This window comes from Aeromonas salmonicida subsp. salmonicida, assembly GCF_001643305.1.
Lineage (GTDB): Bacteria > Pseudomonadota > Gammaproteobacteria > Enterobacterales > Aeromonadaceae > Aeromonas > Aeromonas salmonicida.
The window spans coordinates 1-57,291 of record NZ_LSGW01000047.1; the positions used below are offsets into that span (position 1 = coordinate 1).

Genomic DNA, 57,291 nt, shown 5'->3' on the forward strand with positions numbered 1-57,291 from the left:
GCGACGAATGAGATCGCACAAACTGGACTGAGTTCCCTTCCTCCGGTGAACTACTATTCGGAACAGCTATTTAAAAAGCACCAGTCAGGAAAGTTCCCCACCGGCTTTATTATTCCGTCACAATTTGACTCGTGGATTATTTAGCTCAACTTAACAGTGATATTTCTTCATGCCATCAATGCTGACCATTTTGCTTTAAATATCGCAAACTATTATCCAGCAGCATATTAAGCGGACGAGCAAACGCTGGCTCTGGTAATCAAGACAGGAAGTGACGGGCGGGATGATTCATCGCTGACCCGTAGCGGCATCGCCATGGTTTTTCATGGTGGCGGCCCCGGGCGGAGCCGCCCAAAGACTCAAGACTGGGCCAGGTCGGCTGCAAGATACTCCAGGGCCGCCCGCCAGCCCATTTGGTAACCCTGCTCCAGCCGCCCCTTGTCTGTGGTCATGCGACCGACCCGAAAGCCCGCCGGCGGGTGAATGAGCCGGATGCGGCAATCCGCCGGTGGCTGGCGGATGAAGTCGATGGCGTCGTTGTAGCTGCGATGGCGCACCAGGCTGGCGCGAGCCAAGGCCGGGGTCTGGCGCAGCAGATAACGGTGCAGGGCCGGCAGACGTGGCGCCCGCTTGCGATAGCCGAGGGGGCGGGAGAGCACCACAGTTATATCGCGTGCCCCCTGTTCGTAGGCGTATCGCACCGGGATCGAGTCAGCCACCCCGCCATCCGTCATGGCTTCCCCGCCGATGCGCACGAAGTCGCGATAGACCAGGGGCACAGAACAGGAGGCCTTGATCTGCTGCTCCAGCTCGGCCGCGTTCCCCTTGAGGTAGGCGGCCTGACCGTCCGAGACCCGGGTGGTCACCACTGTCAGCGGCACCTGATTGACGGCAAAGCGGGCCAGATCGAGTCGGCACTCGCGGATGGTGATCTCCCACAGCCAGTCGAGATCGAGCCAGTGACCGCCACGCACGAACCTGGCCAGACTGATGAACTCGGGGCGGCAGGAGTAGTCCGTGATGACGCTGTGGTTGCGTCCCCGCTGACCGGCCAGAAAAGCCGCCAGATTGACCGCTCCCGCCGAGACCCCGATACAGTGATCGAACGCCGTCCTGCCCTGTGCCAGAAAAGCATCCAGCACACCCGCGGCAAAAATGCCGCGCATGGCGCGCCCCTCGACCACCAGGGCCGTTTGCCGCCGACTCATCTCACCTCCCGCTGAATTTGCTCTGTGAATGGACTCACACTTTGACCCATTCAGAGCCCGGCTGCTGGCCGGGATCCCTATAATGAGCACGCCTTCGCTCCCCATGAGCAAGGTATAACTTATTGATGCTACGGAATATTACAATGAAAAATATCAGCAAATCCCTACTCGCCGCTGCCATTTCCCTCGGATTGATGGCAGGCTGTCACAGCAACAATGACTCCGAGACTCCAGATACCATGGTTCGCTTCGCTACCTTCAACCTCTCCTTTGATCGCACCGCTCCTGGCATGCTGAGCGGGGAACTGGCCCTGACCCGCGCCGAGCAGGACACCCTGCTGGCTCGCCTCGCTGACGGCGGCCTGAGCGGCGCAGAGAAGACCAAAGCCCTGGACGTGCAGCAGATCCGCAATATCGCCGAGATAGTGCAGCGCACTCGGCCGGATGTGTTCCTGCTCAACGAATTCGACAACGACGGCAAAGGCGAAAATACCGCCGACCTGAAGGCGTTCAACGACAACTACCTGGCCCACGCCCAGCACAGCGAGGTGCAGGCCATCAGCTACCCTGTGCTGCAAAACTTCGCCACCAACACAGGCCTGATGAGCGGCCATGACCTCAACCTGGATGGCAAGGTGGGCAGTGGGCCGGACGACGCCTGGGGCTTTGGCAACTACCACGGCCAGTACGCCTTCGCCGTCATGTCCCAGTACCCCATCGACACCAAGCAGATCCGCACCTTCCAGCACTTCAAGTGGAAGGACATGCCGGGCGAATCGAACCCTGTCATCGACGACTGCAACAACCCCAAGGCGCCGATCCCGGCCGGCCGCCAGTGCGGCGATGCTTGGTATGACGCCGCCGCCTGGCAGGCGTTCCCGCTCTCCTCCAAGAACCACGCAGATGTACCGGTGCGCATCAAGCGCGGCAACAAGGAGGAGGTGATCCACTTCCTCGTCTCCCACCCGACCCCGCCCATCTTCGGCAACGCGGCGCGCCACAACGTCAAGCACAACCGCGCCGAAGTCGCCTTCTGGCAGGACTACGTGGAGACCGCCAGCTACATGGTGGATGACGCGGGCAAGGCCGGCGGCCTGGCCGAGGGCGCCAAGTTCGTCATCGCCGGGGATCTCAACGCCGATCCCCAGATTGGCGACGGGGATCTCACCGCCATTCAGGATCTGCACAACCATGTGCTGGTCAATCAGGCGGTCACCAACGGCGCCATCATACCGGTCAGCCAGGGTGGCCCCGAGTGCCTCGCCAGCCAGCCGGATCAGTGCAAACGCAACAACAAGCGCCCCACCCCGGAGCGCATCACCAGCAGCAGCGGCCTGCAGCTCGATCATGTGCTGCCCTCCGCCAACCTGAACGTGGTCGCCTCCGGCGTGTTCTGGCCCGCCAGCTTCGAGCCGGGCTATCACCTGGTGTACGACGCCAAGCTCGGCATCGCCAAGGGGGTCAGCTCGGATCACCGGCTGGTGTGGGTCGACTTCAAGCTCGACTAAACAACGAGCGTTTTCAACAATCAGGGGGCCCGCGGGCCCCCTGATTGTTTTCAAACAAAGTGAAGCGCCCTTGGCCGCCGCAAACGCCAAGGGGCACGGTAATGGGGGCTATTGCCATGGTGGGGCGACGGGATCACAGAACACGGGCACCAATGAGGCTAGAATGGGGACTCTTGTCGCCAGGCTCTGGCGATGATGCCTCCGCTTTCACTCATCGAGGACACACTTCATGGAACTGCTTCTTCTCAGCAACGGTAAAGCCACCGAATTTCCGGGTCTGCTCGGTTGGGCCCGGGATAGGGTGCAAACCCTGCTCGCCCGCAAACAGGTCAAACGCATACTGCTGATCCCCTACGCCGTGATCCGCAGCGACTGGGATGCCCGCGCCCGCGATCTCACCGAGAGTCTGGGGGTGGAAGCCATCAGTATTCATCAGTTTGATGACCCTGTGGATGCCATCAATCAGGCTGATGCCATCTTCATCAGCGGTGGCAATACCTGGCGCCTGAACCAGCTACTGCACGAATATGGTCTGGTCGTGCCAATCCAGCGCGCGGTACGCGAGCGGGGCGTGCCCTATGTGGGCTGGAGCGCAGGTTGCAATGTGGCAACCCCCAGCATTCGCACCACCAACGACATGCCGGTGTGCAACGCCGCCGTGCTGCCTGCGCTGGGCCTGTTCCCGTTGCAGATCAACCCTCATTATCTGGATGCCAGCATCAGCGGCCACATGGGCGAAACCCGCGACGAACGTCTGGCGGAGTTCTGCGCCATCAACCCGAGCGAATACGTGGTGGCCCTGCGCGAAGCCAGCCTGCTGCAGATAAGCGGTGAGAGCAGCGGCGACACCCTCGAATACTGGAGCGCCCGCGGCGAGAGCTACAAGATCTTCAAACACGGCGAGGAGGTGGAGGAATTCATGAATGCCACCCCGCTGGCGAAGTTGACCCCCTTTAGCCCTCACGGCTGACTGCCCATGAAAAAGGGAGCATAGAGGTGAGGTGCTGATCTGAGCCGCCGAACCTGCGGTTTGCCATGCTGTGAGGGGCAAGGGATCTTCCCTCGCCCCTTGTTTTGTTAGACGGGAGTATGCGATGACGACACGGATCGAACACGACAGCTTCGGGGAGATAGAGGTGCCAGCCGAACGGCTGTGGGGCGCCCAGACCCAGCGCTCCCTGCTCCACTTCGATATCTCGGGGGAGCGCCAACCCGCCGAGCTCATCTGCGCCCTGGCCCGCATCAAGTCTGCTTGCGCCCGGGTCAATCACGCCAAGGGGTTGTTGCCCGCCCGCACGGCCCTGGCCATCATGAGCGCCGCCGATGAAATCCTGTGCGGCCTGCATGAGGAGGAATTTCCACTGCGCGTCTGGCAGACAGGCTCTGGCACCCAGACCAACATGAATGTCAACGAGGTACTGGCCAACCGGGCCAGCGAACTGCTCGGCGGTCCGCGGGGGCAGGGCTGTCTCGTCCATCCCAACGATCAGGTCAACCTCAGCCAGTCGAGCAATGATGTCTTCCCGAGCGCCATGAACCTGGCGGCCGTCACTGCCATTACCTTGCAACTGCTGCCCGCCCTGATCACCCTGAGCGCGACGCTGGCCCGCAAGGCCCACGCCTTCGACGACATCGTCAAGATTGGCCGCACCCACTTGCAGGATGCCACTCCGCTCACCCTGGGGCAGGAGTTCTCCGGTTGGGTCGCCCAGCTGGAACAGGGGGAGCGCCACATTCGAGCCGCCCTGCCCCATCTGTGCGAGCTGGCGCTGGGGGGCACGGCCGTCGGCACCGGCCTGAACACGCCACCCGGTTTTGCCGATGCCGTGGCTGCCACCCTGGCGGAGCAGACGGGCTTGCCGCTGGTGAGCGCCCCCAACAAATTCGAGGCGCTGGCGAGCAGCGATGCCCTGGTTCATGCTCACGGCGCCCTCAAGACGCTGGCCGCGTCACTCATGAAGATCGCCAACGACGTACGTTGGCTGGCCAGCGGCCCCCGCAGCGGGCTCGGTGAGCTGCTCATCCCGGAAAATGAACCCGGATCCTCCATCATGCCCGGCAAGGTCAACCCGACCTAGTGCGAGGCGCTCACCATGCTGTGTGCCCAGGTGATGGGCAACGACGTGGCGATCAACATAGGTGGCGCCAGCGGCAACTTCGAGCTGAACGTCTTCCGCCCACTGATCGCCCATAACTTTTTACAGAGCGTGCGTCTGCTGGCCGACGGCATGCAGAGCTTCCACGACCACTGCGCCACCGGCATCACTCCCAACCGGGCACGCATAGACGAGCTGCTGGCCGGCTCTCTGATGCTGGTCACGGCACTCAACCCTCACATTGGTTACGACAAGGCGGCCGAGATAGCCAAGCGGGCACACAGTGAGGGGCTCAGCCTCCGGGAAGCCGCCATCGCCTCCGGCCACCTCACGGCGCAGGAGTTCGATGCCTGGGTAGTGCCAGCCAACATGGTGGGTCGACGGGGGCTCTGACATGAGTGCCTGCTGAAAAATGAAAAAGCCGGGCATGCCCGGCTTTTTCATTGTGCAATTCGTCGTTCAGGGTTTGATCAGCTTGCTCAGGGCATCCAGCTCGCTCTGGGCGGCCAGCAACTTGGCCTGTGCCTCTTCCAGCTTGGCCTGCTTCTTGGCGATCTTGTCCGGCTTGCCCGACACACGCGCATTTTGCAACTCGAGCAGCCGCTCGTTCACCTGCTCTTTCAGCTTGGCTACCTGTTGCTGCTGCTCCTTGAACAGACCGTCATCGGTACAGTGGGCCTCTATGTTGCGCAGCGCCTGCTCCAGCCCGGCTATCTGATCCGCATTATTGTGCGCCTTGGCGAAGACCAGCTGATCCGCCACTGCCTGTTGCCGAGCCTTGCAGCCTACCTGCTGGCTGCCATAAGCCTGACCGGCCAACAGCAGCATACTTATTCCGAAAACCTTCCACATAACGACCTCATTCCTCTGTCATGTTTGATGGTCGCCTATCAGACCGTACTCGGCCAACCGGGTCAAGTCATGCGCAAACCGGTACGACAGAGTTTGTGCAACATCACGCCAATACAGGCCGGCCGAGTCTAGAATGGTGTTTTCGTGATGGAGTCTCTTATGAATCAACATATTGTCATCATTGCCAACGGCGCCCCCTATGGCAGCGAGTCCCTGTTCAATACCCTACGTCTGGCCATCGCTCTCAATGAGCAGGGTGGCGCCAGCCTGCAGCTGTTCCTGATGTCCGACGCTGTCAGTGCCGCCCTGGCGGGGCAAGCCCCGGCCGAGGGTTACAACCTGCGCCAGATGCTGGAGATACTGCTGGCACAGGGCACCGCCATCCGTCTGTGCAAGACCTGCACCGATGCCCGCGGCATCACGGCGCTGCCCCTCATTGAGGGGATCGAGATTGGTACCCTGCCACTGCTGGCCCAATGGACACTGGCGGCCGACAAGGTGCTGACCTTCTAGCCAGCTCACAGCCTCACAGGCACAAGTCTTGATCGGCAGGGAGCCTGCGCCATTTGAAAACCATCACCCTGTTTTACTGTCTACACTGTCAGTTAGATAGCAATGTGCGCCCCCTCATATTCGTTCAGGGAACTACCATGAATCCAACCGAACAGACCCTGCTGGAACAGATGCGGATCACCGAGTTTGAGATCGCCCATCGCAAGGAGTTGCTACTGCTGGACGAGGACGACTTCACCCGGCTCGCCAGCTATCGTTCCAAGATAGAACCCCATATCGATGTGCTGGTCGACAAGTTTTATATACTGCAGACCGGGATCACCGAGATTGCCCTGCTGATCGGCGATGCCGATACGCTGACAAGACTCAGAGCGGCTCAGCGCCGTTACATCCTCGACCTGTTCAGCGGCCTGTATGACCTGGAGTACGTCAACAACCGGCTGCGGATCGGGCTGGTGCACAAGCGGATCGGGGTGGAACCCAAGCTCTATCTGGCGGCCATCAATACCCTCAAGGGGTTGCTCATCGAGGATATCTTCACCCAGATAGCCCATGAGCCCGAGCGCATCGCCATGCTGACCGCCCTCGACAAACTGTTTCTGTTCGACATTACCCTGGTATTCGAAACTTACATCCGCAGCCTGGTCTCGGAGATAGAGTCATCCAAGGAGAAATCGGAGATCTATGCCAAAGCGCTGGAGGAGAAGGTCCGGGAGCGTACCCAGCAACTGGAGGAGATGAGCCGCACCGATGCTCTCACCGGCCTGCTCAGCGTGCGCCACCTGCAGGAGAACCTGACCCGCACCCTGCGCACCTGCCAGCGTCGGGCCGAGCCAGTGGTCATCGCCTACCTCGATATCGACGACTTCAAACAGATCAACGACACCCAGGGGCACCAGCGGGGAGACGAGATACTGCGCATAGTGGGTGCGTCCATCCGCAAGGTGTCACGGGCCGAGGACTGCTGCTTTCGTTACGGCGGAGACGAGTTCTGTCTGATCCTGCCCAACTGCAGCGAGGATCAGGCCAGAGACGTCTATCTGCAACGGCTGACCCACACACTGGCAGAGCAGATAGGTGATGTGACCCTCAGCATCGGCCTGGTGCAAACAGGGCCATTGCAGTTCGACGAGGGCAACAGCCTGATCCGGCTGGCCGACGAGCGCATGTATGCCGCCAAGAAGGCGCTGAAAGAGGTGAATCCGAAAGAGACCCACTAGCCTTGCTGGGCACAGGATTTCGCCACCTCGGGGCGCGGGATCCGGGCCCCCCATTCGTACAACAGAAACGTCAGCACGCAGAGCAGCGTCATCAGTATGTAGAGCAACTGTCCACTCCACTGCTCGATAATCCAGCCTCCCAGCACGGCGCCGATGGCCCCACCCAGCCCGGCCAGCGCACCGGCTCCGAAATAGCTTCCCTTGAGATGAGGGGGCGACATCTGGTCGATCAGCACGTTGAGCAGCGGAAACAAAATGGTCTACCCCACGCTCAGCAACAGCACGGCCCCGATCCAGTGTGACCACTGCTGGGGATCCCCCAGCGCGAACAGCACCTGAGCGCCCAGAAACAACATGATGCCGACCTGCAGCCGTACCTTGTGCGGCCAGCGGGCAAGCAGATGCAGCAGCGGGAATTGCAGCACAACCACGGTCAGTGCATTGGTGGTCACCAGGATGGCGACCAGTTTCGCCACCTCTGGGGTTTCTGCCCGCGTCAGGTATTGCACCAGCGGCGAGTGAAACTGGGAGTAGACCAGCACCATCAGCAGATTGGCCATCACCAGCAACAGAAAACCCAAATCCAGCCACAGCACCTTGATGGCGGCGCGCAGACCCAGGCCGCCGCTGCGCTGCTCGCCCTCAATCAGCTGGCGAAAACCCCAGACGAAGGCGGCCCCCAGCAGCAGATAGCTGCCGGAGAGCAGCAAAAAAGTGTGCTGCTGGGCACTGATCCCCAGCGTCACCCCAAGCAGGGGCCCGATCGCCGCCCCCAGGTTGAGCAAGAAGTAACGCAGGTGGAGTGCCAGCTCGCGGGCCTTGGCAGAGATAAGGCTGTCGGCCATCAACGCCTTGCCGGGCGCATCGATCAAGCCGGAAGAGAGGCCGCTACCGAGCACCCCTACCCCTAACCAGAATACTGAGTGGGCAAATCCCAGCAGGCCGTAGCAGAGCAGCGCGACCAGACAACCGGCCAGCAAGATGTTGCGCCGCCCCAGCTTGTCCGACAGCCAGCCGCCATAGAAACTGACCAGGGTCGAGATCGCCGCGGTCGCCCCCAGCATGGCACCGATACTGGTGGCCGAAAGGGCATACTCCCGATAGAGCAAGATGGAGAGAAACGGCCAGACCATGTAATAGCTGGTGCGCACCATGAAGGTACCCAGGATCACTGTCCAGACCAGAGGGGGAAACTGCCTGAGGAGGGCCCACGACATCATACTGCTCCTTGTTGCCCGTCGCGCGGGGAGCTCTCCGTTGTAACAGAGGGTCTCATAGGAAACAAGCGTGGCGGACAGCGGACACAAAAAAGCCGACCCTGAGGTCGGCTCTTCACAGCGCAGCAGCCTTATTCGGCAGCCGGCTCTTCGACAGCGGCTACGTCAGCAGCAGGAGCAACGGCTTCGGTCGGTGCATTCGCTTCCTTGATGGAGAGACGCACACGGCCTTGACGGTCCACTTCCAGTACCTTCACCTTCACCACGTCACCGAGCTTCAGGAAGTCGGCCACGTTCTGCACGCGGGCATCGGTGATTTGGGAGATGTGTACCAGACCGTCTTTACCCGGCAGGATATTGACGAAGGCGCCGAAATCGGCCAGACGCACAACCTTGCCTTCATAGATGCGGTTCACTTCGATCTCGGCAGTGATGGCTTCGATACGACGGATCGCTTCCATGGCCGCTTCGTTGGCCACGGCGGAGATGCGGACGGTACCGTCATCATCCAGCTCGATGTTGGTGCCAGTCTCTTCGGTCAGCGCACGGATCACGGAGCCACCCTTGCCGATCACGTCCTTGATCTTCTCGGGATTGATCTTGATGGTGTGGATACGCGGCGCGAAATCGGAAATCTCGGCACGCGGCGCCTGGATGGCTTCGTCCATCACTTTCAGAATGTGCAGGCGAGCACCACGGGCTTGCTTGAGGGCAATCTCCATGATCTCTTTGGTGATGCCTTCGATCTTGATGTCCATCTGCAGCGCAGTGATACCTTGGGTAGTACCGGCCACTTTGAAGTCCATGTCGCCCAGGTGATCTTCGTCACCCAGGATGTCGGACAACACGACGAAACCTTCTTCTTCCTTCACCAGACCCATGGCGATACCGGCAACGGAGGCCTTGATCGGCACACCCGCATCCATCAGCGCCAGGGAGGAACCACAAACGGAAGCCATGGAGGAGGAGCCGTTGGATTCGGTTATTTCAGACACCACGCGCACCACGTACGGGAACTCGGCGGCGCTCGGCATCACGGCAGCAACGCCGCGCTTGGCCAGACGACCGTGACCGATTTCACGACGCTTGGGGCTGCCCATCATGCCGGTTTCACCGACGCAATACGGCGGGAAGTTGTAGTGCAGCATGAAGCGGTCGGCGCGGTGGCCAGCCAGCTCGTCGATGTTCTGGGCGTCACGCTCGGTACCCAGGGTCGCAACGACGATGGCCTGAGTCTCACCACGGGTGAACAGGGCAGAGCCGTGAGCGCGGGGCAGAATGCCGGTACCGACGGAGAGGGCACGGATCATTTCCGGATCGCGACCATCAATGCGCGGCTCGCCACGTACGACACGACCACGAACGATGCGGCTTTCCAGGCTGTGGAACTCTTCGCCAATCTTCTTGGCATCGTCTTCCACGCCAGCGGCGATCACTTGCTCGATCACGCGCTGCTTGATGGCACCGATGGCGGCGTAACGCACGGCCTTCTCGGTGATGCGGTAGGCTTCACCCAGTTCAGCTGTAGCCAGCTCGGCAATCTTGGCCTTGAGGGCTTCGTTGGTCGCAGGCGGGGTCCAATCCCATGGCTGGGTACCCACATCGGCGGCAAACTCGTTGATGGCGTTGATCACGACTTGCATCTGCTCGTGGCCATATACCACGGCGCCCAGCATCACCTCTTCAGAGAGGATGGCCGCTTCGGATTCCACCATCAGCACGGCGTTGGCGGTACCGGCAACCACCAGATCCAGATCGCTCTGGGGCAGTTCGGCAGTAGTCGGGTTCAGCACATACTGACCGTTCATGTAACCCACGCGAGCAGCCGCAATCGGGCCACCAAACGGGATGCCGGAGATGGCCAGTGCAGCAGAGGCACCGATCATGGCAACGATGTCCGGGGAAACCAGCGGGTTCACGGACATAACGGTGGCAACCACCTGAACCTCATTGAGGAAGCCTTCCGGGAACAGCGGACGAATAGGACGGTCGATCAGGCGGGAGGTGAGGGTTTCGCCTTCGCTCGGACGGCCTTCACGACGGAAGAAACCACCCGGGATACGACCAGCAGCATAGGTACGCTCCTGGTAGTTGACGGTCAGCGGGAAGAAATCGCGACCGTGATCGGCCTCTTTCTTGCCGACGACGGTCACAAATACGCAGGTATCGTCCATGCTGACCATAACGGCCGCAGTGGCTTGACGGGCCATCACACCGGTTTCCAGAGTGACGGTGTGTTGACCGTACTGGAATGACTTTACAATAGGATTCACGTGAATTTCCTTTTTACAATTTGGCTCTTTAAATTCGCGTGCAAGTATACTTGATTCGAACCAAAAGGTAAGCAGTGACACACATTCTGTGAGGATGGCAACAGCCTGACGGACAATAAAAAAGGGGAACCCTGAGGTTCCCCTTTTTCGCGAAATCTGATGGTCGATTAACGACGCAGACCCAGCTTGGCGATCAGAGCAGCATAACGCTGAACATCTTTACGCTTCAGGTAGTCCAGCAGCTTGCGACGCTGGGAAACCATGCGCAGCAGACCACGACGACCGTGGTGATCTTTAGCGTGCTCTTTGAAGTGACCTTGCAGATGGTTGATCTGGGCAGTCAGCAGGGCAACCTGCACTTCGGGGGAGCCAGTGTCGTTGGCGCAACGAGCGTTGTCAGCAACGATGGAAGCTTTGATCTCAGCATTTAGAGACATGGTATTACTCCAATAGAGTGTTTAAAGGTTCACAGCCAATCTCTAATTCAGCCGTGAAATGAGGGCGGTATCATAATCGTCCTCGTCACTTTTCGCAACGAGAAAGAGGCGCAGCGGGGAAGACGCCCTGATACCGCCTGAGGATCACTCCTCGTCGTGTTCATCGTGGTAGCGAACCAGACGCTTGGGGGCAACCCGCCCTTCATCGTCGATCTCGCCCACACCGATGAACTCACGCTCCGGGCCCACCGTCATGCGAACCTGGCCGCTTTGCGGCGCGCCAGCTACCTGCACGGCTTGACCCTGGTTCACATAGGCGGCGACTGCCGCCAGCATGTTCACCTCGGGCAGTGCGGCCACGGCGGTATCCATCGGCAGCAACAAGGGGTCGAGCTGCTCCCGTGGCGGGATACTCTCGGCCTTGGCCTGTTCGAAGATGCACTCGAGCTGTTCCAGAGTCAGCATCCGCTCATAGGGATACGTGGCCACCTGGGTACGGCGCAGCTGGGTAACGTGTGCGCCACAGCCCAGCACTTCACCCAGGTCGTCCACCAGGGAGCGAATGTAGGTGCCTTTGCTGCAGTGCACTTCCAGCTTGACCTCATCCCCTTCAAAGCTGATGAGCTTGAGCTCGAACACAGTGATGGGGCGGGCTTCCCGCTCGATCTCTATGCCTTCACGGGCATATTCGTAGAGCGGGCGACCGTTGTGCTTGAGGGCAGAGTACATGGACGGCACCTGCATGATGGGGCCGCGGAACTGGTCCAGCGACTCGATCAGGGTACCCAGGGCCACGTTCACCGGACGTGTGGAGACCACCTCGCCGTCGGAGTCGCTGGTGTTGGTGCGCTCGCCCAGCTTGGCGGTCACCTCATAGCGCTTGTCCGCCTCCAGCAGATACTGGGAGAACTTGGTGGCCTCGCCGAGGCAGATCGGCAGCATACCGGTCGCCAGCGGATCCAGAGCGCCGGTGTGACCGGCCTTGGCTGCGTTGTAGATACGCTTGACCTTCTGCAACACATCGTTGGAGGTCAGACCGGTCGGCTTGTCCAGCAGCAGGATGCCGTGTACGTCACGACCCTTGAAACGGCGTCTACGAGACATCTCAGGCTTTATCCTCAGTTGTATCATCCGGTGCGGCTTCGTCTTCTTCACGGCCGGCTTCGGCCATGCGACGCTTGTCGTCACGCACTGTGTTGGACACCAGGTTGGAGATGCGCATCCCCTCGACCAGGGTCTGGTCGTAGTAGAAGCGCAGCTCGGGCACCACCCGCAGGCGCATGGCGCTGCCAAGCAGGCTGCGGATGTAGCCGGCCGCTTCGGTCAGGCCCTTGAGCCCTTCCGCGATGCGCTCGGCATCGATATCCAACTGCAAGAAGGTGACATAAACCTTGGCATAGTTGAGGTCCTTGGACACTTCCACGTCCGAGACGGTTACCATGCCGATGCGCGGGTCCTTGACCTCACGCTGCAAGATCAGCGCGATTTCGCGCTGGATCTGCTGGCCGACCCTGTTGGTCCGGCTGAATTCTCTGGCCATATTCTATCCTGCGATAAAAGGGGGCCGCAGCCCCCTATTTTGTCTAACTGTCGGCTTACAGAGTCCGTTGAATTTCAATGGTCTCGTAAACTTCGATCTGGTCGCCTTCGCGTACGTCGTTGTAGTTCTTGACCGCGATACCACACTCGTAACCGTTGCGGACTTCGTTGACGTCATCCTTGAAGCGACGCAGGGATTCCAGCTCGCCTTCATAGATAACCACGTTGTCACGCAGAACACGGATGCGGTTGGAACGCTTGACCACACCTTCGGTAACCATACAGCCGGCAACGGCGCCGAACTTCGGTGACTTGAAGACGCTACGCACTTCAGCCAGACCGATGATCTCCTGACGATACTCAGGAGCCAGCTTGCCGCTCATGGCCTGCTTCACTTCGTCGATCAAATCATAGATGACGGAGTAGTAACGCAGATCCAGGCTCTCGGATTCGATGACCTTGCGCGCAGAAGCGTCGGCACGGACGTTGAAGCCCACCAGGATGGCGCTGGAAGCCGCAGCCAGAGTGGCGTCGGTTTCGGTGATGCCACCAACACCCGAGCCCACGATCTTGACTTTGACTTCGTCGGTAGAGAGCTGGACCAGCGCATCGCAAATGGCTTGCACCGAACCCTGTACGTCAGCCTTGATCACCACGTTCACTTCGGACACTTCGCCCTCGGTCATGTTGGCGAACATGTTTTCCAGCTTGGCCTTCTGCTGGCGAGCCAGCTTGACGTCGCGGAACTTGCCCTGACGATAGAGCGCCACTTCACGGGCTTTCTTCTCGTCACGTACAACAGTGGCTTCGTCACCGGCAGACGGCACCCCGGACAGACCCAGGATTTCCACCGGCAGGGACGGACCCGCTTCCTTGATCTCGCGACCAAGTTCGTCACGCATGGCACGAATACGACCGTATTCCAGACCACACAGTACGATGTCGCCCTGGCGCAGAGTACCTTCTTGTACCAGCACTGTGGCAACAGGACCACGACCCTTGTCCAGGAAGGACTCGATCACGACGCCGCTGGCCATGCCATCGACTACCGCTTTCAGTTCCAGTACTTCGGACTGGATCAGGATGGCTTCCAGCAGATCGTCGATACCTTCGCCTGACTTGGCAGAAACATGGACGAACTGGCTATCGCCACCCCAGTCTTCTGACATGACGTTGTAACGGGCCAGCTCGGTCTTGACGCGATCCGGATCCGCTTCAGGCTTGTCGATCTTGTTGACCGCAACCACGATGGGTACTTCAGCCGCCTTGGCGTGCTGGATGGCTTCGATGGTCTGCGGCATGACGCCGTCATCGGCAGCAACAACCAGAACGACGATATCGGTCGACTTGGCACCACGAGCACGCATGGAGGTAAACGCAGCGTGACCCGGAGTATCCAGGAAGGTGATCATGCCACTGTCGGTTTCGACGTGGTAAGCACCGATGTGCTGGGTAATACCACCGGCTTCGCCAGCAGCAACCTTGGCTTTACGGATGTAGTCGAGCAGCGAGGTCTTGCCGTGGTCAACGTGGCCCATGATGGTCACGACAGGAGCACGGGACTTGGCTTCGGAGGTCTCGTCACGATCGGACAGTACCGCCTCTTCCAGTTCGTTCTCACGGCGCAACACCACCTTGTGACCCATCTCTTCGGCGACCAGCTGAGCTGTCTCCTGATCGATCACCTGGTTGATGGTGGCCATGGCGCCCATCTTCATCATCGCCTTGATGACTTCAACACCCTTGACGGCCATCTTGTTGGCCAGTTCGGCTACAGTGATGGTTTCGCCAATGACAACGTCACGGTTAACCACAGCTGCGGGCTTGTTGAAGCCGTGCTTCATGGCGTTGGGCATGGCCATCTTGCCGCGCTTGCCTTTGCGGGCACGCGGGTTGCGGGAGTCGCGATCGTCTTCACGACGACCGGCCTTTTTCGGGGCCTTGACCGCTGCAGCAGCCGTGCGACGACTGGTCTCTTCCTTCCGGTCCAACTCGTCTTCTGCGGCTTGCGCATGCTTGTTGGTGGTCAGATGATAGTCACTGCTCTCTTTGGCGCGAGCAGCTTCTTCTTCAGCCCAGCGAGGGCCGTTCTGTTCCGCCATGAGACGAGCCTCTTCGGCTTTCTTGGCGGCGAGTTCTTCTGCTTTTTGCAAAGCTGTTTGTTCCTGTTGGCGCTTCAGTTCTTCTGCTTCGCGCTTGGCCATCTTTTCTGCCTCTTGCTGAGCTGTGCTACTGGCTGCTTTGGCGGGCTGTGGAGCCTGTCGAGCCTTTGATTGTGCCTCGATCCGCGCCTTTTCCTCAGCTTCACGACGAGCCTGCTCAGCCTCACGGCGAGCCTTCTCTTCAGCATCGAGACGAACCTTGTTCTCGGCCTCGCTACGAGCTTTTTCTTCTGCTTCCAAACGCGCTGTTTCCTCGGCTTCCGCCTGGCGCTGTTCATCTTCCAGCGCCGAGCGTTTTACATAGGTGCGAGTCTTGCGCACTTCAACCTGCACTTCCTTGTTCTTGCCGCCAGTCCCCTGAACACTGATGGTGCTCTTGGTCTTGCGCTGCAAAGTCATGCGGGCTGGTGCGGTGAGCTCGTCACCTCCATGCTGTTTTTTCAAGTGAGCCAGCAGAGTCTGTTTTTCAGACTCGCTGACGAGGTCGTCGGCCTTGCTCTTGCTGATACCGGCATCGACAAACTGCTGGAGAAGACGATCAACCGGCGTGTCGATGTCAGTGGCAAGTTGTTTGACTGATACTTCTGCCATTCATTTTCCTCCGTTTGATCTTATTCAGACTGCTCTTCTCCGAACCAACAGATATTGCGAGCAGCCATAATCAGCTCACCGGCTTTCTCAGCGGTCAGCTCTTCAATGTCGGCAAGGTCGTCGATACCTTGCTCTGCCAAATCTTCCAGGGTGCCGACACCACGCGCGGCCAGGGCATATGCCATGTCGCGACCGAGGCCAGCCAGATTGAGCAGGTCTTCGGAAGGCTCTACGCCGTCCAAGGATTCTTCTTTGGCCAGGGCCTTGGTGGTCAGGACATCCTTGGCACGCTTGCGCAGCTCTTCCACCATGTCTTCGTCCAGACCGTCGATGGCCAGCAGCTCATTGACGGGTACGAAGGCGATCTCTTCCAGGGTGGAGAAGCCTTCTTCCATCAGCAGACCGGCGAAATCGTCGTCAATGTCCAGGGCGCTGGTGAACAGGGTCAGGATGCGATCGTTCTCGGCCTGGTGCTTGGAGCGCATGTCCTCGACGGTCATGACGTTCAGCTCCCAACCGGTCAGCTGGGAAGCCAGACGCACGTTCTGACCGTTGCGACCGATGGCCTGGGCCAGGTTGGCGGCTTCCACGGCGATATCCATGGTGTGGTTGTCTTCATCCACTATGATGGAGGCCACATCGGCCGGCGCCATGGCATTGATCACGTATTGTGCGGGGTTGTCATCGTACAACACTATGTCGGCACGCTCACCGCTCAGCTCTGCAGAGACAGCTTGCACACGAGCACCACGCATGCCGATACAGGCACCGATTGGGTCGATACGACGATCGTTGGTCTTGACGGAGATCTTGGCGCGGGAGCCCGGGTCACGGGCGGCGCCCATGATTTCGATCATCTCTTCACCGATTTCCGGTACTTCGATGCGGAACAGCTCTTTCAGGAAGTCCGGGCTGGAGCGGCTGACGAACAGCTGGGAACCACGGGCTTCTGGACGCACGGCGTAGAGCAGACCACGAATACGGTCGCCCGGACGGAAGGTCTCGCGCGGCAGCATGTCGTCACGGAAGATCACGGCCTCGGCATTGCTGCCCAGATCCAGGATCACGTTGTCACGATTGCTCTTCTTGACCACACCGCTGATGATGGTGCCTTCCTTGTCCTTGAACTGGTCAACGACTTGGGAACGCTCGGCTTCGCGCACTTTCTGCACGATAACCTGCTTGGCGGTCTGGGTGGTGATACGGTCGAAGGTAACAGAGTCAATCTGATCTTCTACATAGTCACCGAGCTGGATCTCGGGCTGCTCGATCTGAGCGGCTTCGAGGGTGATTTCACCGTACGGGTTCTCCATTGCAGCCTGATCGGCCACAACAACCCAGCGACGATAGGTTTCGTAGTCACCGGTCTTGCGATCGATTTCAACCCGAACTTCAATCTCGCCTTCATATTTTTTCTTGGTCGCAGTCGCCAGCGCAGTCTCCAGAGCCTGGAAAATCTTCTCGCGGGGTACCGCCTTCTCGTTGGATACAGCGTCAACGACCAGCAAAATCTCTTTATTCATATCCGATAGCCTCGTTAACCAAAGTTCGGCACTATGTTCGCTTTTTGGATATTGGTGAAAGCCAACACGTCGTCCTTACCATCTACTGTCAGGGTGATCATGTCGCCTTGCACAGCTTTGATTACGCCTTTGAACTTGCGGCGGTTATTTGTTGCCATCCGCAGCTGCACTGCCGCCTCTTGGCCAACGTATTTTTCGAACTGGGCAACCTTGAACAGCGGACGATCCAGACCAGGGGAGGATACTTCCAGGAAGTATTCTTCTGTGATGGGATCTTCGACATCCATGATGGCGCCAACCTGGTGGCTGACTTCAGCACAGTTTTCGACAGTCACACCATTCTCGCCGTCGATAAAGACACGCAAAGTGGAGTGGTTACCCGCGCGGATAAACTCAATACCCCAAAGTTCAAAACCCAAGGCAACGACCGGAGCCTCGAGCAGATCGGTCAAACGTTGTTCCAACGTAGCCAAAGTCACCCTCCGAAAAACAAAAAAAGGGCATAAAGCCCAGATAGATATCGATTCAGAGTAAATCGCACATAACAAAAAGCCCCGATGTCAAATCGGGGCTTGGCGCTTTACCCTGATTGTCGCCTCGCAGCGACCGCCTTCCTGAGGGTAGGAAATGCGTGAAATTTGGTTGCGGGGGCCGGATTTGAACCGACGACCTTCGGGTTATGAGCCCGACGAGCTACCATGCTGCTCCACCCCGCGTCCGAAATCGTGCGAGATTATAGCCAGTTCATTCTCTTCATACAAGACTGAGTGACTATAATACACCCGGTTACCCGAGTTCACTGCTTAATTGGTGCCGTGGGCGGGACTCGAACCCGCACACCCTAGAGCACTACCCCCTCAAGATAGCGTGTCTACCAATTCCACCACCACGGCAAAACTCACTTATTGGGGAACGTCAGTATCTTTGTTTACTGGCGCTTTGGTCTGCTCAACCTGTTCGGTTTGTTGCAGATTTTCCCATTCACTACCCTGTTTGACCTTGTGGCTGGACATAGAGCCAAGCACCAAACTAACCAGAAAGAACAGAGTAGCCAAAACTGCTGTTGTTCGGGTCAGGAAACTGCCTGAACCACCGGAGCCGAATACGGTATTCGATGCCCCTGCGCCGAAGGAGGCGCCCATGTCAGCCCCTTTACCTTGCTGAATCATCACCAGACCAATCAGAGCCAGTGAAACCAGCAGATAAACGACTAAAAGAATTTCGTACATTTAACTTGCACCCTTTGCCGCTTCAACAATTCCTAAAAACGTCTTGTCATCGAGGCTTGCTCCACCAATCAGGCCGCCGTCAACGTCGGGCTGGGCAAACAAATCTCTCGCATTGGTCGGTGTCACGCTCCCACCATAGATGATTCTAACTTTCTCACCTATTACTGGAGTATCCTCCGCCAAGCGACCGCGTATAAAGGAATGAACCTCTTGTGCCTGCTCGGGTGTGGCGCATTTACCTGTACCTACAGCCCAAATCGGCTCGTAGGCGATGATAGCATTATCGAAAGCCATCGCGCCATTTTTCTCTATGACGATATCCAGCTCTTCAGCGATCACCTCAAAGGCTCTTCTCGCTTGCCTCGCTGCACCTGACTCAGCCAAACAGAGGATGGGGATCAAGCCTGCCGCTCTGGCTGCCGCAAACTTCTCTGCGACGATAAAGCTGGTCTCACCAAAGAGACGCCTGCGCTCGGAGTGCCCTACAAGTACGTAACGACACCCTGCCTCAACAAGCATCTCACACGAGACTTCACCCGTATAAGCGCCTTGTCGGTGCTGACTCACATTCTGAGCCCCCAACTTCATTACCTTTTGCTCGTTGAGCAGTGCGGCGGTGAAGTCGAGATGCACATGGGATGGACACAAGACCACATCTACTTGCTCGTCAATACCTTGCAGGCATTGGTCAGTAAACTGCTCTAACTGCGACCTACTGCCGTGTAACTTCCAGTTGGCTGCTACAAACGGCTTGCGATGTCCCATCGGCAACTCCCTTGCGAAAGCGGGGCTGATAATATCCAGAGGATTGTCAGCTGACAAGTGCTATTTTGAATTTTCGAATCGTTTGAACAAGATACAACCAGGGCGACTAAAAAGCCGCCATTATTGTTCATTAAAACGCCGATTCAACCTGTTGTGCAATGCGCTGGGCCATGTCGCGCACCTGTTGCTCATGTTCACCTTCCACCATGACCCGGATCAGGGGTTCGGTGCCGGATTTACGCAGCAATACGCGACCACGGCCGGCCAGCTCCTGTTCCACCTTGGCGACTTCCTGGTTGACGGCGTCAGCCGCCAGCGGATCCTTGCCCTCGGCGAAACGGACGTTCACCAGCACCTGCGGGAACTTGCTCATGCCGGAGCGCAGCTTGGCCAGCGGCATCTCGGCGGTGCAGATGGCCATCAGCACCTGCAGGGCGGCGACTATGCCATCCCCTGTCGTGGTCTGATCCAGGCAGATGATGTGACCTGAGTTTTCACCCCCGATACGCCAGCCCTTCTCATTCATCATCTCCAGCACGTAGCGGTCACCCACTTTGGCCCGGGCAAACGGGATCCCCAGGGTCTGCAACGCCAGCTCCAGACCCATGTTGGCCATCAGAGTACCGACGACACCGCCTTTGAGGCGGCCGTTGCGCAGGGCATCACGGGCAATGATGTAAAGGATCTCGTCGCCGTCGATGATGTAGCCGGTGTGATCAACCATCACCAGACGATCGCCGTCACCATCGAATGCCACGCCCAGGTCTGCCTTGCACTCCAGCACCTTGGCAGCCAGCGCGTCGGGAGCGGTAGAACCGACCCCGTCGTTGATGTTGAGACCATCCGGGCTGCAGCCGATGGCAATCACCTCGGCGCCCAGCTCGCGGAAGACGGAGGGGGCTATGTGATAGGTTGCGCCATTGCCGCAGTCGACCACCATTTTCAACCCTTCCAGACTCAGGTTGGATGGGAAGGTGCTCTTGCAGAACTCTATATAGCGGCCAGCAGCATCCTCGATACGCACGGCTTTGCCCAAATCGGCGGACTCGACACACTTGATCTCGTGATCCAGCTCGGCCTCGATAGCCATTTCCACATCATCCGGCAACTTGGTACCGTCAGCGGAGAAGAACTTGATGCCGTTGTCATAGAAGGGATTGTGTGAGGCGCTGATGACGATACCGGCCTCAGCACGGAAGGTGCGGGTCAGGTAGGCAACGGCCGGGGTGGGCATGGGGCCCATCAGAATAGCCTTGAGGCCGGCAGCGGAGAGGCCGGCTTCCAGCGCGGATTCCAGCATGTAGCCAGAGATGCGGGTATCTTTGCCGATCAGCACCTTCTTGGTGCCCTTCTTGGAGAGCACCTTGCCTGCTGCCCAACCCAGCTTCATCACGAAATCAGGGGTGATCGGGAATTCGCCAACCTTGCCGCGGACACCATCGGTGCCGAAATACTTTCTTGCCATTATCTGTTCTCGTTTTTTTATTTGGATATGAAATCTTGTCCCGTCATTACCATCCAGCCAGCGCGCAGGGCATCCATAGTCTCTCGCACATCGTGCACCCGGATGATCCGGGCACCATGTTGCATCCCGATGAGCGCGCAGGCCAGGCTGCCGGCCAACCGATCATCAACCGGTCGGCCAAGCAGGTTGCCTATCATAGACTTTCGCGACATGCCGACCAAGAGCGGAAGCTGGTAATCGAGCAACTTGCTCTGCTGTGCCAGTAGTTGATAGTTGTGTGCCAGCGTCTTGCCAAAGCCGTAGCCCGGGTCCAGCAACAACTGCTGGCGCCGTATCCCGACGGCCAGACAGGCGGCAATACGCTCATCGAAGAAAGCCCTCACCTCCCCCAGCAGGTCATCATAATGGGGTTCCGCCTGCATGGTTCTCGGTTGGCCTTGCATGTGCATCAGACACACTGGTACGTCAGCTTCTGCGGCAACCGCCAGGGCGCCGGGTTCAAGCAGCGCCCTGACATCATTGATGAGATGGGCTCCCGCCTTGCAACCTTCGCGCATCACGGCAGCCTTGGAGGTATCGAGGGATATCATCACATCCAGCTCGGCGACCAGCCGCTCGACCACGGGGATCACCCTGTCCAGCTCTTCCTGTTCGTTCACGTCAGGGGCGCCAGAACGGGTCGACTCGCCACCAATATCGATAAGTGTTGCCCCGTCAGAGACCATCTGACGCGCATGGGCCATCGCCCGTTCAATCTGACTGAAATGACCGCCATCGGAGAAGGAGTCTGGGGTGACATTGAGGATCCCCATGACATGGGGGCGTTCGAGGGAGAGGCTGAGCCCTTTGCTGATTAGCTGCATCTTCACTTCCGTTTGCATAAAGAAAAACCCCGGGACCAGCCCGGGGTTTGCATCATTACAGTTTATTTGGCCGGGAGATCATTGGCCTTGTCGATATCGACATCAGCCACCTGCTCGACCTCGGTCACAGCCGGTTTGGCATCCTCTGCGACAGTGGCACCACCTGACGGAGTATCGCTGTGCTCATCATGCCAGTTGCTCGGAGCACGCACCTCGCGACGGGCCATCAGATCATCGATCTGCTTGGCGTCGATGGTTTCGTACTTCATCAGCGCATCTTTCATGGTGTGCAGTACGTCCATGTTGTCCAGCAGGATCTGCTTGGAGCGGGCGTAGTTGCGATCGATAACCTGCTTGACCTCTGCATCAATGACTCGCGCGGTGTCGTCGGACATGTGCTTGGCCTTGGCCATGCTGCGACCGAGGAACACTTCGCCGTCTTCTTCTGCATAGAGCATGGGACCGAGACGCTCGGACATGCCCCACTGGGTCACCATCTTGCGGGCGATATCGGTCGCACGCTCGATGTCGTTGGACGCACCGGTCGAGACCTTCTCGGCACCGTAGATCAGCTCTTCCGCCAGACGACCACCGTACAGGCTGGAGATCATGGACTCCAGGTGCTGCTTGGAGTGGCTCCAGCGATCCTGCTCGGGCAGGTACATGGTCACACCCAGCGCACGACCGCGCGGTATGATGGAAACCTTGTAGACAGGGTCATGATCCGGCACCAGACGACCTATGATGGCGTGACCCGCCTCATGGTAAGCCGTCATCTCCTTCTCGGACTCCTTCATCACCATGGAACGGCGTTCCGCCCCCATCATGATCTTGTCCTTCGCCTTCTCGAACTCGGCCATGGAAACCACACGGCGGCTCTCACGGGCAGAGAAGAGCGCAGCTTCGTTGACCAGGTTGGCGAGATCAGCACCGGAGAAACCCGGAGTACCACGTGCAATCACGGCTGCATTGACATCATCTGCCAATGGCACCTTGCGCATGTGTACTTTCAGGATCTGCTCGCGACCGCGCACATCCGGCAGACCGACCACAACCTGACGGTCGAAACGACCTGGACGCAGCAAGGCCGGATCCAGTACGTCAGGGCGGTTGGTGGCAGCGATGACGATGACGCCTTCATTGCCTTCAAAACCATCCATCTCGACCAGCATCTGGTTCAGGGTTTGCTCGCGCTCATCGTGACCACCGCCGAGACCGGCGCCACGCTGGCGACCGACCGCATCGATTTCATCGATGAAGATGATGCAGGGGGACGACTTCTTGGCCTGTTCGAACATGTCACGTACCCGGGAGGCACCGACACCCACAAACATTTCGACGAAATCAGAACCCGATATGGTGAAGAAAGGCACCTTGGCCTCACCCGCAATGGCCTTGGCCAGCAGGGTCTTACCGGTACCGGGAGGACCTACCAGCAGGACGCCGGTCGGGATCTTGCCACCCAGTTTCTGGAACTTGCTCGGGTCGCGCAGATAGTCGACCAGCTCTTTCACCTCATCTTTGGCTTCATCGCAGCCTGCGACGTCAGCAAAAGTGGTCTTGATCTGATCTTCGCTCATCAGGCGAGCCTTGCTCTTGCCAAACGACATGGCACCCTTGCCACCGCCGCCCTGCATCTGACGCATGAAGAATACCCAGACACCGATCAGCAGCAGCATCGGGAACCAGGAGATGAAGATAGAGGTCAGCAAAGACGGCTCTTCCGGCTTCTCACCCATCACTTTGACATTGTGATTGAGCATGTCGTTGAGCAGCTGGGGATCCGGCGCCGGTATGATGGTGGTGAAGCGTTCACCAGTGCGCTTGACGCCATTAATGACCTTGCCATCCATCCGCACTTCACGGATCTGCTCTTGGGTCACTTCTTTAACGAAGCTGGAATAGTCCAGCTGGCGACTGGTGGTATCGCTGGGGCTGAAGCTATTGAACACCGACATCAACACGACGGCGATGACCAGCCACAGGATTAGGTTTTTCGCCATGTCACTCAAATCAATGACCTCGCAGACTGACAGTTAACGATGAAGGTTAGGGTACTACAGTTTAAAACCGGTAGCCACAATGTAGACTTCTCGTGAACGAGCACGAGACGAGTCTGGTTTACGAATCTTGACAGCAGAGAAAAGCTTACGAATTTCATTGAGATAGGCATCGAACCCCTCTCCCTGGAATACCTTCACCACGAAGCTGCCATTAGTGCGTAACACTTGATTGCACATGTCGAGCGCGAGCTCGATCAGGTACATGGCGCGGGCCTGATCCACCTGTTGGGTGCCACTCATATTGGGCGCCATATCAGACATGACCACGTCCACCTTGTCCGGACCCACTCGATCCAGCAAAGCGCCGAGTACAGTCTCCTCCCGAAAGTCCCCTTGCAGGAAATCGACACCGGCAATGGGATCCATCGGCAAAATATCACAGGCGATGACTCGCCCATTGTCACCCACCTGCTCAACGGCGAACTGGGACCAGCCACCCGGGGCGGCTCCCAGATCCACGACCGTCATGCCGGTGCGAAGCAATTTATCCTTGCCCTGGATTTCATCAATTTTGAAAACAGCGCGGGAACGCAGCCCCAATTTCTGGGCTTTTTTGACGTATTGATCGTCGAAATGTTCTTTTAACCAGCGGGTTGAGCTGGGGGAACGTTTTTTCTGGGTCATGATTATCGACTTTAAAAAACCACAAGGGTTATTAGTATTAAGGGCTAAGTGGGGGTAGAATACGCCCCTTTCAACCCTGACTTATGAAGAAATTGCCATGATTCTCAACAATAAACAGAAACAGTACCTCAAGGGCCTTGCCCACAGTCTGAAGCCCGTTGTCCTCTTGGGTCAACATGGTCTGACCGAAGGTGTACTGGCCGAGATCGATCTGGCGCTGAACCACCACGAGCTGATCAAGGTTAAGGTTGCGTCTGAAGATCGTGAGATGAAACAACTAGTTATGGATGCAATTGTCCGTGAAACCGGCGCGGTCAAGGTACAGAGCATCGGCCACGTGCTGACCATCTACCGTCAGGCCAACGAGCCGAAAATCCAGCTGCCCCGCAAGTAACAGGAAAGAGCCTCGCTCTTTCCTTCATTTCCCTTCTTCCCAAGTCGCTTGCCAAAGTAGTCGCCAGGCCCTTAACCTGCGATGAATACTCCTGGATACCCGCTATGGATCACCATCAGATTCTCACCGAAGATGAACTGGCCATGCTACGGGACTTGGGGAGCGATCAGGAGATGGCCGCCGGACAATCCCTGAGCGGTTATCTCGCCACTCCCTTGCTCGGGCTGTTGCAACGCGCCGATCAACTGGTACTCGAAGCCCGCTTTGCCGGGCATCAACTTCGATTTCCGCTGCGTTTCACTCAGGGAGACGATGGCTTTGTCGAACCACGCATCGCCGCGCCCGTCATCAAGGAGCTGGGCTCCCCCCATCTGCGCGCCTGGCGCCTGGATGAAAAAGCCCGCTTCAAGGTAGCCGAAACCGAATATCTGGTACACAGTCTGTCGCTGGATGGGCTTGTAGTGGAAGGCTTGCCGACCAGACTGACCGTTGGCACCACTCTCAGCGGTACCCTGCTCATTCATGAACTGGCCCCTCTCCCCCTCTGCGCCGAGCTGGTCAGGCATATCCATCAGCGCAATGGCATACAGGGCTGGGCACTCCACTTCCAGATGGCCAAGCCAGACCTGGAACGACTGCGAAGCTGGATGTTCCAGCGCCATCAGGATGCGTTCACCCAGGCTTACCAACCCCGCTAAATACAAACAGGGGAGCCGTGCTCCCCTGTTTCAGGCATCACCTCATATCAGAGGTAGGCGACGGCCAGGATCTCGTATTCCACATCGCCAGCCGGTGTCTTGACGATGACGACATCGTCCACTTCCTTGCCGATCAAGGCTCGGGCAATGGGCGAGTTCACGGAGATCATGTTCTGTTTGATGTCCGATTCGTCGTCACCCACGATACGGTAGACCACTTCTTCTTCCGTCTCGCTCTTGAGCAGAGTCACGGTTGCACCGAAGATGACGCGACCATTGTTGGCAATCTTGGTGACATCGATCACCTGGGCATTGGAGAGCTTGCTCTCAATTTCCTGAATGCGACCTTCACAGAAACCTTGCTGCTCACGGGCGGCATGGTATTCGGCGTTTTCTTTCAGATCGCCATGTTCACGGGCATCTGCAATCGCTTCGATTATCTGCGGACGAAGCTCGCTCTTCAGATAGTCGAGTTCTTCACGCAGCTTTTCCGCGCCGCGAACAGTCATCGGAGTATGATTCATAGTCGAAACCTGGGTTGCTTGAAAAAGAGAAGCTGCGGCAATCAAAGAGAGCCGCAGCTATCGGTTCGGATGGGGCATCTTAATATGAAGCCAGCACAAAATCCATGTCAGTCCCTGCGAGCGGGATCGCGCTTTAGCGTACTGAATGCCGCGAAGATCGTGAAGAAAAGCGAGGTAACTGAGGCAGCCAAGGCGATCTTTGCCCTGGCTGCAATATTTTCATTTTGCTTGTTTGATCAGATCCACCACAGCATCGAGCCTTGTCTCCTGCCTAAGTGGAATAATGCTTAGAGGCACTTCCAGGCTGTGTTCTCATCTGATTATCGGCTGATAGGATTCACAACAAGCATCAGCATCAGCATCAGCATCAGCATCAGCATCAAACAAGATTGCAACATGGCGTCAGGATCTGGTGTTGTAATAGTTGTTGATGCTCTTTTCCCAAGAAGTATCAGCCATGTCGGGCCAGTTATTACTATCAAACCCCGGGGCATTCTTCATATGTTCTTCATCGGTATCCATGACAAAGCATTTCTTTTCAGTATCGACCTTCAGGGCGCGCCACGGCACTGCAAACAGCTTTTCGCCGAGACTAAGAAAACCGCCGAACGACAGCACTGCGTAGCAAACCTTGCCATTGTCAATGTCCAGCATGAGCTCCTTGATAGAGCCCAGCTTTTCACCCCTCGGGTTGTACACATCGTTGCCATTGAGCGTACTGGCACTGAGTACTCTTGGGCCAAGCGGGCGGCCGGTATTGGTTACATTGGTATCGATCATTTGATGCTCCTGACATTATTTGGCAAATAACGGGATGGGAGAAGAGAGTTGACCACTGAGTGGCCAACGCGTTGACGGTTCATTTTCCCTTTTTGGCATCCTTGCGATCTTCTGCAGTGACCCGATCTTTACCAGTGGATTTTTGAGCAGCGCCGGTCGATTCCTTGTCACTCTTCCCTTTGCCTTTGCTCTCTTCGCTACGACCCTTGAGTTGATCCTTGTTCATGGTGAACTCCTGATAGTGATATGAATGAGGGCGCGAGAACCGGAAATGGAAATGGGATCCTGCACCAGCCATCATGAGCATAAATCGAGCAGAACAGGGGGTCTGTACGCTGACATACATAGAAAACAGGGTTTGTAAGAGCACTGAATAATTGACGCCGTGGATCCAGCGGCGGGCAGGGAAGGCATGAACTGGCTTGAATCAATGCCAATGATGGCGATCCTCAGCGGCGCAAGCTCTCGCAGCCTCGAGAAGCCGATCAGCGCGACGACAACTATGTTGCCGCCGGATTGGCGGATCAGGTGATGACAGAAACAAAAGATTGATAGCAATTCAATCTGCTGCTCACGCCCAATATCCTTGGCAAGTCGCCATCACAAAGCGGTTGAGCGGCACTTCAGTGCGGCCCTAAAAGGAAAACCGCGGCTATCGGGGATAACCGCGGCAAGCGGAAGTGGACTTCCTGGTGAACACTACTTGGGATCAGAGACGCCAATCGGGGCCGACACTGTCGGTTTGCCCTGCATGATGGAGATCTCCACTCGCCGGTTCATACGCCGATTGTCCGGATTGGTGTTGGGCACCAGGGGCTGGGAATCCGCCATGCCTTGCACCACCAAGCGTTTACCATCAAAGCCAGGAACCTTGATCATCTGGTGAGCCACCGCCACCGCACGCTGGGATGAGAGATCCCAGTTCGATTGAAACAGCTCATTTTCAGTCGCTATGTTGTCGGTATGACCCGACACGGTTATCTCACCTGGCACATCTTTCAACAAGCTGGCGACTTTGCGAATAACCGGCCAGAACTGGGGTTGCAAGAAAGCTGAGCCGGCCGGGAAGGCGGCTTTCTCACGGATCCGTGATGATAATCTGCTGACCCAGGGCCTCCACCTCAATGGCACCATCCTGAATCTGGGCTTTCATCTGCTCGGCCAGCGCCTTGGCCAGGGCATTGGACTGCTCCTGCTGCTTTTGAACCTCTTGCTGCTTCTGCGCCTCTTGCTGGGTATCACCACCGCTCAGCTGCCCTTCAACCTTGTCGTGGCCACCCGCCTGATCGGCATCGCCGGGCTGAAAATCCAGCTCGGTCTGGGTCATGTCGATGGTCTGCTGCATGATAGTATCGATGGGGGTCGGTTCGGGACGACCAGGTCTGAACTCCAGCGCAATGACAGAGGTTCCTTTGGGGATATCTTTCACCTCCAGAATGTTTTGTACGCCGAATGCCTTCTCCATGGAGCCTGCGATCTGCTTGAACTTCTGTACATCCATCTCGGCAAAGGAGAGCAGCAGCACGAAGAAGCACATCAATAGCGACATCAGATCGGCGAAGGTCCCCATGTAACCGGGCAGACCAGGTGGCGGGCACTTGCACTTAGCCATGGGGATTACTCGCTGCCATTGTTGCGTTTGGACTGGTTCAGGTAATTTTGCAGCATTGACTGGATTACCCGCGGGTTCTGTCCATCCTGAATGCCCATGATGGCGTCCAGCACCAGGCAGCGGCTCAGTTGCTCTTCACCGCTGCGCAACTCCAGCTTGTCGGCGATGGGGATCGCAATCATGTTGGCCTCGATGGCGCCATACAACGTGGTCAGCAAGGCTACCGCCATGGCCGGACCGATGGATTTGGGGTCACTCATGTTGGCCAGCATGGCAACAAGGCCCACCAGGGTACCTATCATGCCCATGGCAGGGCCCAGATCTCCCAGCGCCCGAAAGACCTTGATGGCGATGACATGGCGCTCCGCGGTCAGCTCTATGTCTTTCTCCAGCACGGCGCGGATGACATCCGCGTCATGACCGTCCACCAGCATATCGATGCCTTTTTTCATGAAGGTGTTTGGTACTTCGGCGGCTTCCAGCGCCAGAAACCCCCCTTTGCGGGCGGCATCAGCCAACTCGACCGCCTTGATAATGAGGTCATCCAGCTTGTCGCCCTTGTAGAGGAACGCCTTGCCAGCAATCTTGAACGCCATCAGAAACTGACCGATGTTGAACTTCATCATGGCGATGAAGATGGAACCCAGAATGGTGATGTAGACGGAGGGCATATCGATGTACATGCTCATGGGGCCCCCCAGCAGCATACCGTACACCACCACCCCAAATCCCAGCACTATGCCAATCAGACTACCTAGATCCACGTCCCTACTCCCCTGTCAGCTGAAATTTGTTATATCTGTAGTTTGTTGAATTTTCTGCTATTGGCTCGTCAGCGGCAAGGGCCACCACATTTTTCCTTACCAACAAGATGACTTATTATCGGCCACTTTTCCGAGAGTTTAAGCCGACCGCACTTTTCTGCCTCCCCCCTGTGCGTCGTCGATGTTAAGATAAGCCGTTTTTTTCAATCCCCGAGGATGAACATGGCCAGTAAGAAAATCGACCGCCTGAGTTTTGATGCCACTCTGGAAGAGCTGGAAACCATAGTTCATCAACTGGAACAAGGTTCCTTACCGCTGGAAGAGGCGCTCAAGCAGTTCGAACAGGGCGTCCATCTGGTACGGGCTGGCCAGCAGAAGCTGGAACAGGCCGAACAGAAGATCCAGATCCTGCTGACTCAGGCCGATGGCACTGAGCAAGCAGTCCCCTTCCAGCCAGAGCAAGGAGAGGAATGAGTGACGCTGGACGATTTTTCCCGTCTGCATCGGCAACGTATTGACGACTGTCTGTCTGCACAACTTGAATCCTTGCCCGCCATGGCCCCGCGTCTGCGCGATGCCATGCGCTATGGCCTGCTGCTCGGCGGCAAGCGGGTGCGCCCCTTCCTGGTCTATGCCGTGGGCGAGATGCTGGGCGTCAAACGCGAGCTGCTGGACGGCCCTGCAGCGGCTGTGGAGTGCATCCATGCCTACTCGCTGCTGCACGACGATCTGCCCGCCATGGACAACGATGATTTGCGTCGTGGTCAACCGACAGTACACAAGGCATTTGATGAAGGCACCGCCATCCTGGCCGGTGATGCCTTGCAGACCCTGGCCTTCTCCATTCTGGCAGATCATCCCCTGCCCGACCGGCTTCTGGCCAACCGGGTACGTATGCTGAGCACACTGGCCCGCGCCTCTGGCTACCTTGGCATGTGTGGCGGACAGGCACTGGATCTGCAGGCCGAAGGCCGCCAGATCAGCCTCCCCGAGCTGGAGCAGGTGCATCGCCACAAGACTGGCGCCCTGATCGAATGCGCAGTGGCACTCGGTGCCCTGTGCAAGGCCGACGTAGACGACACCACACTGGCGGCGCTGCAAACATACGCGGCAGCCATAGGGCTCGCTTTCCAGGTACAGGATGACATCCTCGACATCACAGGGGATACAGTGACACTGGGCAAGCCACAAGGCTCTGATCTGGCACAGGAAAAAAGTACCTATCCGGCCCTGCTCGGACTCGACAATGCCCGTGAGCTGGCTCGCGAACTGCACGGTAAAGCCTTAACAGCCTTGCAATCTTTGCCCTACAATACCGACATTCTGGAAGCGTTTGCCGATTACATCATTGAGCGAACCCACTAAACGCTGGATAACAGTAACAATATGAGCGTTGATATAAGCAATTTCCCCAACCTGGCCCTCGCGGATACGCCGGTCGAGTTGCGATCCCTGCCCTTCGAACGGCTGCCGCTGTTGTGCAACGAACTGCGTGAATATTTGCTGCGTTCGGTGAGTCGCTCCAGTGGTCATCTCGCCTCCGGGCTCGGCACCGTCGAGCTGACGGTCGCGCTGCACTACGTCTATAACACCCCGTTCGATCGGCTGGTGTGGGACGTGGGTCATCAGGCCTATCCCCACAAGATCCTGACCGGGCGTCGCGACCGGATGCAGAGCATTCGTCAGAAAGACGGCCTGCACCCCTTCCCCTGGCGCGGCGAGAGCGAGTATGACGTGCTCTCGGTCGGTCACTCCAGCACCTCCATAGGTGCGGCGCTCGGCATGGCCGTTGCCGCCGAGAGCGAGGGCCTGGGTCGCAAGGTGGTGGCAGTGATTGGTGACGGCGCCATCACCGCCGGCATGGCATTCGAGGCGCTCAATCACGCCGGCGATGTCCACAAGGACATGTTGGTGGTGCTCAACGACAACGAGATGTCCATCTCCGAGAATGTGGGGGCGCTGAACAACCATCTCGCCCGCATCATGTCTGGCAAGCTCTACACCACCATCCGCGAGGGTGGCAAGAAGGTGCTGGCGGGGCTGCCACCGGTCAAGGAGCTGGCCAAACGGGCCGAAGAGCACCTCAAGGGCATGGTAGTGCCCGGTACCCTGTTTGAGGAGCTCGGCTTCAACTACATAGGCCCCATTGACGGTCATGACATTGAGGCGCTGGTCGAAACCCTGCGCAACATGCGCAATCTCAAGGACCCGCAGCTGCTGCACGTCAAGACCAAGAAGGGCAAGGGCTATGAGCCTGCCGAGAAAGACCCCATCGGTTATCACGGTGTGCCCAAGTTCGATCCGGACGAATGCACATTGCCCAAAGCGAGTGGCGGCAAGCCGAGCTTCTCCGCCATCTTCGGCCAGTGGCTGTGCGACATGGCGGCGAAAGACGAGAAGCTGGTCGGCATCACCCCCGCCATGCGCGAGGGCTCGGGGCTGGTCAAGTTCAGCCAGCAGTATCCGGATCGCTACTTCGATGTGGCCATCGCCGAACAGCATGCGGTCACCTTCGCCGCCGGCCTAGCCATCGCCGACAAGAAACCTGTGGTTGCCATCTACTCCAGTTTCCTGCAACGGGCCTACGACCAGGTGATTCATGACGTGGCGCTGCAGTCATTGCCGGTGCTGTTTGCCATCGACAGGGCTGGTCTGGTAGGCGCCGATGGGCCAACCCATCAAGGGGCATTCGACATCAGCTTCCTGCGCACCGTGCCCAACATGGTCGTCATGACCCCGTCCGACGAGAACGAGTGTCGCCAGATGCTCTACACAGGCTATCAGTGCAACCAGCCAGCTGCGGTGCGTTATCCCCGTGGCAGTGGCACAGGTATCGAGGTGCAGACCGAGATGCAGGTGCTGGAACTGGGCAAGGGGCGCATCGTCCGCAACGGCAAAGGCACCGCCATACTGGCGTTCGGTACACTGCTGCAGCAGGCCAGGGCTGCCGCCGAGGCACTTGATGCCACTCTGGTGGACATGCGCTTCGTCAAGCCAATGGATGAGGCGCTGGTGCTGTCGCTTGCCGCCAGCCACGACCAGTTCGTGACCATAGAGGACAACGCCATCATGGGCGGTGCCGGCTCTGCTGTGAACGAGCTGCTGATGCGCAACAAGCAGTGCAAACCGGTGCTCAATCTGGGCCTGCCGGATCGCTTCGTGGAGCAAGGCACCCAGGAGGAGATCTATGCGCTGCTGGGACTCGACAGCACGGGCATTCAAGCCAGCATCGAGGCCTGGCTGCAAGCCTGACGCAAGCACTGGCTGCAATCGCAAGCAATAAAGAAGGGCGCCTTATGGCGCCCTTCTTTTGTTTTCACTTCTGACCCGAGTCAACCCTTGTAGATCTTGGGGTTAAACACATCCCTCAGCCAGTCACCCAGCAAGTTGATGACCAGCACCAGCACCACCAGACAGATGCCGGGGAAGGCGGTGATCCACCAGGAGCCCGAGAAGATGTAGTTGAAGCCGACACTGATGAGCGAGCCCAGCGAAGGTTGATCCACCGGCATCCCCAATCCAAGGAAGGAGAGTGCCGCTTCGCTCATGATGGCGTTGGCCACCTGAACGGTGGAGATCACCAGGATGGGCGACAGGCAGTTCGGCAGTATGTGACGGAACATGATGCGCGGGGCACGGAACCCCATCACCTTGGCCGCTTCCACATATTCCTTCTTCTTCTCGGCAAGCACAGAGGCACGCACAGTCCGCGCATACTGGGGCCACTCGGCAATGCCGATGATCACCACCAGCATCAGGATGGCAAACTTGGAGTAAAACTCAGAGCCAAACGTTGCCTGGAAGATGGCGGAGATGATGATGGCCACCATCATGGTGGAGAACGACAGTTGCACGTCGGCAAAGCGCATCAGCAGGCTGTCGATGCGACCACCGAAGTAACCGGCGATCAGACCGATGACGATGCCGAGCACCAGTTGCAACCCCACCGCGAACAGACCGATGGAGAGCGAGATGCGGGCACCATAAAGGATGGTGCTCCAGATATCGCGCCCCTGGTTGTCGGTGCCGAGCCAGAAGCGCTCTTCGCCACCATCCAGCCAGGAGGGTGGCAGCTCCGCATCCATCAGATCAAAGCTGGTTTGGTCATAGACGTTGTGCGGTGCCAGCCAGGGCGCCAGCAGCGCCGCCAGCACGAACACCACAAACACCGCAAAGCTGAACATGGCTACCTTGTCCCGCAGGAAGTAGTAGACAAAATCAGAGTTCTTGAATCGAGCCCAACGGCTTGGGCTTGCAGTTACAGCGTTACTCATGCGCTTACCCCTTGGCGGTCAGGTTGACGGTCGGGTTGATGAACCCGTAGAGCAGGTCGACCAGGGTATTGGTCACCACGAAGATAAGTCCCACGAAGATGACGTAGGCAGTGATCAGCGGCGTATCCACTCTGTGGATCGCCTCAAGGAACAGGAAACCGGTTCCCGGCCACTGGAACACGCTCTCGGTCAGTATGGTGTAAGCCACCATGGTGCCGATCTGCACGCCACCGACGGTAATCACCGGCAGCATGGTGTTTTTCAGAGCGTGCTGGTAGTAGACCTTGTTGTTGTCCAGCCCCTTGGCACGGGCAAACTTCACGTACTCGGATGAGAGCTGCTCCAGCATCTCGGAGCGTACCAGCCGGATAAACAGCGGCAGCATGATGGAGGAAAGCGACACGGCCGGCAGGATCAGGTGCAGGATACCGTCCCAGGTGAAGAAACCCGACTCCCAGCCCAGCACATTGGCGGTCTCGCCACGGCCATAAGCCGGCAGCCAGCCAAGCTGGATGGAGAAGAGGTACATCAACATGATGGCGGTCAGGAACACAGGGATGGAGATACCTATGCTGCTCACGGCCATGATGATCTTGGTCAGGATGCTGCGCGGGCGGATCGCGGAGTAGACCCCAAGCGGAATGGAGACCACTACTATGATCACGGCGGCGCCAAACACCAGCTCAAGCGTCGCTACCAGCTTGTCGAGGATAACCTCGAGGGCCGGTCGCTTGAAGAAATAGGAGGTGCCCAGATCCCCATGCACCGCATTTTTCAAAAAGCGGCTGTATTTGATGAGGAAAGGATCGTTCAGGCCCATCTTCTCGCGCAATTCGTGACGCTGGGCTTCGGAGACGGATTGTCCCACCAGCTCGCGCAACGGATCCCCCAGGTTGTCCTGGATGGAGAAGGCGACCAGGCTGATGACGAACATCACTATCACGGCCTGATAGAACCGTTTCAGCAGGAATGTAAACATGCTTGTCCTTCTACGTGGCCTGTGTCTTGGCACAGGCTTCTGTTAATGGCGGGGGTCGCCACAGGCTACCCCCGCTCAGTCCTTCCTTGCGACTCGCTTACTTGCCGACCACCAGATCGCCGAAGTAAGGGAAGTTCATTACGTTGACGATGGGCTTGATGTCGGCGTTTTTCTTGGCGCCATACGCCAGATCTTCCCAATGGAGCGGCACATAGGCTGCGTCGTCGATCAGCATGGCTTCCACCTTCTGCAACATGGCAGCACGCTTGGCCGGATCGGTTTCGGTGTTCGCTTCCATCACCATCTTGTCAGCTTCTGCGTTGGCATAGCCCGCGCAGTTGTACTGACCCATGCCGGTCTTGGCATCCTTGGTGAAAGTCAGGAATTCGAAGAAGTTGGCACTGTCTTCGGTATCCGAGTGCCAGCCGATCAGCTGCATGTCAGCGGCGCACTTGTCAAACTCGGGCCAGTATTGCGCCACCGGCATGGTCTTCAGATCCACCTTGATGTTGATCTTGGCCAGCATGGCGGAGACAGCCTGGGCAATCTTGACGTCGTTGACGTAACGGGCGGCCGGAGAGATGAAGCTCATCTTGAAGCCCTGCTCGTAGCCCGCTTCCTTCATCAGCGCCTTGGCTTTGGTCAGATCATACTGGGGCTTGAGCGCTTCGTTATGACCGGCATAGCCTTTCGGGCTCAGCTGGCCAGCGGGGGTACCGAATCCCTTGTTGATCTTGTCGACGATACCCACCTGGTTGATAGCGTAATTGATCGCCTGACGAACTCGCTTGTCTTTCAAGGCCGGGTTGGTGTTCTGGTTCAGCTCTATGATGATGGCGCGAGTACCGGACAGGGTCACCAGCTGGGTGTCCTTGCCATTCTTGACGCGCTCCAGATCGTTCGGAGCAACCGGATAGATGACATCCACGTCCCCGCCCAGCAAGGCGGCAACACGGGTCGCATCTTCCTTGATCGGTACCACGGTCAGGTTGTCGACGTTGCCCTTGGAAGCCTTGTCCCAGTAGTTGGCGTTGCGGGTGTACTCCAGCTTGACGCCCTGCTCGCGGAACTTGACGCTGAACGGACCTGTACCGGAGACATTGGTAGAAGCATAGGAGTCGCCGTTCTTGACGATCTCGGCCTTGTCTTTACCTGCTTCTGTCTTGCCGGTATAGAACTTGGAGTCCATCGGGAAGATATAAGTGACGGTCTGCAGCACCAGCGGGAACGGCTTGGCGGTGATCAGATCGACTGTGTAGTCATCTACCTTTTTCACTTCGGCGATAGGATCGAAGATGGCCTTGAAGTCGACGGAGGATTTCAGGCGATTGATGGTCCAGACAACGTCATCGGCAGTGAAGTCGTTGCCGGAGTGGAACTTGACGCCCTTGCGCAGATGGAAGCGGACAGTCTTGTCGTCGATACGCTCGAACTTCTCGGCCAGACGTGGCTCGAATTTCAGATCCTGGGTGTAACGCATCAGGGGATCGAACACCAGGTGCGACATCTCCAGGGTCTGGCCGGAGAGCTGCTCCTGCGGGTCCAGCGAGGTGGCATCCGATGCAACGGCGACCTTGATGTCGACGGCAGAAACGTTAAAGGCGAGGCCGGCGGCGAACAGCGCCATGGCGATCTTGGATAATCCTTTCTTCATGTCTTTCTCCATGCTTTTGGCTTTCTTATTGACAGACAAACCGGCGAACCGGTGCTTTCCTAGCTTGCGATTTCCAGCCCCTCACGGGACATTCCCTTGAATTCCGGCATGAGGGAAATCAGCTTGCGGCTGTACTCATGCTCGGCATTGGTAAACAATTTTTCGGTCTCGGCCACTTCCACCAGATGACCGTGCTGCATCACACCGATACGATCGCACATCTGGCGGATCACCGGCAGATCGTGGCTGATGAACAGCATGGTGAGCCCAAGCTCCTGCTGCAGATCCTTGAGCAGGTTGAGGATCTGGGCCTGGACCGACACATCCAGCGCCGAGGTGGGCTCGTCACAGATGAGGAAACGTGGGCGGGTCGCCAGGGCTCGGGCGATGGAGATGCGCTGACGCTGACCGCCGGAGAACTCGTGGGGATACTTGACCCCGGCACCACGGCCGAGCCCGACGTGATCGAGCAGATCGTTGACGATCCCCTCGATCTGGCTCTCGCTGCCCGCCAGCTTATGAAAACGGATGGGCTCGGCGATGATGTCACGCACCTTCATGCGCGGGTTCATCGAGGAGTAAGGGTTCTGGAATACCATCTGCATCTGGCGGCGCAGGGGGCGACGCTCGCGCTCGCTCTTGAGCGCGGTGAGATCGATCCCCTCGAAGAAGATCTTGCCGGTATCGGGCGGATAAAGGCCCGTGATGGCGCGGGCTATGGTGGATTTGCCGGAGCCCGACTCCCCCACCAGACCGAAGGTCTCCCCTTCGAAGATCTCGAAGCTGATGTTGTTACAAGCCCGCACGTACTGGCGGCGGCTCGGGAAGATGGAATCCTTGGTGACAAACCTCAGGTCCACGTTCTCCACCCGCAGCAGGGCCCCTTCGTAAGCGCGCTCGTCCTGACTCTGACCGAGCCAGTGGGTCTTGAGATCGATATTGGTATCCGGCGCACTGGCATCCTCGATATAGGAGACCAGCGGGAAGCGCACCAGTTTGACGTCCGAGCGGGGCACAGCCGAGATGAGGCTGCGGGTATAAGGGTGATTGGGGCGGCCCAGTACCTGTTCAGTGGTACCGAACTCCACCAGATCGCCGCGGTACATGACCGCCACCTTGTCGGTGACGTTGGAAACCACGCCCATGTCGTGGGTCACCAGCATGCAGCCCACCTGGCGCTCTTTGCAGAGGTTGCGGATGAGCTGGAGGATCTGATCCTGAATGGAGACGTCGAGGGCCGTGGTCGGCTCATCGGCAATGATGAGCTCGGGATCGCCACTCAGGGCGATGGCGATAACGACCCGTTGACGCATGCCGCCGGAGAACTGGTGCGGATACTGCTTGATGCGCAGCTCGGGCTGCGGGATCCCCACAGCCCCCATCAGCTCGAGGGCCTTGGCAAAGGCCGCCTCACGGGAAAGGTCGGTATTGGCCAGAATGGTTTCCACCAACTGCTGTTCAACGGTGAACAAGGGGTTGAGGGAGGTCATGGGATCTTGAAAGATGAAACCGATGCGGGAACCACGGATGGCTCGCATCTCGTTCTGGCTCTTGCCGGAGATGAGTTCGCCGTTGAGATAGATGTCGCCACGGGCGATGCGACCCGGTGGGCTCAACAGGTCGATGACGGCGTTGCCTATGGTGGATTTTCCGGCACCAGATTCGCCTACCACACCGACAATCTCCCCTTTTTCGACACACAAAGAGAGATCTTTGACCGCGGCCAGCACCCCATAGCGGGAGGGGTACTCGATCCGCAAGTTTTTCACTTCGAGCAAGGACATGTTTACCTCTGCGGGGGACATCCGTCCCAAATAATTCGTCCGTAAATCAGCCGCAGATGCCGGTTTGCCTTGGTACTTATCTTGAGTGCTTGTTCTGAGTAAGAAACGCTCAATCCATGAGGCAGTTAAACCAGCGATCCGGGCGGGTTTTTTGCATTTTTTTGGAATAACCCGCGAGTAACTTAGACGGTTTAACCGCGAGTGTAAATGATCGGGTTATACAATTTCGCAATACTTTGCCTAGCCAGGGTGTATTCCGATAGTCATAAATGATGACTTATGTCACATAACCAGACTATATGACCACCATCAATCATTTTTAGTGCTTTTACTTTCAACAAAGGCGCAACATGCGGGAATATTCACTATCAGCACAATAGCATTAAGCTTCGAATGAGTAGTGAATATTTATGTGAAATGATTTTTAAACGGCAGCATATGCCAGTGAATGAAAATTAAACAGTGGTATATAGGGGGATGCCAGCGTGGTCATCCCCCTGACAGGGTAATTCAACCCAGCCAATATGCCAGTAATTGCATACAAAGCAGGGCGAACAAACCGGCGATGAGATCGTCCAGCATGATGCCGAGTCCGCCGTGAATGCGGCGATCAAACCAGGAGATGGGCCAGGGCTTGAATACATCGAACAACCGGAACAGCACAAAGCCGGCCAGCACCCAGGTCCAGCCGGCTGGCGCCGCTATCATGGTCACGCCAAAGCCGATCACTTCATCCCAGACGATGGCGCCGTGATCCGGCATACCGATGGCGTCAGTGGCACTCTGACAAATGCGAATACCCGCCACGAAACCCACCACCAGCAGGGCAATGAACCAGGGAGTGGAAAGCCCGCTCACCAGCAGGTACAGCGGTATGGCGGCCAGCGTCCCCATGGTACCCGGTGCCTTGGGAGAGAGGCCGGATCCAAACCCCACCGCCAGAAAATGGAGCGGGTTCTTCAGGTTCAGCCTTTTCAGCTCGGGCTTTATCATAAACAAGGTCATGCGAAGTGATCCCAGCCTTTCAATTGCAGCTCGACCGTTTGCTCGCCGCGGACATAGTCGATACCCGGCTCACCGGCCAGGATGCGGCCTATGCGGGTGAACTTGACGCCACAGTTGGCGAGTGCCGTGTCCAGCGCGCCGCGATACTCCTCGGGCACGGTGAAGCAAAGCTCGTAGTCATCACCCCCGGCCAGCGCCAGCTGCCAGGCATCCTGCTCGGGCACCGCATCCTGCAGCACGGGCGAGAGGGGCAGCAGACCAAGGTCAATCTGGGCCCGCACGCCGGAGGCCTTGAGGATATGGCCGAGATCCGAGGAAAGCCCATCTGAAAGATCCAGCGCACTGCCCGCCAGCCCGCGCAGGGCCTGGCCGGCCAGAATACGGGGATGGGGATGATCGAGCCTGGGCAGCACGGCGGCCAGCTGGTTCTCGTTGAGGGTGCGCTTGCCAAGCAGATGGGAGAGCGCCAGGGCGGCATCCCCCAGGGTACCGGTCACATAGATGCCATCACCGGCCTTGGCGCCGCTGCGCATCAGGGCTCGGCCTGCGGGAACGGATCCCTTCACCGAGACTGTGATGGAAAGCGGGCCGCGGGTCATGTCACCGCCCACCAGCGCCACATTGTAGTATTCGGCCAACTCCAGAAAGCCTTCGGCAAAACCTGCGACCCAGCTTTCATTGATGGCGGGCAGGGTCAGTGCCAGCGAGACCCAGCGCGGCTCGGCCCCCATGGCGGCGAGATCGGACAAATTGACCGCCAGCGCCTTGTAGCCAAGATCCACCGGATCCATGTCGGGAAAAAAATGGACGCCGCTCACCAGGGTGTCTGTGCTCACCGCCAGCTGGGTATCCGCTGGCAGGGTCAGCAGGGCGCAGTCATCTCCAGGGCCCATCACCACGTCCTTGCGGGCGTGGGGGATCTTGAAGTACTTATCAATCAGCTCAAATTCACCCATGCAATAAAAAGCCAGCGGTTAGGCTGGCTCCTCTCTTCAAAGCGGTTCACGATCTTGCTGCGAAGCCGTAAACACGCTCGTGATGCTGATGGACATCAGGATCAACGCTTGTTCAGCGTCTTGATCACCTTGTCCAGTACACCGTTGACAAACTTGTGGCTGTCATCGGCAGCAAAGGCCTTGGCCAGCTCGATCGCTTCGTTGATCACCACACGGGGCGGCACATCATCGCGACGGGTCAGCTCATAGGTCGCCAGACGCAGGATCGCCTTGTCCACCATGTCCACTTCTTCCAGCGGACGGGAGAGGAAAGGTGCAAACACCTTGTCCAGCTCGTTGCAGTGGAGGGCTACCCCGAACAGCAGATCGCGGAAATAGTTCAGGTCCACACCCTTGGTGTCCTGATCGATCTTGAACTGCTCTTCGATGTCGCCCACGTTGGCCCTGGTCATCTGCCACTGGTAGATGGCCTGGGTGGCGCAATGGCGGGCTTTACGGCGCTCGGACGGTTTCAATGTACTTCTCCTCGTTACACGTCCAGCTGTTTCAGGACGTTGATCATTTCGAGCGCGCTCAGTGCAGCCTCTGCACCCTTGTTACCCGCCTTGGTACCGGCTCGCTCGATGGCTTGTTCAATGTTTTCGGTGGTCAGCACGCCGAAGGCAACCGGAATTTCATATTCCATCATTACCTGGGCCATGCCCTTGCTGCTCTCGCTTGCCACCAGCTCGAAGTGATAGGTGCCGCCACGGATGACGGTGCCCAGCGCAACTATGGCATCGTATTGACCACTCTTGGCCAGCTTCTTGATAGCCAAGGGAATTTCGACGGCGCCCGGCACGCGTACCAGGGTGAGATTGCTGTCCTGGACTTGGCCTTGACGCTTCAGTACGTCCACAGCACCGTCCACCAAGCTTTCGTTGATGAAGCTGTTGAAACGGGCAACGACAATAGCAACGCGCGCCTCAGGAGCGGCGATATTTCCTTCGATAACCTTCATTGGAAATCCTGTATCTGTGCAATCAAAAGGGGCCGGAGTCAAAAGTGCGCATATTCTAGCACAACAGACCCACGACAAAAACCATGGCCGCAACGGGCGGCCATGATCGCAATGTCATGCGGGCGACGTGCTTATTCGCCGACGTATTCCACCACTTCCAGGCCGAAACCGCCGAGGGCGTGGTATTTCTTCGGTGAGCTCAAGAGCCGCATCTTGCCAACCCCCAGGGTCTTGAGGATCTGGGAGCCGACACCGACCCGACGCGAAGTACCCTGCCACTTGGCCCCTTCCGGTTGCAGCCCCTTGTCGGCGGCCTCAAAGCCCTTGACCCGCGCCAGCAACTCGGCGCCGTGGGCCTCGGCCCCCAGGATCACCAGCACGCCGCCTTCCTGGGCGATGCGGGCCATGGATTTGGGCAAGGGCCAGCTGCGGGCAGCATGGCGGTCGGTCAACAGCAGATCGCTCAGCACATCGTGCAGGTGCACCCGCACCAGAGTTGGCTGCTCGGTCTGGATGTCACCTTTCTTCAGGGCGAAGTGAACCTGATTGTCGATGGTGTCACGGAAGGTGATGAGCTCGAACTCGCCAAACTCGGTGGGCAGTTTGCACTCGGCCACCTTCTCCACCGTGGTTTCGTGCTGGTTGCGGTACTCGATGAGGTCGGCAATGGTACCGAGCTTGATGCCATGCTGCTCGGCGAACACTTCCAGATCCGGACGACGGGCCATGGAGCCATCCTCGTTGAGGATCTCGACGATGACGGAAGCGGCCTCGTAACCGGCAAGACGGGCCAGATCCCAACCCGCTTCGGTGTGACCTGCACGGGTCAGCACACCACCATCCTGCGCCATCAGCGGGAAGATGTGGCCCGGCTGCACCAGGTCGGCGGCCTTGGCATCGGGCGCCACGGCGGCCTGTACTGTGACGGCGCGATCCGCCGCCGAAATACCTGTGGTCACCCCCTCAGCCGCTTCTATGGTCACGGTGAAGGCAGTGGAGAACTGGGCATTGTTGCGATCAACCATCAGCGGCAGCGCCAGCTGCTTGCAGCGATCCCGGGTCAAGGTCAGACAGATGAGGCCACGGCCGTAACGGGCCATGAAGTTGATATCCTCCGGGCGGACACAGGAGGCGGCCATGATGAGGTCCCCTTCGTTCTCCCTGTCTTCGTCATCCATCAGGATCACCATCTTGCCAGCCTTGATATCGGCAATGATTTCCTGGGTTGTGCTCAGCGCCATGGGCTACTCCATCAACTTGCTTCGGGAATTGAGCCCGGAGGCTCACTTTGATACAGAATTATGTTGCTCTAGATGGGGGCTCTGGGCCCCATTTCAATCAGAGCGGGATCACAGAAAATCGTTTTGGTCAGCGGTTTCGCCACTTACAGAAAGCCGGACTGGACCAGTTTCTCCAGAGTCAGGCTGGAGGTAGCAGCGTCCTGCGCCTTGCCTTGCATCAGCCGCTCCAGATAACGGGCTATCTGATCCACCTCGAGATTCACGTGATGACCCGGTTTCCAGCGGGCTATGGTGGTCTCCTGGGCGGTGTGCGGCACTATGGTGAGGCGAAACAAGTCCCCCTGCACGGCATTGACCGTCAGGCTGATGCCGTCTACCGCGATCGACCCCTTCTCGGCGATGTAGCGAGAGAGCTCGCCCGGTGCCTTGATCCAGTATTCGATGGCGCGACCGCTGCTGGACTTGCTCTTCACCTCACCCACCCCGTCCACATGACCGGAGACCAGATGGCCGCCAAGCCGGGAGGTCGGCATCAAGGCCTTCTCCAGATTGACGGGATCGCCCACCTTGGCCTTGGCAAAGCCGGTGCACGACAGGGTCTCCAGCGACACATCGGCGGTGTAACTCTTGTCGCCAAGACCAATCACGGTCAGGCAGACGCCGTTGGTGGCAATGGAGTCGCCCAGCTTGACGTCGCCAAAATCCAGCGTCGGCGCGTGGACTGTGAGCGCCATGTCCTCGCCCTGGCGGCGCAGCGCGGCAAGGGTTCCCACCGCTTCGATAATTCCGGTAAACATGCAGATCACCTTGATGATGACGGGGCCGGTTCGGCCCCCGATAACGATTGGAAAATCAGGCTATCCTGGCGGTGATGCGGATATCCTGTCCCACCAGCCGCACATCCTTGATGCAGAGCTTGGGCGCCTGGAAAAGACGGGTGAGCGCTGGCAGATGGAACAGGCCACGCCCCTCATCCCCCATCAGTTTCGGCGCCTGATAAAGCACCAGCTCATCCACCAACCCCTTGTCCAGCAGGGCACCGCAAAGCCTGGGCCCGGCTTCCACCAGTACGGAATTGATGTTCCGCTTGGCCAGCAGCATAAAGAGGCTGACCAGATCCAGCTTGCCATCCAGCAGGGGCAGCTCCAGTTGCTGCACCCATTCAGGCCAGTCGCCAGCCGCCTTGTGACGGGCCAGCAAGACAGGGCCTGTGCTCTGGAACAGGGGCAAGTCCGGGGTCAGCCGGTTCCGGGAATCGACGATGACCCGCAGAGGCTGGCGCAGCGTCTCTTTGGCATAAGTGGCCTTGAGAGAAGGGGGCAGCTCATCCCAACGCACCGTCAGCGAGGCGCCATCGGCCAGCACGGTTTCGGCGCTGGAGAGCACGGCGTCGTGACCGGCGCGCAGCCGCTGCACATCGGCACGGGCCAGGGGGCCCGTTATCCACTGACTCTCGCCGCTTGCCATGGCGGTGCGGCCATCGAGGCTGGCACCGAGTTTGACGGTCACCAGCGGAAAAGCGGTACGCATCCGCTTGAAAAAGCCCGGATTGAGCGCCTCGGCTTCACTCGACAGCAAGCCAAAATCGGTCTTGATGCCCGCTTCCGACAACATCCGCAGACCACGCCCGCCCACCTCGGGGTTGGGGTCGACCATGGCCGCCACCACCCGGGTCACCCCGGCCTTGATCAGCGCCTCGGCGCAAGGGGGGGTGCGACCATGATGGGAGCAGGGCTCCAGGGTCACATAAGCGGTAGCACCACGGGCTTCGTCACCGGCCTCATGCAGGGCATAGATCTCAGCATGGGGTTCTCCGGCTCGTTTGTGCCATCCCTCGCCGACCACAACGCCGGCTTTCACCAGCACGGCGCCGACACAGGGATTGGGGGCCGTGGTATAGCGGCCGCGGCGGGCCAGTTCAAGGGCCCGATTCATCCATTGGTAATCATCTTGACTAAACATCTGGGCTCCCGTTCAAAGCGAGAAAATGGGCGTTGCAGGTTCGATTGGCGCAGCGTAACCGGACATTGGGAAGCTTATTTCTCCAGCTTGGCGATCTCTTCGCCGAACTCGCGGATGTCCTCGAAGCTGCGATAGACGGAGGCAAAACGGATATAGGCGACCTTGTCCAGGCTCTTGAGCTCATCCATCACCAGATTACCCACCAGCTGGGAGGCGACTTCGCGCTCACCGGTGGCTCGCAGGCAGGACTTGATATGGTTGACCCCCTTTTCGATGGCTTCCATGCTCACGGGTCGCTTCTCCAGCGCCCGCAGGATGCCACCACGCAGCTTCTCTTCATTGAAGGGCTCGCGGGAGCCGTTGGACTTGATGACACGGGGCATCACCAGCTCGGCCATCTCGAAGGTGGTGAAGCGCTCGTGACAGAGCAGGCACTCACGACGGCGGCGTACCTGATGGCCTTCTGCCACCAGACGGGAATCGATCACCTTGGTATCAACCGCACTACAGAAAGGGCAATGCATCGGACCTCCGGCGTTAACAAACAGGGCACCTGCCCCACAGGGGCAGGATCTTGGCGGGCCAGTGTAGCACGGCCATCCAAAACCGGTAAAAGCCCAGAAAAACAATATGTCACCGTCTATATTCCTTAAACACTTCAGGGGGTGCGAAGTCCCTCTATGGCCGTTGCAGGCAAGCAGATGACGGTATTTGCATCCGCTTCGATCAGCGCAACAATGGCGTCTCTCGGGCCTTCTCGCCAGGCATCCGTTGCATAGAATGCCGCCTGGGAAGCGCTCAGATGCGCAAGATCATCGTATGCCCGCATCAGAAAATAGGCATCCGGATCATGCAGGGAGGGGCCGTGGCTCACCACATCCATTCCCCATTTGCGGTGCAGTGGCATGCTCTGCTCGGTCACCAGTGCATGAAACGCAGCGCGGCTCCCCGCCTTGAGCCGATAACTGCGGATTTCCAGCACTCTCTTCATCGCACTTTCTCCAGCTAAAAAAATACCGCCAGCAAGGCGATATTCAACCCTTCAGTCAACCTTGAGCTCAGTCGTCATAGGGCAAGTCGTCGGGCTCACAACCTGCGTGGTCGGGTGCCGGATCGTGCGCAAACTGCACCGCATCAATGTGAGTGTGCCCCTCTATCAATGCCTTGCACACCCTGTGCATGCCATCCATGACCCGACCTGCACTATCCAGAATGATGGGATAGGCAAGGGAAGCACTGGCAATCAACTGACAATGCTCGGCTATGCTGCGCACCGTGGGTCTGGCCACGCCGTGTCCGTACCAGTGATCGGTATCCAGCTCGGCAATCTGTACCAATGGCACAGCTTGCACCGGCAAGCCATGGCTCAACCGCACCAGACGCCGTACATCCCATGCCAGCAGCCCCTCCGGGCTATCGCGAAAATGGTACTGGGCACGGATGGACACGATCAGATCGTCATCTGTGATCCCGGGCTGGGCTGGCATTATGCCTCCTATATCAGCACAAGCTCGGCGCCCATGGCGGGGCCGAAACAGAAAAAACAATGCCACCCGCAGGTGGCATTGGTCTCAAACCAGCATGGCTGGTGTATCAGGCATAAACCGGGAAACGACGGCAGATATCCAGCACCTTTTCGCGGGTGTTGGCCAGCACTTCGTCGTTGTCATGGTTGTCCAGCACGTCACAGATCCAGTTGGTCAGATGGATGGACTCTGCTTCCTTGAAACCACGGCGGGTGATGGCCGGGGTACCGATCCGCACACCTGAGGTGACGAACGGGGAACGCGGGTCGTTCGGCACCGAGTTCTTGTTGACTGTGATGTTGGCTTTGCCAAGAGCGGCATCGGCTTCTTTCCCGGTCAGCTCACGGCCGATCAGATCAACCAGCATGAGATGGTTGTCGGTACCGCCTGAGACGATCTTGTAACCGCGCTCGATGAAGGTCGCCGCCATGGCTTTGGCGTTTTTGACGACTTGAGCCTGATAGGTCTTGAACTCGGGCTCCAGCGCCTCTTTGAATGCCACTGCTTTACCGGCGATGACATGCATCAGCGGGCCACCCTGGCCGCCCGGGAAGACGGCTGAGTTCAGCTTCTTGTACAGATCTTCGTCGTCAGCGGCGGAGAGGATCAGACCACCACGGGGACCGGCCAGGGTCTTGTGGGTAGTGGAGGTAACCACGTGAGCGTGGGGCACCGGGTTCGGGTAGACACCAGCGGCAATCAGACCGGCTACGTGAGCCATGTCGACGAACAGCCAGGCACCAATCTTGTCGGCGATTTCACGCATGCGGGCCCAGTCAACGATACCTGAGTAGGCGGAGAAGCCACCTATCATCATCTTCGGCTTGTGCTCGACGGCCAGACGTTCCATTTCGTCATAGTCAATCTTGCCGGACTCATCGATACCGTAAGGAATGATGTTGTACAGCTTGCCGGAGAAGTTGACGGGGGAGCCGTGGGTCAGGTGACCGCCATGGGCCAGGTTCATGCCCAGCACGGTGTCGCCCGGCTGCAGCAGAGCCATGTAAACGGCACTGTTGGCCTGGGAGCCGGAATGCGGCTGCACGTTGGCGTAAGTGGCACCAAACAGTTCCTTGGCGCGCTCGATGGCCAGGGTTTCAACCACGTCGACGTACTCGCAACCACCGTAGTAGCGCTTGGCCGGATAGCCTTCAGCGTACTTGTTGGTCAGCTGGGAGCCCTGGGCTTCCATGACGCGGGGGCTGGTGTAGTTCTCAGACGCGATCAGCTCGATGTGCTCTTCCTGACGACGGGTCTCGTCTGTGATGGCCTGCCACAATTGCGGATCATAATTGGCGATGGTCATGTCACGTTTCAACATCCGTTTCTCTCCTGAAAATCGTTTGCGCGTTAGGTGAAGTGGGCCCGCGCATTGTAACGTGAGCTGGATCAAAGAGACAGTCCAACCACCCAAAAAATTGTTTATAAAATGTAAAATGTGTCGCAAATTTCGAAGTCAGTGCAGGCTCTCCCTTTAGCTATAGCGCTGGCATTCGTGCTGACATTAGTGCTGGCGAATAATCCTCCCTCTGTCCATCCGTCCCCGATACCCATCACACCATAGCCCTGCCAGTAAACAGAAACCGGGACAACAAACAGCAAAAACCAGAGCCGGATCATGGATATAGCCGTTACTAACAGATAACATCTTTACACGGCACAGCGGTTGCACCGCCAATAGATGGAGGCAAAACATGCCGGGCAAGACTCTCGCCACGCCCCAGATAGATCTCGATTTGCACCTTCCCCTGGCACTGAGCTTTCGCCAGCCTGCCTGCCGACCGAACGCTGGCAGCAAGAATTTCCACTCGACACACCTGTTCCATGGCGGGTCAAGCCTCTCTCATCCTTCCTTGCATCACCTCAACACGGGGGTACACCATGATGGATAACCTGATGCTTTTTCTGATCATATCGGTATTCGCTGTTTTCTATTGGGTCTACTATACCGGCAGTCGCAAAAGCCCTTTCACCACCCAGTGGGAGACATTGCCCACCAAAGAGCAGTATCTGGCGGCGCACCCGGAGGCCATTGATGGCGATATCATCTTCTGCATTCACTGCGGCCATCATCAGCAACTGGATGTCGGCCTGCTGCACCAGACCGATTTTCGCCGCCAGCATATCTGCACCCATTGCAAGAAGGCGATCTACCGCGAAGAGATCTGATATCTGATTCATCACCTTGGGATCCGCCAGCTAGCCGGGGCCGATTACTCCTAATGATCCTCGACCAGGCTCAGAGCCAGCGACCAGGCTTCTGCATCTTCGTGGGCTCCAAAGCGCCCCGGCACGAAATAGCCGATGGGCTGCCTCAGTTCGAGACCCGCCCTCTCTGAGTTGCCATCAATACGCCCTGAAAACGTCGCCATCAGCGGCGTTTTTTCTGGCTTGTTCGCCGAATTGTCACCTATGGGTTAACTTTTCTGCCAAAGCCGTTAGAATCGGGCTCACTCTGTTTCCCGCTTGCCATCCACGGAGGAAAAATGCAGGAATTTCTGGCCACTAGCGAACGTCGGGCCGAACTTTACTGGTGGTTCGCCACCCTGTTTAGCGCCGAGCTCAGCGATAAACAGATCGCCGAATACGACAGCTACGATGTGCGAAGCTTCCTGAAGAGCCTCTCCACGCTGGATCCCATGCGCCCGGCCGTCACCGAGCTTAATGAGGCCATCGCCCGTCTGCTGGTGCGTGACGAGCGCGCCACTGCCCTGGCGGCCGACTTCAAGGGACTGTTTCTGGCCGATACGGCCGTTCAACCTTATGAATCCGCCCATCTGGATGCCTCATCCCTCGGCCGCATGCAGCAACGACTGGTGCGCCTTGCCATCGATGTCAGTGCCAAATACCCGCAGCCGGTCGATCATCTTGGGGTCGAACTGGATCTGATGGGCAACCTCATCATACGTGCCGCCGAAGCCCCCAGTGCCGATCAGCGTGAACAGTGGCTAGGCGAGCAGGAAGCCGTGCTGCATGGCCATCTGCTGGCCTGGTTCCCCCATTTTGAAGTCGCTTGCCGCGCTGCCGATCCCTTTGGTTTCTACGGCGCCAGTGCTCGCTTGCTGGGTGTATTCCTCACCATGGATGCCAACTACCTCAGCCTGGTCAAACCGGCATCCTCCGCCGACTAAGCCGATGAAAACCGCCCTGCTACTGATCGCCTGCTGGCTGCTGACCCTGATCCCGCAGGATCAGGGTCTGACGCCGCTCTTCAGCTTGCTGTTCAATCCGGACAGAGATCTGTATGGCACGGCCCAGCTCACCGGTTTCGGCGGCATACTCTTGACCCTCTATCTCGCCAACCTGGGGGTGGAGGTGGTGCTTCGCCGCCGTTTTCAGATAGCCGGCATGCTGACCCTGCTGGTCGCATGGATAGGCTTTATCAATGCCAGCGGCAGCGAAGCCCACTGGCTCTTGCTACTTGCCCTCTCCCTGCCCTTTCATGTGCTCGGCCTTCTGGTGCTGACGCGCGGCATTCAGGCATTCGGCCGCCAGAAAGGCTGAAAAACCGCCAAAAGTATTACAAATCATGACAGCCGGATCCCCGCATTCCTCGTCCCAGCAAGGTCGGCGTGGTGAGAGCCGGTAACATCTGCTTACATTCAGCTCCCATTCAGTTTTGTTGCAACCGTTATAGTGCGGCTCCTTTTTACCAACCGACACAGGAGCAACAGCATGCCTCCACAGGATGCGCGCATCACGGGTCTCGATCTGTTGCGAGGGCTTGTCATCTTCATGGCCGTCTTCGAGCACTACACCGGCTATCTCAACTACTGGTACATCGATTTTTTCAACCGTGAACATGCCCTCTGGGACAGCTTCTATCTGTCACACAAGGCGATGGCCGGCCACCTGCTGCCCATGGATAACACCACAGCACAGGTCTCGGCCTGGCTTATCCCCTGGGTGAGCCAGATCTACCTGGCCCTGGCGGCCTTCAACCTGAGCCGTCGCAGCCAGGAGCGTTTCAGACCACAACTGGGCGGCAAGCTGGTGCTGTTTGCCAGCATCATACTGATCCTCTATGTCGAAGGGCTGGTCATAGCCCCCAACTTCGGCGAGGCCATCTCTTTCTATCCTGTCATGCTGTGGATGTGCCTGCTGGATCAATTCGGCGTGCAGACCCTGCTTGGCAATATCGACAGTTGGATGAAGCTGCACGTGCATCCCGACTATGAGCTGGATGCCCGCCTCGATCTCTTCATGGCCAGCGGCTGCTTCGGTTTCCTGTACGGCTGGTGCTGGCATCAGCGCCCCCAGTGGCGGGATCGCCTCAATGGCCTGGTACTGACTCTCTCCCTCATCGCCCTCGTTATCTATCTTGCGTTTGGCGAGAGCAGTTCGGTCGAACTCAGTGATATCTACGCCAACGAGCACGAGCTGGCGCTGGACATGACGGGACGCGCCGGGATCTGGGGCATGGAGTTTCTGGTGATCGGGGCCGTACTCTGGCTGCATCAGCGCAACATCAACCTGTGCTGGCGACCGCTCAACTGGATCGGCATGTATTCGCTGACCGTCTTCATCTTCCACAAGAGTATCTTCGTGCACCTGTGGGGCCCCTTGCTGCTGTGGTGGACTGCCCGCCAAGGCACCATTCTGCCCAACAGCTTCGGCCTTATCATGCTGCTCAGTGCCACCAGCGTGCTGCTCATCTATGCCTTCCAGCGCTCCGGCATCATCTGCCACCTGATGGGCATGCATCAGGACAGAGACTGGGTGCGGCTCTATGGCAAGTAGTCGCTGGCTGCTGCTGACCCTGCCACTCGCGCTGCCCTTGTCGGCCAAGGAGCAGGATAACCTGTGGCAGGTGGGCGGCCAGTGGCAACTCGACAGCAATCAGGCCGGGGTCAAGGCTGACGCCAGCGCCCACTTCTGGCTCGCCTATGAGCGAGAAACCATGGTCGGCCTGATCTTTGCCGATGGGCAGAGCGCCGGGCTGGCCTTGCCGCTCTACAAGCAGAGCTTCCTCGCGCTGGGGGTCAGTCCCATGCAGGTGGTGGATCGCACCCGTTTCAGCGCGCTCTGGCGCCTCGGCTGGCAACTGGACGAGGATCATCAGCTGAGCCTGGGTCAGCTCTATGATGTGACCGGTCGCTATGGCCATATCTGGTATATGGAACACAGCCTGCCGCTGCCGGCAGCCCTCTCCCTCAATCTCTGGCTGACGCGAGGCAGCCAGGCTCACATGGCGGCCTATGGTGCCAGCGAGGGGTGGCGGGATTGGGGCGTCACGCTGGAGCGAAGCTGGGGCTGGCAGCAATGGCGACTGGGTACAGAGGTGGGCGCCAAACAGTGGCTTATCAAGGATCGCGATTGGCAACCCGTGGTGAACCTGACCCTGAGCTATCGCTTCAGCTGGTAACCATCACTTCAGCCGGCAACACGACCAGATAGGGGGCAAATGCAGCCCTATCTCTTCCCTCCAAAGCGCTTCATGCCATACTGACAACACCTTAAATGACAAAAAAGTCAATTCAGGAGCCGTCATGCAGGAAGAGACATCCGAATCCATGCCAGATCCGCCAACGCCGGGTCAACTGAATCCAAACGAGCTGCAACAGCTGTTTGAGCTGGCGCCGTTCGGCATAGGCGTGTTCGACCGCTACTTTCGCTGCCGCAGCGTCAACCAGACGCTGGCCGATATCAACGGCCTCTCCCGGGAAGATCACTACGGCAAATACCTGCGTGACATAGTGCCGACGCTGGCCCCTGTGCTGGAACCCCTGTTTCAACAGATCATCAGCAGCGGTATTCCCCAGGTGGAATTGAGCCTGAGCGGCCAGACGGAGGCCCATCAGGGCCAGCAACGACGCTGGCAGGCAATCTACAGCCCCATGCTGGATGAACAGGGCACCCCTGACGGCATACTGACCATAGTGCGGGATGTCACCGAGCAGTATGAAGTGCAGCAACGGCTGCAACTGGCCATGAGTGCAGGCCAGATTGGCGTCTGGGAGTGGCATGTGGCCGAAGACAGGTTGCAATTTGATGGCCAGGTCGAACGCCTGCTCGGCACGGCCGCCAACCAGTTTCAGGGGGGAATGGATAACTTCATCAAGCGCTTCGATCCCGTGTCGGGGGAGCAGCTCAGAACCGCCCTCAACGGCACGGCCCCCCTTCACCTGACTTTGAGCTACCTGGGGCCCAACCAGATGCGGGGCTGGGTCGATCTCCATGCCGATCATGTGGCCGCCACCGACACTCAGGGACGCCGCATCATGGGGGTGATCCACGATGCAACCGATCGCTGCAATCAGGAAGACAAGCTGCGCCAGGCCAATGTGGTCTTCGACACCACGGCAGAAGGCATCATCATCATGGATGGGCAGCGCCAGATCATTTCGGTCAACCCGGCCTTCTGCAACATGACCCAGTACGAACCGGACGAGATAGTGGGCAAGTCACTGGAGGCCATCATGCATCCCCGTCGCCATACCGACATTGACTACCCCTGGCACACCCTGCTGCCCGGCAGCCACGCCTGGCACGGGGAGATGATGTGTCTGCGCAAGGATGGCGACTACTTCACCTCCTGGCAGCATGTCAGCGCCGTCTATGACAGCCGCCACAACACGGCCCACTATGTGATCACCTTCTCCGACATCAGCGCCATTCGCAAGGCAGAGGCGCAGCTCAACCACCTCGCCTATCACGATCCTCTGACCGAGCTTGGCAACCGCAACCTGTTGCAGGAGCGGCTCGAACTGGAAATCAAGACGGCCCAGCTCAATCGGCAGCAACTCGCCCTGCTGTTCATCGACCTCGACGGTTTCAAACTGATCAATGACAACCTGGGCCACAGGGCGGGGGATCAACTGCTCAAGCTGCTGGCCGGGCGCATCCGCCAAAGCCTGCGTCACAACGATGTGGCTATTCGGCTAGGTGGAGATGAATTCCTCGTGCTGATCCCCTATTTCGAACAACAGGATGAGCTGGCACAGCTCGCCGAACAGCTGCTGGCACGTCTGCGCGAGCCGGTCGAACTGGAACACGAGCAGGTCGCCATCTCCGCCAGCATCGGCATAGCCCTCTACCCTGAGCACGCCCGGAGCCCGGACGCCCTGGTCAGTGCTGCCGACAACGCCATGTACGAAGCCAAAAGCCAGGGCCGTAACGGCTATCTGTTTTACAGTCCCGACATGGCCGAACAGACACGGGAACGGATGAGCCTGGAGCAGGGGCTGCTCAAGGCCATTGATCAGCATCAGCTCTGCATCCTGTATCAACCCATGACGGATCTGGCCAATAACCGCCTGAGCGGGCTGGAAGCCCTGTTGCGCTGGCAACATCCCAGCGAAGGCATGATAGCGCCAGCCCGCTTCATACCGGTGGCAGAGGAGTGTGGTTTGATAGAACAGATTGGGGAGTGGGTAATGCGCACCGCTTGCCAGCAGGGACAGGCATGGCTGGCGGCCGGGCTGGCCGTGCCACGGCTCTCGGTCAATGTGTCGGTAAGGGAGATGCGCGCCATTGGCTATGTGGAGCGGGTCGCGGCCATCCTGGCGGAGACCGGCTTCCCGGCGGAGCGGCTGGAGATAGAGGTGACGGAAAGCATCATACAGCGAGTCGACCATAGCTTGCAGCTGTTCACCCGCCTCAAGGCGCTGGGGGTGCAGATTGCCATCGATGACTTCGGCACCGGCTTCTCATCCCTGAGCTTGCTCAAAAGCCTGCCCATCGATCGCATCAAGATAGATCAAACCTTCGTGCAGGCTCTGCCCGATGACAAGCACAGTCGGGAGCTGTGCCGTACCATCATCAACCTGGCCGACAGCCTGGGCATGGCTGTCACCGCCGAGGGGATCGAGACCCAGGCCCAGCGCCAGTTTCTGCAATCCCTGCACTGTCAGGAGGGACAGGGCTACCTGTTCAGCCACCCCTTGACCGAACCCCATCTGGCTGCCCAGCTGACTCCCCGCAAGGGAGTCTGGTGCTGAAGCCGGCAAGTGCTGCAAGAATCGCTCAATGATCGAAAATACGGCTCACTCACTGAACGTCAGCCTGGCATCCCACCCCTCGCTCTGGCCCTGGAGCGAGTCTGCCATCAGTGCATCCTTCGGGTAGCGCGGTTTTGGCTGCCCGAGAGTAACTGTCACAGGGGGTTTGCGCGCCAGAAATGCATTGCCCATCTGATCGGCAATACGCTCTCGCACTGCTGGCGAGCCGCTCTGATCGCGCGTCACGGGGAACTCTTTGGGTTGGGGAGCAGCCAGTGCGGCTTCATCGGCAAGCGTAGAGGCATCGGACTGCCAGAGGGCGGTGCAAAGGAGCAGGGACAACATGGCTATCTCCATCGATAAAACCGATGTTTTTACTCAATCACCGATGAATTGTCACGAATGGCACTGTAAGCAGATGTTTCCATCTATCCAAAAGTCTAATTGCCCTCGTACGCCAAAGGTATAAGTTGTTACTTAATCATTACAAGAATGTATTAAAAGGAGTGACAGATGAGCGAGAGCAAGGTCTACCCGGTCAAAGCCCACATCAGCAACGGCGCCCTGCTGGACAAGGCAGGTTACGAGGCCATGTACCGAGCCTCCGTGCAGGATCCGGATGCCTTCTGGGGTGAACAGGGAAAAATCATCGACTGGATGAAGCCTTATACCAAGGTAAAGAACACCTCGTACGACCCGGGGCATGTCTCCATCAAGTGGTATGAGGATGGCCTGCTCAACGTCTCGGCCAACTGCCTGGATCGCCATCTGGCACAGCGCGGTGACAAGGTGGCCATCATCTGGGAAGGGGACAACCCGGCAGAGGATCGCAAGCTGACCTACCGCGAGCTGCACGCCGAGGTGTGCAAGTTTTCCAACGTATTGAAAGCACAGGGTGTGCATCGGGGTGATGTGGTCTGCCTCTACATGCCCATGGTGCCGGAAGCGGCCATCGCCATGCTGGCCTGTACTCGTATAGGTGCCGTGCACAGCATCGTCTTCGGCGGCTTCTCGCCGGAGGCCCTGGCCGGCCGCATCATTGACTCAGGCTCCTCCATCGTCATCACGGCCGACGAGGGGCTGCGTGGCGGCCGCCCTGTCCCGCTCAAGAAAAACGTGGATGAAGCGCTCACCAATCCGGATACCCGGGTCAGCAAGGTGATAGTGCTCAAGCGCACCGGCGGCAACGTTGCCTGGCACAACCACAGGGACATCTGGTGGCATGAGGCAACTGCCGCCGCCAGCAGCGACTGCCCACCCGAGGCAATGAACGCCGAAGATCCCCTGTTCGTCCTCTACACCTCCGGTTCCACCGGCAAGCCCAAGGGAGTGTTGCACACCACCGGCGGCTATCTGGTCTACGCCACCCTTACCTTCAAGTACGTGTTCGACTACCACGAGGAGGACATCTACTGGTGTACCGCCGACGTGGGTTGGGTCACGGGCCACTCCTATCTGGTCTACGGGCCGCTCGCCAACGGCGCCACCACCATCATGTTCGAAGGGGTGCCCAACTACCCGGCCACCAACCGCATGAGCCAGGTGGTAGACAAGCACCAGGTCACCATCCTCTACACGGCCCCGACGGCGATCCGCGCCCTCATGGCCAAGGGCCGTGATGCGGTAGAGGGCACTTCCCGCCAGAGCTTGCGCATCATGGGTTCAGTGGGCGAGCCCATCAACCCGGAAGCCTGGGAGTGGTACTACCGCACCATAGGCGAGGAACGCTGCCCCATCGTCGATACCTGGTGGCAGACCGAGACCGGCGGCATCCTCATCAGCCCGCTGCCCGGCGTCACCGATCTCAAGCCAGGATCGGCTACCCGTCCCTTCTTCGGGGTGCAGCCGGCGCTGGTGGACAACATGGGCGAGCCGCTGGAGGGTGCAACCGAGGGCAACCTGGTGATCACCGACTCCTGGCCGGGTCAGATGCGCACCGTGTTTGGCGATCATGAGCGCTTCGAGCAGACCTACTTCTCCACCTTCCCGGGTCGTTACTTCACCGGCGACGGCGCCCGTCGCGACGAAGATGGTTACTACTGGATCACGGGACGGGTGGATGATGTACTCAACGTATCCGGCCATCGCATGGGGACCGCCGAAATAGAGTCGGCGCTGGTCGCCCATCCCAAGATCGCCGAGGCGGCGGTGGTGGGAGTGCCCCACGAGATCAAGGGTCAGGGCATCTACGCCTATGTCACCCTGATCGCCGGGGAAGAGCCGAGCCGCGAGCTGCATAAAGAGGTGAAAGAGTGGGTGCGCAAGGAGATTGGCGCGATTGCCACGCCGGATGTGATCCACTGGGCGGAGGGGCTGCCGAAGACCCGTTCCGGCAAGATCATGCGCCGAATTTTGCGCAAGATCGCCACCGGCGAGACCGACAGTCTGGGGGATATCTCCACCCTGGCGGATCCGGGTGTGGTGGACAAGCTCATTCGCGAGAAGTCGGAAGCGGCCTGATCCCGCCCCTTCTCAGCCTCCAAAGCCGGCCCTGTGCCGGCTTTGTCGTCTCTGCTACTGAGCAATTTAACACCTCACTGGATAGTGCAAAAAACAGACAGATGTAGAGATTAGACCAGTAAAATGCTGCTAATTTTCACGAAATCAATATAATTGCGAAATCTGTGTGCCAGTGCACACCGAATTGCGCAGAAAATGGCTAGATTTCTGGTAGTCCACAAGATAGCTGGTAGATAGCAGCATTATCATCGAGGATGTACTCAATATGTCGCAAAATCACCGTATTCTCCTGCTCAACGGGCCAAACCTGAACCTGCTGGGCAAACGGGAACCGGGCATCTACGGCAGCAAGACGCTCGATGAGATCGTCGCCGATCTGAAGCACAACGCCATCGAACTCGGCGTCACACTGGAACACCTGCAATCCAACGCCGAACATGAGTTGGTCAGCCGTATCCACCAGGCCATGGGCCAGGTGGATTATATCATCATCAATCCAGCCGCCTTCACCCACACCAGTGTCGCCATCCGCGATGCGCTGCTGGGTGTCGCCATCCCCTTTATCGAGGTGCACCTGTCAAACGTCCATGCCAGGGAGCCTTTCCGTCATCACTCCTATCTGTCTGATGTCGCTAAAGGAGTAATCTGCGGGCTGGGTGCAGATGGCTACCAATTCGCTTTAACCGCGGCCGTGCATCAGTTGCGCGCGGCTTGATAATCACTGATCAGATAAAGAAGAAAGAGAATGCTAATGGATATCCGCAAAATCAAGAAGCTGATTGAACTGGTTGAAGAGTCCGGCATTGCCGAACTGGAGATCTCCGAAGGTGAAGAGTCCGTTCGCATCAGCCGCAACTTCTCCGGTCAGGTGACCACCGCCATGCCGCAGATGATGATGCAGCCGGCCATGGCCCCTGCCGTCGCACCGACCGCAGATGCGGCCACCCCGAGTGGTCACCTGATGCGCTCCCCCATGGTTGGCTCCTTCTATCGCTCCTCCAGCCCGGAAGCCAAGCCGTTCGCGGAAGTCGGTCAGCACGTCAATGTCGGCGATACCCTGTGCATCGTCGAAGCCATGAAAATGATGAACCAAATCGAGTCTGACAAGACCGGCGTGATAAAAGCGATCCTGGTTGAAAATGGTCAGGCCGTCGAATTTGACGAGCCGCTGTTCATCATCGAATAAGGGAAGTTGCCACCCATGTTGGACAAAGTAGTCATCGCCAACCGCGGTGAAATTGCCCTGCGGATCCTGCGCGCTTGCAAAGAGCTCGGGATCAAGACAGTGGCCGTTCACTCCACCGCCGATCGGGAGCTCAAACATGTGCTCCTGGCCGACGAAACCATCTGCATCGGCAAGCCTGCCAGCGGTGAATCCTACCTCAATGTGCCGGCGATCATAGCCGCTGCCGAGGTCACGGGTGCCGTTGCCATCCACCCGGGTTACGGCTTCCTCTCGGAGAACGCCGATTTCGCCGAAGTGGTCGAAAAATCCGGCTTCATCTTCATCGGCCCTCGCGCCGAGACCATTCGCCTGATGGGTGACAAGGTCTCCGCCATCGAGGCGATGAAAAAAGCGGGCGTACCTTG

Annotated in this window: 54 protein-coding genes, 2 tRNA genes and 3 pseudogenes (1 of these 59 only partly in view); 20 read left to right on the plus strand and 39 right to left on the minus strand. The window is 58.3% G+C overall.

The window, feature by feature from the left end; genetic code table 11:
* Positions 1-359 precede the first annotated feature (359 nt).
* On the minus strand, positions 360-1,208 hold the full coding sequence (locus tag AXW79_RS05810) for a patatin-like phospholipase family protein (RefSeq protein WP_005317493.1): 849 nt from the start codon (positions 1,206-1,208) through the stop codon (positions 360-362).
* Positions 1,209-1,351: 143 nt separating this feature from the next.
* On the opposite strand from AXW79_RS05810, the gene AXW79_RS05815 reads away from it, so the two are divergent.
* From AXW79_RS05815 to fumC, 3 genes and pseudogenes are all read left to right on the plus strand, one after another.
* Positions 1,352-2,716, plus strand: coding sequence for an endonuclease/exonuclease/phosphatase family protein (locus AXW79_RS05815; RefSeq protein ID WP_005317496.1), 1,365 nt, complete (start codon positions 1,352-1,354; stop codon positions 2,714-2,716).
* Positions 2,717-2,945: 229 nt separating this feature from the next.
* Positions 2,946-3,686, plus strand: a complete 741-nt coding sequence (gene pepE, locus AXW79_RS05820) for a dipeptidase PepE (RefSeq protein WP_005317499.1) — start codon at positions 2,946-2,948, stop codon at positions 3,684-3,686.
* A gap of 124 nt (positions 3,687-3,810) precedes the next feature.
* Positions 3,811-5,205 (plus strand): annotated as a pseudogene (fumC, locus tag AXW79_RS05825) (class II fumarate hydratase).
* A 66-nt stretch (positions 5,206-5,271) separates the two neighbouring features.
* Here the strand turns inward: fumC and AXW79_RS05830 are convergent.
* Entirely contained in the window at positions 5,272-5,664 is a 393-nt protein-coding gene (locus AXW79_RS05830; RefSeq protein WP_011898431.1) for a DUF1090 domain-containing protein, read from the minus strand.
* Between the two features lie 159 nt (positions 5,665-5,823).
* Here AXW79_RS05830 and AXW79_RS05835 point away from each other — a divergent pair, with 159 nt between their 5' ends.
* A complete protein-coding gene (locus tag AXW79_RS05835; RefSeq protein WP_005317505.1) occupies positions 5,824-6,177 on the plus strand; it encodes a DsrE/DsrF/TusD sulfur relay family protein in 354 nt (117 codons plus the stop codon).
* 137 nt (positions 6,178-6,314) lie between these two features.
* Positions 6,315-7,397 carry a protoglobin domain-containing protein gene (locus tag AXW79_RS05840; RefSeq protein ID WP_005317508.1) on the plus strand — a complete coding sequence of 361 codons (1,083 nt, stop codon included), beginning with the start codon at positions 6,315-6,317 and terminating at the stop codon, positions 7,395-7,397.
* On the opposite strand, the pseudogene AXW79_RS05845 reads toward AXW79_RS05840, so the two are convergent.
* The 16 genes and pseudogenes from AXW79_RS05845 to rlmE form a co-directional block, all read right to left on the minus strand.
* Positions 7,394-8,704, minus strand: a pseudogene (locus AXW79_RS05845) (MFS transporter). The gene AXW79_RS05840 and the pseudogene AXW79_RS05845 overlap by 4 nt on opposite strands.
* A gap of 41 nt (positions 8,705-8,745) precedes the next feature.
* Positions 8,746-10,887, minus strand: coding sequence for a polyribonucleotide nucleotidyltransferase (gene pnp, locus AXW79_RS05850; protein WP_011898429.1), 2,142 nt, complete (start codon positions 10,885-10,887; stop codon positions 8,746-8,748).
* A 167-nt stretch (positions 10,888-11,054) separates the two neighbouring features.
* Positions 11,055-11,324, minus strand: coding sequence for a 30S ribosomal protein S15 (gene rpsO / locus AXW79_RS05855; RefSeq protein WP_005317514.1), 270 nt, complete (start codon positions 11,322-11,324; stop codon positions 11,055-11,057).
* A gap of 144 nt (positions 11,325-11,468) precedes the next feature.
* Positions 11,469-12,428: a tRNA pseudouridine(55) synthase TruB gene (truB, locus tag AXW79_RS05860; RefSeq protein WP_005317516.1), complete on the minus strand. Its 960-nt coding sequence runs from the start codon at positions 12,426-12,428 to the stop codon at positions 11,469-11,471.
* Position 12,429: 1 nt separating this feature from the next.
* The gene (rbfA, locus tag AXW79_RS05865) at positions 12,430-12,864 is read right to left on the minus strand and encodes a 30S ribosome-binding factor RbfA (RefSeq protein WP_005317518.1); all 435 of its coding nucleotides are present in this window, start codon (positions 12,862-12,864) and stop codon (positions 12,430-12,432) included.
* A 55-nt stretch (positions 12,865-12,919) separates the two neighbouring features.
* Positions 12,920-15,616 carry a translation initiation factor IF-2 gene (gene infB, locus AXW79_RS05870; protein ID WP_005317521.1) on the minus strand — a complete coding sequence of 899 codons (2,697 nt, stop codon included), beginning with the start codon at positions 15,614-15,616 and terminating at the stop codon, positions 12,920-12,922.
* A 20-nt stretch (positions 15,617-15,636) separates the two neighbouring features.
* Positions 15,637-17,139 (minus strand): transcription termination factor NusA, encoded by a 1,503-nt coding sequence (nusA, locus tag AXW79_RS05875; RefSeq protein WP_005317524.1) that lies wholly within the window; start codon positions 17,137-17,139, stop codon positions 15,637-15,639.
* A gap of 14 nt (positions 17,140-17,153) precedes the next feature.
* Complete coding sequence (rimP, locus tag AXW79_RS05880; RefSeq protein WP_005317527.1) at positions 17,154-17,612, minus strand: ribosome maturation factor RimP; 459 nt, start codon at positions 17,610-17,612, stop codon at positions 17,154-17,156.
* A gap of 166 nt (positions 17,613-17,778) precedes the next feature.
* A tRNA-Met gene (locus tag AXW79_RS05885) sits at positions 17,779-17,855 on the minus strand.
* A gap of 92 nt (positions 17,856-17,947) precedes the next feature.
* Positions 17,948-18,032: transfer RNA gene (locus AXW79_RS05890), tRNA-Leu, on the minus strand.
* A 9-nt stretch (positions 18,033-18,041) separates the two neighbouring features.
* Complete coding sequence (gene secG / locus AXW79_RS05895) at positions 18,042-18,368, minus strand: preprotein translocase subunit SecG (protein ID WP_005317530.1); 327 nt, start codon at positions 18,366-18,368, stop codon at positions 18,042-18,044.
* Positions 18,369-19,133, minus strand: a complete 765-nt coding sequence (gene tpiA / locus AXW79_RS05900) for a triose-phosphate isomerase (protein WP_005317532.1) — start codon at positions 19,131-19,133, stop codon at positions 18,369-18,371.
* Between the two features lie 130 nt (positions 19,134-19,263).
* Positions 19,264-20,598 carry a phosphoglucosamine mutase gene (gene glmM / locus AXW79_RS05905; protein ID WP_005317535.1) on the minus strand — a complete coding sequence of 445 codons (1,335 nt, stop codon included), beginning with the start codon at positions 20,596-20,598 and terminating at the stop codon, positions 19,264-19,266.
* A gap of 17 nt (positions 20,599-20,615) precedes the next feature.
* Positions 20,616-21,461, minus strand: a complete 846-nt coding sequence (gene folP, locus AXW79_RS05910; RefSeq protein ID WP_043151020.1) for a dihydropteroate synthase — start codon at positions 21,459-21,461, stop codon at positions 20,616-20,618.
* A 62-nt stretch (positions 21,462-21,523) separates the two neighbouring features.
* On the minus strand, positions 21,524-23,473 hold the full coding sequence (ftsH, locus tag AXW79_RS05915) for an ATP-dependent zinc metalloprotease FtsH (protein WP_005317541.1): 1,950 nt from the start codon (positions 23,471-23,473) through the stop codon (positions 21,524-21,526).
* Between the two features lie 45 nt (positions 23,474-23,518).
* Complete coding sequence (rlmE, locus tag AXW79_RS05920; RefSeq protein ID WP_005317545.1) at positions 23,519-24,148, minus strand: 23S rRNA (uridine(2552)-2'-O)-methyltransferase RlmE; 630 nt, start codon at positions 24,146-24,148, stop codon at positions 23,519-23,521.
* 97 nt (positions 24,149-24,245) lie between these two features.
* On the opposite strand from rlmE, the gene yhbY reads away from it, so the two are divergent.
* Both yhbY and AXW79_RS05930 read left to right on the plus strand, forming a co-directional pair.
* Positions 24,246-24,542, plus strand: coding sequence for a ribosome assembly RNA-binding protein YhbY (yhbY, locus tag AXW79_RS05925; RefSeq protein WP_005298134.1), 297 nt, complete (start codon positions 24,246-24,248; stop codon positions 24,540-24,542).
* A 104-nt stretch (positions 24,543-24,646) separates the two neighbouring features.
* Positions 24,647-25,240 carry a hypothetical protein gene (locus AXW79_RS05930; RefSeq protein WP_005317550.1) on the plus strand — a complete coding sequence of 198 codons (594 nt, stop codon included), beginning with the start codon at positions 24,647-24,649 and terminating at the stop codon, positions 25,238-25,240.
* Positions 25,241-25,287: 47 nt separating this feature from the next.
* Here AXW79_RS05930 and greA read toward each other — a convergent pair whose 3' ends face one another.
* The 5 genes and pseudogenes from greA to pomA all read right to left on the minus strand — a co-directional run bounded on the left by greA (position 25,288) and on the right by pomA (position 28,920).
* Positions 25,288-25,764 carry a transcription elongation factor GreA gene (gene greA, locus AXW79_RS05935; RefSeq protein ID WP_005317553.1) on the minus strand — a complete coding sequence of 159 codons (477 nt, stop codon included), beginning with the start codon at positions 25,762-25,764 and terminating at the stop codon, positions 25,288-25,290.
* Positions 25,765-26,166: 402 nt separating this feature from the next.
* Positions 26,167-26,544 (minus strand): PRC-barrel domain-containing protein, encoded by a 378-nt coding sequence (locus tag AXW79_RS05945; RefSeq protein WP_005317560.1) that lies wholly within the window; start codon positions 26,542-26,544, stop codon positions 26,167-26,169.
* Positions 26,545-26,623: 79 nt separating this feature from the next.
* Complete coding sequence (locus AXW79_RS23285) at positions 26,624-26,770, minus strand: hypothetical protein (protein WP_005317567.1); 147 nt, start codon at positions 26,768-26,770, stop codon at positions 26,624-26,626.
* A 473-nt stretch (positions 26,771-27,243) separates the two neighbouring features.
* Positions 27,244-28,156: pseudogene (locus AXW79_RS24030) on the minus strand (flagellar motor protein MotB).
* Between the two features lie 5 nt (positions 28,157-28,161).
* Positions 28,162-28,920 carry a flagellar motor protein PomA gene (pomA, locus tag AXW79_RS05955; protein WP_005317570.1) on the minus strand — a complete coding sequence of 253 codons (759 nt, stop codon included), beginning with the start codon at positions 28,918-28,920 and terminating at the stop codon, positions 28,162-28,164.
* A gap of 222 nt (positions 28,921-29,142) precedes the next feature.
* Here pomA and xseB point away from each other — a divergent pair, with 222 nt between their 5' ends.
* The 3 genes from xseB to dxs are packed head-to-tail and all read left to right on the plus strand — an operon-like array spanning position 29,143 to position 32,172.
* Entirely contained in the window at positions 29,143-29,394 is a 252-nt protein-coding gene (gene xseB, locus AXW79_RS05960) for an exodeoxyribonuclease VII small subunit (protein WP_005317577.1), read from the plus strand.
* Complete coding sequence (gene ispA / locus AXW79_RS05965) at positions 29,395-30,285, plus strand: (2E,6E)-farnesyl diphosphate synthase (protein WP_005317578.1); 891 nt, start codon at positions 29,395-29,397, stop codon at positions 30,283-30,285.
* 21 nt (positions 30,286-30,306) lie between these two features.
* Positions 30,307-32,172 (plus strand): 1-deoxy-D-xylulose-5-phosphate synthase, encoded by a 1,866-nt coding sequence (dxs, locus tag AXW79_RS05970; protein ID WP_005317580.1) that lies wholly within the window; start codon positions 30,307-30,309, stop codon positions 32,170-32,172.
* Between the two features lie 80 nt (positions 32,173-32,252).
* Here dxs and AXW79_RS05975 read toward each other — a convergent pair whose 3' ends face one another.
* The 15 genes from AXW79_RS05975 to glyA all read right to left on the minus strand — a co-directional run bounded on the left by AXW79_RS05975 (position 32,253) and on the right by glyA (position 46,622).
* Positions 32,253-33,194, minus strand: coding sequence for an ABC transporter permease (locus tag AXW79_RS05975; protein ID WP_011898427.1), 942 nt, complete (start codon positions 33,192-33,194; stop codon positions 32,253-32,255).
* A 4-nt stretch (positions 33,195-33,198) separates the two neighbouring features.
* On the minus strand, positions 33,199-34,173 hold the full coding sequence (locus AXW79_RS05980) for an ABC transporter permease (RefSeq protein ID WP_005317584.1): 975 nt from the start codon (positions 34,171-34,173) through the stop codon (positions 33,199-33,201).
* 97 nt (positions 34,174-34,270) lie between these two features.
* Entirely contained in the window at positions 34,271-35,827 is a 1,557-nt protein-coding gene (locus AXW79_RS05985) for an ABC transporter substrate-binding protein (RefSeq protein WP_005317586.1), read from the minus strand.
* A 59-nt stretch (positions 35,828-35,886) separates the two neighbouring features.
* Positions 35,887-37,611: a dipeptide ABC transporter ATP-binding protein gene (locus tag AXW79_RS05990; RefSeq protein ID WP_005317588.1), complete on the minus strand. Its 1,725-nt coding sequence runs from the start codon at positions 37,609-37,611 to the stop codon at positions 35,887-35,889.
* Positions 37,612-38,121: 510 nt separating this feature from the next.
* Entirely contained in the window at positions 38,122-38,616 is a 495-nt protein-coding gene (locus AXW79_RS05995; protein WP_005317590.1) for a phosphatidylglycerophosphatase A family protein, read from the minus strand.
* Positions 38,613-39,572 (minus strand): thiamine-phosphate kinase, encoded by a 960-nt coding sequence (thiL, locus tag AXW79_RS06000; protein WP_005317591.1) that lies wholly within the window; start codon positions 39,570-39,572, stop codon positions 38,613-38,615. The genes AXW79_RS05995 and thiL overlap by 4 nt, the downstream gene beginning before the upstream one ends.
* Before the next feature lie 101 nt (positions 39,573-39,673).
* Complete coding sequence (gene nusB, locus AXW79_RS06005; protein ID WP_005317593.1) at positions 39,674-40,087, minus strand: transcription antitermination factor NusB; 414 nt, start codon at positions 40,085-40,087, stop codon at positions 39,674-39,676.
* 14 nt (positions 40,088-40,101) lie between these two features.
* Positions 40,102-40,572, minus strand: a complete 471-nt coding sequence (gene ribH / locus AXW79_RS06010) for a 6,7-dimethyl-8-ribityllumazine synthase (RefSeq protein WP_005317595.1) — start codon at positions 40,570-40,572, stop codon at positions 40,102-40,104.
* Between the two features lie 131 nt (positions 40,573-40,703).
* The gene (ribBA, locus tag AXW79_RS06015; RefSeq protein ID WP_005317598.1) at positions 40,704-41,813 is read right to left on the minus strand and encodes a bifunctional 3,4-dihydroxy-2-butanone-4-phosphate synthase/GTP cyclohydrolase II; all 1,110 of its coding nucleotides are present in this window, start codon (positions 41,811-41,813) and stop codon (positions 40,704-40,706) included.
* Positions 41,814-41,956: 143 nt separating this feature from the next.
* Entirely contained in the window at positions 41,957-42,610 is a 654-nt protein-coding gene (gene ribE1, locus AXW79_RS06020) for a riboflavin synthase E1 (RefSeq protein WP_005317599.1), read from the minus strand.
* A gap of 55 nt (positions 42,611-42,665) precedes the next feature.
* Positions 42,666-43,775 (minus strand): bifunctional diaminohydroxyphosphoribosylaminopyrimidine deaminase/5-amino-6-(5-phosphoribosylamino)uracil reductase RibD, encoded by a 1,110-nt coding sequence (gene ribD / locus AXW79_RS06025; RefSeq protein ID WP_011898424.1) that lies wholly within the window; start codon positions 43,773-43,775, stop codon positions 42,666-42,668.
* A gap of 74 nt (positions 43,776-43,849) precedes the next feature.
* Positions 43,850-44,299 carry a transcriptional regulator NrdR gene (gene nrdR, locus AXW79_RS06030; protein WP_005317604.1) on the minus strand — a complete coding sequence of 150 codons (450 nt, stop codon included), beginning with the start codon at positions 44,297-44,299 and terminating at the stop codon, positions 43,850-43,852.
* 134 nt (positions 44,300-44,433) lie between these two features.
* On the minus strand, positions 44,434-44,766 hold the full coding sequence (locus AXW79_RS06035; protein WP_005317607.1) for an NIPSNAP family protein: 333 nt from the start codon (positions 44,764-44,766) through the stop codon (positions 44,434-44,436).
* Positions 44,767-44,833: 67 nt separating this feature from the next.
* Entirely contained in the window at positions 44,834-45,262 is a 429-nt protein-coding gene (locus tag AXW79_RS06040) for a ParB N-terminal domain-containing protein (RefSeq protein ID WP_005317609.1), read from the minus strand.
* Between the two features lie 106 nt (positions 45,263-45,368).
* The gene (gene glyA, locus AXW79_RS06045) at positions 45,369-46,622 is read right to left on the minus strand and encodes a serine hydroxymethyltransferase (RefSeq protein WP_005317611.1); all 1,254 of its coding nucleotides are present in this window, start codon (positions 46,620-46,622) and stop codon (positions 45,369-45,371) included.
* A gap of 560 nt (positions 46,623-47,182) precedes the next feature.
* Here glyA and AXW79_RS06055 point away from each other — a divergent pair.
* The 6 genes from AXW79_RS06055 to AXW79_RS06080 all read left to right on the plus strand — a co-directional run bounded on the left by AXW79_RS06055 (position 47,183) and on the right by AXW79_RS06080 (position 53,241).
* Positions 47,183-47,470, plus strand: coding sequence for a hypothetical protein (locus tag AXW79_RS06055; protein ID WP_005317613.1), 288 nt, complete (start codon positions 47,183-47,185; stop codon positions 47,468-47,470).
* 317 nt (positions 47,471-47,787) lie between these two features.
* On the plus strand, positions 47,788-48,432 hold the full coding sequence (torD, locus tag AXW79_RS06060; RefSeq protein ID WP_005317622.1) for a molecular chaperone TorD: 645 nt from the start codon (positions 47,788-47,790) through the stop codon (positions 48,430-48,432).
* Between the two features lie 4 nt (positions 48,433-48,436).
* Positions 48,437-48,805, plus strand: a complete 369-nt coding sequence (locus AXW79_RS06065) for a hypothetical protein (protein WP_005317625.1) — start codon at positions 48,437-48,439, stop codon at positions 48,803-48,805.
* Between the two features lie 171 nt (positions 48,806-48,976).
* The gene (locus AXW79_RS06070; protein ID WP_005317628.1) at positions 48,977-50,041 is read left to right on the plus strand and encodes a hypothetical protein; all 1,065 of its coding nucleotides are present in this window, start codon (positions 48,977-48,979) and stop codon (positions 50,039-50,041) included.
* Positions 50,031-50,666, plus strand: a complete 636-nt coding sequence (locus AXW79_RS06075) for a porin family protein (RefSeq protein WP_005317632.1) — start codon at positions 50,031-50,033, stop codon at positions 50,664-50,666. Before AXW79_RS06070 ends, AXW79_RS06075 begins: the two co-directional genes overlap by 11 nt.
* Before the next feature lie 124 nt (positions 50,667-50,790).
* Complete coding sequence (locus AXW79_RS06080) at positions 50,791-53,241, plus strand: sensor domain-containing protein (RefSeq protein ID WP_005317635.1); 2,451 nt, start codon at positions 50,791-50,793, stop codon at positions 53,239-53,241.
* A gap of 45 nt (positions 53,242-53,286) precedes the next feature.
* Here the strand turns inward: AXW79_RS06080 and AXW79_RS06085 are convergent, their stop codons facing one another.
* The gene (locus AXW79_RS06085) at positions 53,287-53,586 is read right to left on the minus strand and encodes a hypothetical protein (protein WP_005317639.1); all 300 of its coding nucleotides are present in this window, start codon (positions 53,584-53,586) and stop codon (positions 53,287-53,289) included.
* Between the two features lie 168 nt (positions 53,587-53,754).
* Here AXW79_RS06085 and acs point away from each other — a divergent pair, with 168 nt between their 5' ends.
* From acs to accC, 4 genes are all read left to right on the plus strand, one after another.
* A complete protein-coding gene (gene acs / locus AXW79_RS06090; RefSeq protein ID WP_005317644.1) occupies positions 53,755-55,701 on the plus strand; it encodes an acetate--CoA ligase in 1,947 nt (648 codons plus the stop codon).
* 265 nt (positions 55,702-55,966) lie between these two features.
* Positions 55,967-56,416 (plus strand): type II 3-dehydroquinate dehydratase, encoded by a 450-nt coding sequence (aroQ, locus tag AXW79_RS06095; protein WP_005317649.1) that lies wholly within the window; start codon positions 55,967-55,969, stop codon positions 56,414-56,416.
* 36 nt (positions 56,417-56,452) lie between these two features.
* A complete protein-coding gene (accB, locus tag AXW79_RS06100; protein ID WP_005317652.1) occupies positions 56,453-56,887 on the plus strand; it encodes an acetyl-CoA carboxylase biotin carboxyl carrier protein in 435 nt (144 codons plus the stop codon).
* 15 nt (positions 56,888-56,902) lie between these two features.
* Positions 56,903-57,291 carry the 5' portion of an acetyl-CoA carboxylase biotin carboxylase subunit gene (gene accC / locus AXW79_RS06105; RefSeq protein WP_005317655.1) on the plus strand. 952 nt of this gene lie beyond the right edge of the window, so only the first 389 of its 1,341 coding nucleotides appear in the window; its start codon is at positions 56,903-56,905; the stop codon falls past the right edge of the window.

What these genes read in the sequence shown, in the direction of transcription:
- AXW79_RS05810 (WP_005317493.1), bottom strand. Translation starts at nt 1,208, where the DNA reads ATGAGTCGGCGGCAAACGGCCCTGGTGGTCGAGGGGCGCGCCATGCGC.
- AXW79_RS05815 (WP_005317496.1), top strand. Translation starts at nt 1,352, where the DNA reads ATGAAAAATATCAGCAAATCCCTACTCGCCGCTGCCATTTCCCTCGGA.
- pepE (WP_005317499.1), top strand. Translation starts at nt 2,946, where the DNA reads ATGGAACTGCTTCTTCTCAGCAACGGTAAAGCCACCGAATTTCCGGGT.
- AXW79_RS05830 (WP_011898431.1), bottom strand. Translation starts at nt 5,664, where the DNA reads ATGTGGAAGGTTTTCGGAATAAGTATGCTGCTGTTGGCCGGTCAGGCT.
- AXW79_RS05835 (WP_005317505.1), top strand. Translation starts at nt 5,824, where the DNA reads ATGAATCAACATATTGTCATCATTGCCAACGGCGCCCCCTATGGCAGC.
- AXW79_RS05840 (WP_005317508.1), top strand. Translation starts at nt 6,315, where the DNA reads ATGAATCCAACCGAACAGACCCTGCTGGAACAGATGCGGATCACCGAG.
- rpsO (WP_005317514.1), bottom strand. Translation starts at nt 11,324, where the DNA reads ATGTCTCTAAATGCTGAGATCAAAGCTTCCATCGTTGCTGACAACGCT.
- truB (WP_005317516.1), bottom strand. Translation starts at nt 12,428, where the DNA reads ATGTCTCGTAGACGCCGTTTCAAGGGTCGTGACGTACACGGCATCCTG.
- rbfA (WP_005317518.1), bottom strand. Translation starts at nt 12,864, where the DNA reads ATGGCCAGAGAATTCAGCCGGACCAACAGGGTCGGCCAGCAGATCCAG.
- infB (WP_005317521.1), bottom strand. Translation starts at nt 15,616, where the DNA reads ATGGCAGAAGTATCAGTCAAACAACTTGCCACTGACATCGACACGCCG.
- nusA (WP_005317524.1), bottom strand. Translation starts at nt 17,139, where the DNA reads ATGAATAAAGAGATTTTGCTGGTCGTTGACGCTGTATCCAACGAGAAG.
- secG (WP_005317530.1), bottom strand. Translation starts at nt 18,368, where the DNA reads ATGTACGAAATTCTTTTAGTCGTTTATCTGCTGGTTTCACTGGCTCTG.
- tpiA (WP_005317532.1), bottom strand. Translation starts at nt 19,133, where the DNA reads ATGGGACATCGCAAGCCGTTTGTAGCAGCCAACTGGAAGTTACACGGC.
- glmM (WP_005317535.1), bottom strand. Translation starts at nt 20,598, where the DNA reads ATGGCAAGAAAGTATTTCGGCACCGATGGTGTCCGCGGCAAGGTTGGC.
- folP (WP_043151020.1), bottom strand. Translation starts at nt 21,461, where the DNA reads ATGCAGCTAATCAGCAAAGGGCTCAGCCTCTCCCTCGAACGCCCCCAT.
- rlmE (WP_005317545.1), bottom strand. Translation starts at nt 24,148, where the DNA reads ATGACCCAGAAAAAACGTTCCCCCAGCTCAACCCGCTGGTTAAAAGAA.
- yhbY (WP_005298134.1), top strand. Translation starts at nt 24,246, where the DNA reads ATGATTCTCAACAATAAACAGAAACAGTACCTCAAGGGCCTTGCCCAC.
- AXW79_RS05930 (WP_005317550.1), top strand. Translation starts at nt 24,647, where the DNA reads ATGGATCACCATCAGATTCTCACCGAAGATGAACTGGCCATGCTACGG.
- greA (WP_005317553.1), bottom strand. Translation starts at nt 25,764, where the DNA reads ATGAATCATACTCCGATGACTGTTCGCGGCGCGGAAAAGCTGCGTGAA.
- AXW79_RS05945 (WP_005317560.1), bottom strand. Translation starts at nt 26,544, where the DNA reads ATGATCGATACCAATGTAACCAATACCGGCCGCCCGCTTGGCCCAAGA.
- AXW79_RS23285 (WP_005317567.1), bottom strand. Translation starts at nt 26,770, where the DNA reads ATGAACAAGGATCAACTCAAGGGTCGTAGCGAAGAGAGCAAAGGCAAA.
- xseB (WP_005317577.1), top strand. Translation starts at nt 29,143, where the DNA reads ATGGCCAGTAAGAAAATCGACCGCCTGAGTTTTGATGCCACTCTGGAA.
- dxs (WP_005317580.1), top strand. Translation starts at nt 30,307, where the DNA reads ATGAGCGTTGATATAAGCAATTTCCCCAACCTGGCCCTCGCGGATACG.
- AXW79_RS05975 (WP_011898427.1), bottom strand. Translation starts at nt 33,194, where the DNA reads ATGAGTAACGCTGTAACTGCAAGCCCAAGCCGTTGGGCTCGATTCAAG.
- AXW79_RS05980 (WP_005317584.1), bottom strand. Translation starts at nt 34,173, where the DNA reads ATGTTTACATTCCTGCTGAAACGGTTCTATCAGGCCGTGATAGTGATG.
- AXW79_RS05985 (WP_005317586.1), bottom strand. Translation starts at nt 35,827, where the DNA reads ATGAAGAAAGGATTATCCAAGATCGCCATGGCGCTGTTCGCCGCCGGC.
- AXW79_RS05990 (WP_005317588.1), bottom strand. Translation starts at nt 37,611, where the DNA reads ATGTCCTTGCTCGAAGTGAAAAACTTGCGGATCGAGTACCCCTCCCGC.
- AXW79_RS05995 (WP_005317590.1), bottom strand. Translation starts at nt 38,616, where the DNA reads ATGACCTTGTTTATGATAAAGCCCGAGCTGAAAAGGCTGAACCTGAAG.
- thiL (WP_005317591.1), bottom strand. Translation starts at nt 39,572, where the DNA reads ATGGGTGAATTTGAGCTGATTGATAAGTACTTCAAGATCCCCCACGCC.
- ribH (WP_005317595.1), bottom strand. Translation starts at nt 40,572, where the DNA reads ATGAAGGTTATCGAAGGAAATATCGCCGCTCCTGAGGCGCGCGTTGCT.
- ribBA (WP_005317598.1), bottom strand. Translation starts at nt 41,813, where the DNA reads ATGGCGCTGAGCACAACCCAGGAAATCATTGCCGATATCAAGGCTGGC.
- ribE1 (WP_005317599.1), bottom strand. Translation starts at nt 42,610, where the DNA reads ATGTTTACCGGAATTATCGAAGCGGTGGGAACCCTTGCCGCGCTGCGC.
- ribD (WP_011898424.1), bottom strand. Translation starts at nt 43,775, where the DNA reads ATGTTTAGTCAAGATGATTACCAATGGATGAATCGGGCCCTTGAACTG.
- nrdR (WP_005317604.1), bottom strand. Translation starts at nt 44,299, where the DNA reads ATGCATTGCCCTTTCTGTAGTGCGGTTGATACCAAGGTGATCGATTCC.
- AXW79_RS06035 (WP_005317607.1), bottom strand. Translation starts at nt 44,766, where the DNA reads ATGAAGAGAGTGCTGGAAATCCGCAGTTATCGGCTCAAGGCGGGGAGC.
- AXW79_RS06040 (WP_005317609.1), bottom strand. Translation starts at nt 45,262, where the DNA reads ATGCCAGCCCAGCCCGGGATCACAGATGACGATCTGATCGTGTCCATC.
- glyA (WP_005317611.1), bottom strand. Translation starts at nt 46,622, where the DNA reads ATGTTGAAACGTGACATGACCATCGCCAATTATGATCCGCAATTGTGG.
- AXW79_RS06055 (WP_005317613.1), top strand. Translation starts at nt 47,183, where the DNA reads ATGATGGATAACCTGATGCTTTTTCTGATCATATCGGTATTCGCTGTT.
- torD (WP_005317622.1), top strand. Translation starts at nt 47,788, where the DNA reads ATGCAGGAATTTCTGGCCACTAGCGAACGTCGGGCCGAACTTTACTGG.
- AXW79_RS06065 (WP_005317625.1), top strand. Translation starts at nt 48,437, where the DNA reads ATGAAAACCGCCCTGCTACTGATCGCCTGCTGGCTGCTGACCCTGATC.
- AXW79_RS06070 (WP_005317628.1), top strand. Translation starts at nt 48,977, where the DNA reads ATGCCTCCACAGGATGCGCGCATCACGGGTCTCGATCTGTTGCGAGGG.
- AXW79_RS06075 (WP_005317632.1), top strand. Translation starts at nt 50,031, where the DNA reads ATGGCAAGTAGTCGCTGGCTGCTGCTGACCCTGCCACTCGCGCTGCCC.
- AXW79_RS06080 (WP_005317635.1), top strand. Translation starts at nt 50,791, where the DNA reads ATGCAGGAAGAGACATCCGAATCCATGCCAGATCCGCCAACGCCGGGT.
- AXW79_RS06085 (WP_005317639.1), bottom strand. Translation starts at nt 53,586, where the DNA reads ATGTTGTCCCTGCTCCTTTGCACCGCCCTCTGGCAGTCCGATGCCTCT.
- acs (WP_005317644.1), top strand. Translation starts at nt 53,755, where the DNA reads ATGAGCGAGAGCAAGGTCTACCCGGTCAAAGCCCACATCAGCAACGGC.
- aroQ (WP_005317649.1), top strand. Translation starts at nt 55,967, where the DNA reads ATGTCGCAAAATCACCGTATTCTCCTGCTCAACGGGCCAAACCTGAAC.
- accB (WP_005317652.1), top strand. Translation starts at nt 56,453, where the DNA reads ATGGATATCCGCAAAATCAAGAAGCTGATTGAACTGGTTGAAGAGTCC.